The 57671-nt window shown below is 39.3% G+C and carries 60 protein-coding genes (2 of these 60 cut by a window edge); 24 read left to right on the plus strand and 36 right to left on the minus strand.

Features of this window, described 5'->3' with window-relative positions:
- Window positions 1-648, minus strand: the 5' end (the start) of a protein-coding gene (locus tag LEP1GSC203_RS15560) for a hypothetical protein (protein ID WP_002975004.1). It extends 732 nt beyond the left edge of the window; the window shows 648 of its 1380 coding nt (coding positions 1-648); the start codon lies at window positions 646-648; its stop codon lies off the left edge, out of view.
- Window positions 649-685: 37 nt separating this feature from the next.
- Here LEP1GSC203_RS15560 and LEP1GSC203_RS15565 point away from each other — a divergent pair, with 37 nt between their 5' ends.
- On the plus strand, window positions 686-1390 hold the full coding sequence (locus LEP1GSC203_RS15565; RefSeq protein WP_002975127.1) for a hypothetical protein: 705 nt from the start codon (window positions 686-688) through the stop codon (window positions 1388-1390).
- Window positions 1391-1392: 2 nt separating this feature from the next.
- Window positions 1393-2235, plus strand: coding sequence for a glycosyltransferase family 2 protein (locus LEP1GSC203_RS15570; protein WP_002975155.1), 843 nt, complete (start codon window positions 1393-1395; stop codon window positions 2233-2235).
- On the opposite strand, the gene LEP1GSC203_RS19635 is transcribed toward LEP1GSC203_RS15570, so the two are convergent.
- Window positions 2140-2484 (minus strand): hypothetical protein, encoded by a 345-nt coding sequence (locus LEP1GSC203_RS19635; RefSeq protein WP_040917277.1) that lies wholly within the window; start codon window positions 2482-2484, stop codon window positions 2140-2142. The genes LEP1GSC203_RS15570 and LEP1GSC203_RS19635 overlap by 96 nt on opposite strands.
- A gap of 74 nt (window positions 2485-2558) precedes the next feature.
- Between LEP1GSC203_RS19635 and LEP1GSC203_RS15575 the strand changes: the two genes are divergently transcribed.
- The 5 genes from LEP1GSC203_RS15575 (at window position 2559) to mutS (ending at window position 8533) form a co-directional block, all read left to right on the plus strand.
- Window positions 2559-3449 (plus strand): shikimate dehydrogenase family protein, encoded by an 891-nt coding sequence (locus LEP1GSC203_RS15575; RefSeq protein ID WP_002975005.1) that lies wholly within the window; start codon window positions 2559-2561, stop codon window positions 3447-3449.
- Window positions 3450-3495: 46 nt separating this feature from the next.
- Window positions 3496-4695: a Mur ligase family protein gene (locus LEP1GSC203_RS15580; RefSeq protein ID WP_002975123.1), complete on the plus strand. Its 1200-nt coding sequence runs from the start codon at window positions 3496-3498 to the stop codon at window positions 4693-4695.
- Between the two features lie 62 nt (window positions 4696-4757).
- On the plus strand, window positions 4758-5378 hold the full coding sequence (locus tag LEP1GSC203_RS15585; protein WP_002975010.1) for a TetR/AcrR family transcriptional regulator: 621 nt from the start codon (window positions 4758-4760) through the stop codon (window positions 5376-5378).
- 16 nt (window positions 5379-5394) lie between these two features.
- Window positions 5395-6027, plus strand: a complete 633-nt coding sequence (locus LEP1GSC203_RS15590; protein WP_002975104.1) for a phosphoribosylanthranilate isomerase — start codon at window positions 5395-5397, stop codon at window positions 6025-6027.
- On the plus strand, window positions 6011-8533 hold the full coding sequence (gene mutS, locus LEP1GSC203_RS15595) for a DNA mismatch repair protein MutS (protein WP_002975056.1): 2523 nt from the start codon (window positions 6011-6013) through the stop codon (window positions 8531-8533). Before LEP1GSC203_RS15590 ends, mutS begins: the two co-directional genes overlap by 17 nt.
- Here mutS and serB read toward each other — a convergent pair.
- The 7 genes from serB to bioD form a co-directional block, all read right to left on the minus strand.
- Window positions 8504-9421, minus strand: coding sequence for a phosphoserine phosphatase SerB (gene serB, locus LEP1GSC203_RS15600; RefSeq protein ID WP_002975132.1), 918 nt, complete (start codon window positions 9419-9421; stop codon window positions 8504-8506). The two genes, mutS and serB, sit on opposite strands and share 30 nt — an antisense overlap.
- A 1-nt stretch (window position 9422) precedes the next feature.
- Window positions 9423-10148, minus strand: coding sequence for an SGNH/GDSL hydrolase family protein (locus LEP1GSC203_RS15605; RefSeq protein WP_002975143.1), 726 nt, complete (start codon window positions 10146-10148; stop codon window positions 9423-9425).
- Between the two features lie 19 nt (window positions 10149-10167).
- Window positions 10168-10347 carry a hypothetical protein gene (locus tag LEP1GSC203_RS15610; protein WP_002975048.1) on the minus strand — a complete coding sequence of 60 codons (180 nt, stop codon included), beginning with the start codon at window positions 10345-10347 and terminating at the stop codon, window positions 10168-10170.
- 24 nt (window positions 10348-10371) lie between these two features.
- On the minus strand, window positions 10372-11886 hold the full coding sequence (locus tag LEP1GSC203_RS15615; RefSeq protein ID WP_039938243.1) for an MFS transporter: 1515 nt from the start codon (window positions 11884-11886) through the stop codon (window positions 10372-10374).
- Window positions 11887-11978: 92 nt separating this feature from the next.
- Window positions 11979-13034, minus strand: a complete 1056-nt coding sequence (gene bioB, locus LEP1GSC203_RS15620) for a biotin synthase BioB (RefSeq protein WP_002975159.1) — start codon at window positions 13032-13034, stop codon at window positions 11979-11981.
- 63 nt (window positions 13035-13097) lie between these two features.
- A complete protein-coding gene (bioA, locus tag LEP1GSC203_RS15625) occupies window positions 13098-14420 on the minus strand; it encodes an adenosylmethionine--8-amino-7-oxononanoate transaminase (RefSeq protein ID WP_002975030.1) in 1323 nt (440 codons plus the stop codon).
- On the minus strand, window positions 14410-15102 hold the full coding sequence (gene bioD, locus LEP1GSC203_RS15630) for a dethiobiotin synthase (RefSeq protein ID WP_039938209.1): 693 nt from the start codon (window positions 15100-15102) through the stop codon (window positions 14410-14412). Before bioD ends, bioA begins: the two co-directional genes overlap by 11 nt.
- 59 nt (window positions 15103-15161) lie before the next feature.
- On the opposite strand from bioD, the gene LEP1GSC203_RS15635 reads away from it, so the two are divergent.
- Together LEP1GSC203_RS15635 and LEP1GSC203_RS15640 are read left to right on the plus strand one after the other, a co-directional pair.
- On the plus strand, window positions 15162-15683 hold the full coding sequence (locus tag LEP1GSC203_RS15635) for a cyclic nucleotide-binding domain-containing protein (protein WP_002975024.1): 522 nt from the start codon (window positions 15162-15164) through the stop codon (window positions 15681-15683).
- A complete protein-coding gene (locus tag LEP1GSC203_RS15640) occupies window positions 15680-16738 on the plus strand; it encodes an AI-2E family transporter (protein WP_002975065.1) in 1059 nt (352 codons plus the stop codon). The genes LEP1GSC203_RS15635 and LEP1GSC203_RS15640 overlap by 4 nt, the downstream gene beginning before the upstream one ends.
- Before the next feature lie 37 nt (window positions 16739-16775).
- Here the strand turns inward: LEP1GSC203_RS15640 and LEP1GSC203_RS15645 are convergent, their stop codons facing one another.
- Window positions 16776-17690, minus strand: coding sequence for a DMT family transporter (locus LEP1GSC203_RS15645; RefSeq protein WP_002975141.1), 915 nt, complete (start codon window positions 17688-17690; stop codon window positions 16776-16778).
- A gap of 43 nt (window positions 17691-17733) precedes the next feature.
- Between LEP1GSC203_RS15645 and LEP1GSC203_RS15650 the strand changes: the two genes are divergently transcribed.
- Genes LEP1GSC203_RS15650 through LEP1GSC203_RS15665 form a run of 4 tightly spaced genes read left to right on the plus strand, consistent with a single transcriptional unit; the run spans window position 17734 to window position 20761 of the window.
- Window positions 17734-18945 carry a hypothetical protein gene (locus LEP1GSC203_RS15650; protein ID WP_002975025.1) on the plus strand — a complete coding sequence of 404 codons (1212 nt, stop codon included), beginning with the start codon at window positions 17734-17736 and terminating at the stop codon, window positions 18943-18945.
- The gene (gene ung / locus LEP1GSC203_RS15655) at window positions 18926-19591 is read left to right on the plus strand and encodes a uracil-DNA glycosylase (protein WP_002975051.1); all 666 of its coding nucleotides are present in this window, start codon (window positions 18926-18928) and stop codon (window positions 19589-19591) included. The genes LEP1GSC203_RS15650 and ung overlap by 20 nt, the downstream gene beginning before the upstream one ends.
- A complete protein-coding gene (locus LEP1GSC203_RS15660; protein WP_002975107.1) occupies window positions 19581-20468 on the plus strand; it encodes a DMT family transporter in 888 nt (295 codons plus the stop codon). The genes ung and LEP1GSC203_RS15660 overlap by 11 nt, the downstream gene beginning before the upstream one ends.
- Window positions 20465-20761 carry a 4a-hydroxytetrahydrobiopterin dehydratase gene (locus LEP1GSC203_RS15665; protein WP_002975068.1) on the plus strand — a complete coding sequence of 99 codons (297 nt, stop codon included), beginning with the start codon at window positions 20465-20467 and terminating at the stop codon, window positions 20759-20761. The genes LEP1GSC203_RS15660 and LEP1GSC203_RS15665 overlap by 4 nt, the downstream gene beginning before the upstream one ends.
- Window positions 20762-20816: 55 nt before the next feature.
- On the opposite strand, the gene LEP1GSC203_RS15670 is transcribed toward LEP1GSC203_RS15665, so the two are convergent.
- A complete protein-coding gene (locus LEP1GSC203_RS15670; RefSeq protein ID WP_002975015.1) occupies window positions 20817-21719 on the minus strand; it encodes a porin OmpL1 in 903 nt (300 codons plus the stop codon).
- A 176-nt stretch (window positions 21720-21895) separates the two neighbouring features.
- Here LEP1GSC203_RS15670 and LEP1GSC203_RS15675 point away from each other — a divergent pair, with 176 nt between their 5' ends.
- From LEP1GSC203_RS15675 to LEP1GSC203_RS15685, 3 genes are read left to right on the plus strand one after another with little or no spacing between them, the layout of a single operon-like run.
- Complete coding sequence (locus LEP1GSC203_RS15675) at window positions 21896-22465, plus strand: hypothetical protein (RefSeq protein ID WP_051064185.1); 570 nt, start codon at window positions 21896-21898, stop codon at window positions 22463-22465.
- Window positions 22466-22511: 46 nt separating this feature from the next.
- Window positions 22512-23597 (plus strand): glutamine-hydrolyzing carbamoyl-phosphate synthase small subunit, encoded by a 1086-nt coding sequence (gene carA, locus LEP1GSC203_RS15680; RefSeq protein WP_002974994.1) that lies wholly within the window; start codon window positions 22512-22514, stop codon window positions 23595-23597.
- Between the two features lie 26 nt (window positions 23598-23623).
- Entirely contained in the window at window positions 23624-23809 is a 186-nt protein-coding gene (locus LEP1GSC203_RS15685; RefSeq protein ID WP_002975080.1) for a DUF5808 domain-containing protein, read from the plus strand.
- Here LEP1GSC203_RS15685 and LEP1GSC203_RS15690 read toward each other — a convergent pair.
- From LEP1GSC203_RS15690 to LEP1GSC203_RS15770, 17 genes are all read right to left on the minus strand, one after another.
- Window positions 23771-24817 carry a hypothetical protein gene (locus LEP1GSC203_RS15690; protein WP_232225914.1) on the minus strand — a complete coding sequence of 349 codons (1047 nt, stop codon included), beginning with the start codon at window positions 24815-24817 and terminating at the stop codon, window positions 23771-23773. The two genes, LEP1GSC203_RS15685 and LEP1GSC203_RS15690, sit on opposite strands and share 39 nt — an antisense overlap.
- 5 nt (window positions 24818-24822) lie before the next feature.
- A complete protein-coding gene (locus LEP1GSC203_RS15695) occupies window positions 24823-26220 on the minus strand; it encodes an MBOAT family O-acyltransferase (RefSeq protein WP_002975017.1) in 1398 nt (465 codons plus the stop codon).
- A 10-nt stretch (window positions 26221-26230) separates the two neighbouring features.
- Entirely contained in the window at window positions 26231-28468 is a 2238-nt protein-coding gene (locus LEP1GSC203_RS15700) for a GAF domain-containing protein (RefSeq protein WP_002975121.1), read from the minus strand.
- A gap of 1 nt (window position 28469) precedes the next feature.
- Complete coding sequence (locus LEP1GSC203_RS15705; protein WP_002975146.1) at window positions 28470-30698, minus strand: hypothetical protein; 2229 nt, start codon at window positions 30696-30698, stop codon at window positions 28470-28472.
- 9 nt (window positions 30699-30707) lie between these two features.
- The gene (locus LEP1GSC203_RS15710) at window positions 30708-31004 is read right to left on the minus strand and encodes a hypothetical protein (RefSeq protein WP_002975035.1); all 297 of its coding nucleotides are present in this window, start codon (window positions 31002-31004) and stop codon (window positions 30708-30710) included.
- Between the two features lie 47 nt (window positions 31005-31051).
- A complete protein-coding gene (atpC, locus tag LEP1GSC203_RS15715) occupies window positions 31052-31432 on the minus strand; it encodes an ATP synthase F1 subunit epsilon (protein WP_002975119.1) in 381 nt (126 codons plus the stop codon).
- A 5-nt stretch (window positions 31433-31437) separates the two neighbouring features.
- Window positions 31438-32844: a F0F1 ATP synthase subunit beta gene (atpD, locus tag LEP1GSC203_RS15720; protein WP_002975009.1), complete on the minus strand. Its 1407-nt coding sequence runs from the start codon at window positions 32842-32844 to the stop codon at window positions 31438-31440.
- A gap of 21 nt (window positions 32845-32865) precedes the next feature.
- Window positions 32866-33735 carry an ATP synthase F1 subunit gamma gene (gene atpG, locus LEP1GSC203_RS15725; protein ID WP_002975012.1) on the minus strand — a complete coding sequence of 290 codons (870 nt, stop codon included), beginning with the start codon at window positions 33733-33735 and terminating at the stop codon, window positions 32866-32868.
- 11 nt (window positions 33736-33746) lie between these two features.
- Complete coding sequence (gene atpA / locus LEP1GSC203_RS15730; RefSeq protein ID WP_002975116.1) at window positions 33747-35261, minus strand: F0F1 ATP synthase subunit alpha; 1515 nt, start codon at window positions 35259-35261, stop codon at window positions 33747-33749.
- Window positions 35258-35821, minus strand: coding sequence for an ATP synthase F1 subunit delta (gene atpH, locus LEP1GSC203_RS15735; protein ID WP_002975029.1), 564 nt, complete (start codon window positions 35819-35821; stop codon window positions 35258-35260). Before atpH ends, atpA begins: the two co-directional genes overlap by 4 nt.
- Window positions 35818-36342, minus strand: a complete 525-nt coding sequence (locus LEP1GSC203_RS15740) for a F0F1 ATP synthase subunit B (protein WP_002974993.1) — start codon at window positions 36340-36342, stop codon at window positions 35818-35820. The genes atpH and LEP1GSC203_RS15740 overlap by 4 nt, the downstream gene beginning before the upstream one ends.
- A 2-nt stretch (window positions 36343-36344) precedes the next feature.
- Entirely contained in the window at window positions 36345-36629 is a 285-nt protein-coding gene (atpE, locus tag LEP1GSC203_RS15745; RefSeq protein WP_002975055.1) for an ATP synthase F0 subunit C, read from the minus strand.
- Window positions 36630-36677: 48 nt separating this feature from the next.
- Entirely contained in the window at window positions 36678-37757 is a 1080-nt protein-coding gene (gene atpB / locus LEP1GSC203_RS15750; RefSeq protein ID WP_408605606.1) for a F0F1 ATP synthase subunit A, read from the minus strand.
- Complete coding sequence (locus LEP1GSC203_RS15755) at window positions 37726-38106, minus strand: hypothetical protein (RefSeq protein WP_002975082.1); 381 nt, start codon at window positions 38104-38106, stop codon at window positions 37726-37728. The genes atpB and LEP1GSC203_RS15755 overlap by 32 nt, the downstream gene beginning before the upstream one ends.
- A 242-nt stretch (window positions 38107-38348) precedes the next feature.
- Entirely contained in the window at window positions 38349-39362 is a 1014-nt protein-coding gene (locus tag LEP1GSC203_RS15760; protein ID WP_002975137.1) for a DUF5018 domain-containing protein, read from the minus strand.
- A gap of 245 nt (window positions 39363-39607) precedes the next feature.
- Window positions 39608-40048: a MarR family winged helix-turn-helix transcriptional regulator gene (locus LEP1GSC203_RS15765; RefSeq protein ID WP_002975057.1), complete on the minus strand. Its 441-nt coding sequence runs from the start codon at window positions 40046-40048 to the stop codon at window positions 39608-39610.
- Window positions 40035-40520, minus strand: a complete 486-nt coding sequence (locus tag LEP1GSC203_RS15770; protein ID WP_002974999.1) for a glutathione peroxidase — start codon at window positions 40518-40520, stop codon at window positions 40035-40037. The genes LEP1GSC203_RS15765 and LEP1GSC203_RS15770 overlap by 14 nt, the downstream gene beginning before the upstream one ends.
- A gap of 326 nt (window positions 40521-40846) precedes the next feature.
- Between LEP1GSC203_RS15770 and LEP1GSC203_RS15780 the strand changes: the two genes are divergently transcribed.
- Complete coding sequence (locus LEP1GSC203_RS15780) at window positions 40847-42136, plus strand: ammonium transporter (RefSeq protein ID WP_002975153.1); 1290 nt, start codon at window positions 40847-40849, stop codon at window positions 42134-42136.
- A 5-nt stretch (window positions 42137-42141) separates the two neighbouring features.
- A complete protein-coding gene (locus tag LEP1GSC203_RS15785) occupies window positions 42142-42489 on the plus strand; it encodes a P-II family nitrogen regulator (RefSeq protein ID WP_002975072.1) in 348 nt (115 codons plus the stop codon).
- A 45-nt stretch (window positions 42490-42534) separates the two neighbouring features.
- On the opposite strand, the gene LEP1GSC203_RS15790 is transcribed toward LEP1GSC203_RS15785, so the two are convergent.
- From LEP1GSC203_RS15790 to lepB, 3 genes are all read right to left on the minus strand, one after another.
- The gene (locus tag LEP1GSC203_RS15790) at window positions 42535-44226 is read right to left on the minus strand and encodes a thiamine pyrophosphate-dependent enzyme (RefSeq protein WP_002975007.1); all 1692 of its coding nucleotides are present in this window, start codon (window positions 44224-44226) and stop codon (window positions 42535-42537) included.
- Between the two features lie 341 nt (window positions 44227-44567).
- The gene (locus LEP1GSC203_RS15795; protein ID WP_039938219.1) at window positions 44568-44795 is read right to left on the minus strand and encodes an AtpZ/AtpI family protein; all 228 of its coding nucleotides are present in this window, start codon (window positions 44793-44795) and stop codon (window positions 44568-44570) included.
- A gap of 1 nt (window position 44796) precedes the next feature.
- Complete coding sequence (gene lepB / locus LEP1GSC203_RS15800) at window positions 44797-45834, minus strand: signal peptidase I (RefSeq protein WP_039938221.1); 1038 nt, start codon at window positions 45832-45834, stop codon at window positions 44797-44799.
- Window positions 45835-45946: 112 nt separating this feature from the next.
- On the opposite strand from lepB, the gene LEP1GSC203_RS15805 reads away from it, so the two are divergent.
- On the plus strand, window positions 45947-46738 hold the full coding sequence (locus LEP1GSC203_RS15805; RefSeq protein ID WP_002975109.1) for a hypothetical protein: 792 nt from the start codon (window positions 45947-45949) through the stop codon (window positions 46736-46738).
- Window positions 46739-48559 (plus strand): DUF2079 domain-containing protein, encoded by a 1821-nt coding sequence (locus LEP1GSC203_RS15810; protein WP_002975061.1) that lies wholly within the window; start codon window positions 46739-46741, stop codon window positions 48557-48559.
- Here LEP1GSC203_RS15810 and LEP1GSC203_RS15815 read toward each other — a convergent pair.
- The 3 genes from LEP1GSC203_RS15815 to LEP1GSC203_RS19640 form a co-directional block, all read right to left on the minus strand.
- The gene (locus LEP1GSC203_RS15815) at window positions 48556-49578 is read right to left on the minus strand and encodes an MBL fold metallo-hydrolase (protein ID WP_002975164.1); all 1023 of its coding nucleotides are present in this window, start codon (window positions 49576-49578) and stop codon (window positions 48556-48558) included. The genes LEP1GSC203_RS15810 and LEP1GSC203_RS15815 overlap by 4 nt on opposite strands.
- A gap of 9 nt (window positions 49579-49587) precedes the next feature.
- Window positions 49588-50766 (minus strand): MaoC family dehydratase, encoded by a 1179-nt coding sequence (locus LEP1GSC203_RS15820; RefSeq protein WP_002975052.1) that lies wholly within the window; start codon window positions 50764-50766, stop codon window positions 49588-49590.
- A gap of 71 nt (window positions 50767-50837) precedes the next feature.
- Window positions 50838-51020, minus strand: a complete 183-nt coding sequence (locus tag LEP1GSC203_RS19640; protein WP_002975145.1) for a hypothetical protein — start codon at window positions 51018-51020, stop codon at window positions 50838-50840.
- An 83-nt stretch (window positions 51021-51103) separates the two neighbouring features.
- On the opposite strand from LEP1GSC203_RS19640, the gene LEP1GSC203_RS15830 reads away from it, so the two are divergent.
- The 3 genes from LEP1GSC203_RS15830 (at window position 51104) to LEP1GSC203_RS15840 (ending at window position 55634) form a co-directional block, all read left to right on the plus strand.
- A complete protein-coding gene (locus LEP1GSC203_RS15830; RefSeq protein ID WP_002975034.1) occupies window positions 51104-52708 on the plus strand; it encodes an NADP-dependent glyceraldehyde-3-phosphate dehydrogenase in 1605 nt (534 codons plus the stop codon).
- A 70-nt stretch (window positions 52709-52778) separates the two neighbouring features.
- Window positions 52779-54077 carry a DUF1554 domain-containing protein gene (locus tag LEP1GSC203_RS15835; RefSeq protein WP_039938248.1) on the plus strand — a complete coding sequence of 433 codons (1299 nt, stop codon included), beginning with the start codon at window positions 52779-52781 and terminating at the stop codon, window positions 54075-54077.
- Window positions 54078-54356: 279 nt separating this feature from the next.
- Window positions 54357-55634, plus strand: a complete 1278-nt coding sequence (locus LEP1GSC203_RS15840; RefSeq protein ID WP_002975006.1) for an esterase/lipase family protein — start codon at window positions 54357-54359, stop codon at window positions 55632-55634.
- Window positions 55635-55636: 2 nt separating this feature from the next.
- On the opposite strand, the gene LEP1GSC203_RS15845 is transcribed toward LEP1GSC203_RS15840, so the two are convergent.
- Both LEP1GSC203_RS15845 and LEP1GSC203_RS15850 read right to left on the minus strand, forming a co-directional pair.
- The gene (locus LEP1GSC203_RS15845; RefSeq protein WP_002974992.1) at window positions 55637-56578 is read right to left on the minus strand and encodes a histone deacetylase family protein; all 942 of its coding nucleotides are present in this window, start codon (window positions 56576-56578) and stop codon (window positions 55637-55639) included.
- Window positions 56579-56598: 20 nt separating this feature from the next.
- Window positions 56599-57162, minus strand: coding sequence for a hypothetical protein (locus LEP1GSC203_RS15850; RefSeq protein WP_002975125.1), 564 nt, complete (start codon window positions 57160-57162; stop codon window positions 56599-56601).
- A gap of 86 nt (window positions 57163-57248) precedes the next feature.
- On the opposite strand from LEP1GSC203_RS15850, the gene LEP1GSC203_RS15855 reads away from it, so the two are divergent.
- A protein-coding gene (locus LEP1GSC203_RS15855; RefSeq protein ID WP_002975087.1) for a putative glycoside hydrolase crosses the window boundary here: on the plus strand, window positions 57249-57671 show its 5' end (the start). It continues 540 nt past the right edge of the window; the window shows 423 of its 963 coding nt (coding positions 1-423); its start codon is at window positions 57249-57251; the stop codon falls past the right edge of the window.

A 57671-nucleotide genomic window follows, 5' to 3' on the forward strand; every position in this document is an offset into this window, starting at 1 on the left:
CAAAGCATCTTCCCAACTCGTTTTGTCAGAAAAAGTATAAGCAACAGGAAGGTATCCTTTTTCCTCTGCTTCTCTCTGTTTGGCATAAAGTTCTGTTTGCGAAAACCCGCGATTTTCCACCTCTTTCAGAAAAATAGGAAGGTGGCGGTTGCGTTTGGAATCGGATGCAAAGCTTAGGCCGGAAGAATAAAGAGCTTCTTTACCCGAAGCAAGTTCCGAATAGAGAGCTGGTTTTTGTGACTGAGTGAGAAGTGGAGAAAACCACTTCGATTTAATGATTTCATTTTGTAAGTTTGTTAGATTAGGATCACCTACTGACTCGATATGGCTAAATCCAGCTGCGAGAAACCCAGAAAGATAGGTTGATATTTCTTCACGGCCGGTCTTACCTCCGCGGGCATTGGAACCCAATGTTACAGAGGCATCACAAAATCCAGGCAATAAGTACTTAGGATGTACAACAGGTGTACCTTCTTTGATGGAAATGATTTTGCTTTGGACTACCTCTAGATCGACAATTCTGCCAAAATTGGCTTTTTCACTCTCCCAGATCCGAACCGATTTCATTTTCAAATTTTGAGGCAAAAGGTTAGTAGGGGCAAAAGCCGATATAAATAAGGAGAGGAATAGAAGCCTGCGGTTTTTCATACTAGCGGTCTTAGTTACCTTGACAGTAAGGACTAGAATGGAAAAGATTTCGGGTATGGGAAAGGAAACAAGCGAGATTTCTGATCACATCAAATTACACATCGAAAATGGGAAAATTCTCTCGCTTAAGACTCACCGGGTCTCCAAATCCGTTGAGGAACACATCAAGGAGGCCGTAGGTCTTATTTTAGATCGCCTCACTTACCCCACTCTTGTCCCTACCCTTTATACGATCATCAAAGAGCTGGCCATCAATGCCTGCAAAGCCAACCAAAAACGTGTCTTTTTTGAAGAACGTGGATACAGTATGCTAAACCCTTCCGAATATGCAAGGGGAGTCAGAGAGTACCGTGAAATGTTTTCAGAAGAGATGTCCAACGAATTTGGAATCAAAGCAAAAAAGAAAGGATACTATTGTTTAATTAACTTCAAATTCAATGACGATGGAATCACCATCGAAGTCATCAATAACACACCCATTGCCAAAGAAGAAGAAAAAGCAATCAGAGAACGATTGGAGAAAGGAATGGTGTATGATGACATCGCTCAATTCTACATGGACAATGCTGACACCACAGAAGGTGCTGGTCTTGGACTTGCTTTGATTCTCATTATGCTCAAAGGGGAAGGTATTGATCCCAATTTCTTTCGCATCATTATCGGAGAAGATTCCACCATCGCAAGGTTGGAAATTCCTCTCTCCGATAAGTTTATCTCTGTCCGCGATCCCAATCAAATTTAACTATGCCCCTCTCTTTATCCTGTGCCATCATTACCCTCAACGAAGAGGATAATATTTCTCGCACCCTCGAAGCCCTTTCCTTTATCGAAGATATTGTAGTCATCGATTCTGGATCCACAGACAAAACAGTCGAAATTGCAAAGTCATTTGGTGCTCGAGTATTCTTTCGTAAGTTTGTAAACTATGCTGATCAAAAAAACTTTGCTATCGAACAAACTAAATTTGATTGGGTGCTTGCCATTGACGCCGACGAAGTGGTATCCAGCGGGTTACAAAAAGAAATTACAGATCTATTTAATGATCATAAACTAGAGTCTGTTGGTTATCTTGTTCCGCGTCTGACTTATTATTTAGGTAAGTGGATTCGATTTGGTGGTTACTATCCTAACTACCAAATCCGTTTGTTTAAAAAAACTGCAGGTGAGTTTAGCGGCGGTTTGGTGCACGAAAGAGTCAAATTATCAGGCAAACCAATCAAACTAAAAAACCCACTCTATCATTATTCGTATAAAAACATTTCTGACCATTTACAATTCATTGATCGATATTCAAGTTTGTTTGCAGAAGAAGAATTTAGAAAAGGAAAATCGAGTTCAGTTTTTTGGGCTTTTTTAAAAGCCTGTTTCAAAGGATTTTATATGTATTGGATTCGGTTAGGAATCCTAGATGGGAAACAAGGATTTGTTCTGGCCCTTCTAGGGTTTTATTATAATTTTCTTAAGTATTTAAAGTTATATGAAAAATCGAATTCAATCTCTTCTTTCTTTGTTATGGTTGATTCGGTTCATGATGTAAAGAGCAGTAAATCCACCAAGGAAGATGGCAACCAAGTTCACGTTGGATAATTGTGTGGAACCAATTTTTGGAGACATCAGCCACATAATGATATCGCGAATGTAAGTTTGGAAAGTGGCAAACACGATGAGAGCACCGATACCTGCAACAAAAGTGGAACCCCAAAACTTTCCTAGTAAGTCTTTACGTTTATAATAATAAAAATAATAGGCACAGGCTGCGGATGCGAGAAAAAAGAATAAAATATCTACTAGAATTGTCCATGGTTCCGATGGTGCGGCAAGCGGTAATGAAATCATTGTTCTTGTACCTGTCTAATACCTATTTTCGGTAAGCCATTGTTTAGTCCATAAGATAAAAAAAGAGGTTTTCCTTGTATTCAAAACATACCGAACTATTCGGAATCTTGGGATATCCCTTAGGCCATACCCTATCCCCGTGGATTCATAATACATTATTCCAACTCTCCGGATATGATGGAGTGTATCTGGTATTTGAAAACGAAAAATGGAAAGAGATAGGACTACGCCCCATCATTGACTTAGGTGTAAAGGGTGTTTCGGTTACCATTCCATTTAAAGAATGGGCCTATGGGCAAGCAAATACGGTATGTGACGCATCCAAAACAATGGGTGCTTCCAATACCTTACTTTTTCGTGACGGGATCCATGCAGTGAACACCGATGGAACGGGAGCCGTTCTTGCGATCTCCAAATCCAATCCCGATCTATTAGATCCGAAAAAGGAAAAACAAATTTTAGTCCTTGGAAGTGGAGGCAGTGCCAAAGGGATTGTTTATGAAATTGCGGAGACTCTTAAAAATAACGCTCGTGACAAAAAGATCCAAAGAAAGATCAAACTACTTGCAAGGAATGAATTTACATCGAAAGAAATACAAACTGCTTTAGGAAATCCAGATTGGATTACCATTACCTCGAAAAAAGAATGTCTGGAAGAAGTGGATCAATATGACCTTATCATTCACACAACACCTGTAGGAATGAAAGGTTATGGTGGTGAACCCCTACTCGATTCAAAATTTTTCACCAAAAAACACACGTTATTCGATATTGTTTACAATCCTTTGGAAACTGACTTAGTAAAAGAAGCAAAGAAAAAAAAAGCAGAAATCATTCCAGGGTATCATATGTTACTCTACCAAGGAATTAGACAATTTGAACTATTTACAAATGTTACAGTGAAACCAAAATGGATTCAAAAAGTGGAATCTTTACTTTTAAAACAACTAAAAAGTAGAAATTAAGTTTTATCATTACAAACACGAACCGTTGGAAATCATAGAGAAGAGAATGCAGTTTTTAGATTTTTTATATAGTTTGCAGAATATTGAAAAAACAAGAAACTTCAATGTCTTCCAATCGTATTCACTGGATGCACTGAATGACCTTTTTAACTTTGTCAATTCTAAACATAAAGTAAACAAACCCATACGCATCAGCGTTGTCGGTACCAACGGAAAAGGCTCCACCTCACATTACTTAGCCTCTCTTTTGTCAATCCTAGGTTACAAAACAGGGCTTTATACTTCTCCCCACCTCCTCAGTCCTTTAGAAAGATTCCAGGTGTTTAAAAAAGGCAAATCCCAAATTCCGAAGGAAGAAGAAGTGGAACAGTTCTTTGTCCAATCCATCCTTCCAGATCTCGAGAGATTTTCGTCCCTCTCCTATTTTGAATTTCTCACAGTGTTTTCGTATCTTTTCTTTTCCTTTCAAAATACTGAATTTGAAATTTGGGAAGCCGGTCTTGGCGGAAGGCTCGATGCCACTAAACTTGTTCAAGCCGACTATGCCGTGTTAACTAAAATTGGAAAGGACCATTCTGAAATCCTGGGGGATTCCAAAGAAAAAATTTGCAAAGAGAAATTAGGAATCCTAACTAGTGTTTGCCGAAAATTGGCTGCGATGGACCCAATGGATCCTTCCCTAACATCCATCATCGAAACTTTCCCAAAGAACCAAATGCCCGTGCGGATCATCCCTCTAGTAGGGAAGCCAACGTATTTAGAAACCAACTTTCTTTTTGCAAAGAAGGCACTCGCAGAGTTTGTTCCTGAAATAAAACAAGAGATCCAATCCATTTCCTGGGAAGAAATAGATCGTCCCCGGGGGAGGATGGAAGTCCTAAAGTTTTCCCCTGAAATTGTTTTTGATCCAGCTCACAATCCAGATGCCATTGCGACTACAACTCGTGAATTTGGAAGGTCACATTCTGACTTTTCCTTAGTTTTGGGAAGTCTTCCTGACAAAGACCGGGAAGGAATTCTGAGAGAACTAGAAGGCCTTCCCCTCCAGTCCCTTTATCTTTGGGAGGGAACTGGGTTTGGAACCTTCCCAGAACTTCCTCTAGCCCTAAAGCCCCTCACAAAAAGAATCCAGAACGAAGAAGAGCTCCTCTCCCTATTCCAAGGCAGATTTCCGGTATTGGTGTTAGGAAGTTTTCGCCTCTATGGAATTGTGGCAAAATTAATACAAAATACAACAAACATGTAAAATTGGACTTTACAAATGAATCCTGAACGACATTGTTCTTTTAGGAAACATCGTTCAGGACCATGCAAACTCCCAAAGAACATACACGAAAAGAAATCTTACAAGCGGCTCGAGAAGAATTCATTCAACTCGGTTTTGAGAAGGCTAGTATGCGAACCATTGCAAAAAAAGCAAAGGTATCCACGAGTAATATCTACAATTACTTTGAAAACAAAGAGCACCTTCTGACAGAAATCCTACAACCAGTTCTTTCTGGAATGGAAAAAGCTTTTGCTTACGTTTCTCACCCGGATTATTTTGAAAAAAGGTTTAACGACAGTTATGAGGCATGGCAGGAACGATTTAACATTGCTCTTGACTATGTAGATTCTAATCGCGATGACTTTATCCTTTTGCTTACGAAATCACAAGGATCCCATCTAGAAGAATTTCCTGACACAGTTCTCACTCGCCTTACCAAAATCAATTTTGACCAATACAGTGCCTTTAAAGAAAAAACCCCAAGTTACAAAGGGGAAGTCAGTGAATTTGTAGTGCGAAACATCCTTTCCTTCTTTCTCAATATTTTTGTCCAGATGGTAAGACAAGGAATTTCCAAACAGGATATGTTGGTTTATCAGGATAGTTTCCTTAAATTTTTACACTTCGGATACAAAGGATCGATTGCCTCTGATCTGAGTTGAATCAATCTGGTTCTCGATGGGAACCGGATACAAAATAAAAATCTGTGGAATCAAAGACCTGGCTACACTGGAACTTTGTGTAGATCTCCAGGTCGATCTTGTTGGCCTCAACTTCTCACCTCGTTCCCCCCGTGCCATTAACGAAGAAATAGCAGAGTTTCTACTCCAAATTAGAAAAGGACCTGGATTTCCCAAACTTGTATTTTTGTTCTTTGAAAACTCCGTACAAGAGATTCAAAACCTATCGGCACGTTTCCAACCTGACTTAATCCAACTCATTCGCGGAGATAAGTTTCTTACAAAAGACCTATGGGATCACCTGACGGAAAAAAAATCACTACTACCTGCCATTCGGATCCAAGAGAAAGTAGTTTCAGACGCAGACCTAGAACCAAAATCTGATTTAGTGATTTTAGATAGTTATCATAAAGATTTGGGTGGTGGGTCTGGACATAGTTTCCCTTGGGAGTATGTAACATCCGTAAAGCGACCATTTTTACTCGCCGGCGGCATCACTCCTGATAATGTCAAATCTGCTTTAGATACAGTTCGTCCCTTTGGGATTGATGTTGCAAGTGGTGTGGAAACCGATGGGAAAAAAGATCCTAATAAGATAAAAACACTGGTACAAAATGTCCGAACACTATGAAGCATTAAATACGCCTGTGATGCGTCAGTACATGGAAGTTAAGGAACAACATCCTGATGGAATTGTATTTTTTCGTATGGGTGATTTTTACGAAATGTTTTTAGAGGATGCAAAAATTGCCGCGCAAATTTTAGACATTACTCTCACCAAACGCCAAAACCAAATTCCAATGGCGGGGATTCCTTATCATGCCACAGAAAGTTATATATCCCGACTGATCGCTGCTGGGAAAAAAGTTGTGGTTTGTGAACAAACAAAACCGGACGATCCCAAAGCCAAAATCATGTCAAGGGAAGTGGTGAGAATCATCACCCCAGGCACTGTGGTAGAAGACAATTTACTCGGCGGATACCAAAACAATTATTTATCCTTGTATTATAAGGAAAAAACATCCGTATATCTAGCGTTTGCTGATGTTTCCACTTCAGAACTTTTATATTTCTTTTTTTCGGAAAACGAAACAGAACGTATCAATGATACCATCAAACGGTTTTCTCCAAAAGAAATCATCTTTACAGATGAAATTCCCCCTTTGGCCAAAGAATCCAAAATCATTTTATCAAAGATACCTCCTGACTATCTTCCCAAAAAAAAGGGAGCAGGAATTGATACAGTAGTCCATGTTTTAGATGCCTACCTTCAATACAACTATCGTAAACAAAACTTCGTTTTCCAAACTCCAAGACGAATTGATGAAAGCGAATATTTGGTTTTAGATGAACAAACAGTCTCCCATTTGGAACTTGTTGAAAATCCAAACGACAAAAACCATACGCTATTTGGAGTACTCAACCGTTGCATCACTGCCACTGGCAAACGGTATTTGAAACAAAGAATCCTTTTCCCAACTCGCGATGAAAATAAAATCAAAGCCCATTGGGATAAAATTGAAATCCTTTCGGCAAATAAAAAAGAAAGATTCCAAATCAAAGAATTGTTAGGTGATTTAATCGATTTAGAAAGAGTCCTCACTCGGTTTCGTGTTGGAAAAGCTCTCCCCAGGGATTTTCGTGGAATCGACAAAAGTTTAGAATCCACAGCCAATACCAAAAAAATTCTAGATGGGATAGGTTATGATTTTTCCAAACTACCCAAAGAACTAACAAATTTATCTCAATTATTTTCGGACACTCTCTATGAAGGGGAGTTGCCTGTGTTTCTCGGAAATTCTCCCTTTCTAAAATCTGGATTCAATCAAGAATACGATGATGCCATTCTTGCCAGAGAAAAAGGAAAGGATTGGATTTTGGAATTGGAGGAGAAGGAAAAAAAAGGTTCAGGTTTATCTTCCCTCAAAATTCGTTACAACAAAATACTTGGTTACTTTATTGAAATTTCTAAAGCACAAGCCAAAGAAGTGCCGGCACATTTTCTTAAAAAACAAACTTTGGTAACAGGAGAAAGATTCACTTCTCCAGAGTTAGAAGAATTAGAAAGAGCCATTTTACAAGCCGACGAAATCATAGAACGAATTGAAAAAGAAAAATTTGATGAATTAGTAGCACATTGCATTTCTCTTTACGAAGAATTCCTGACACTCTCCAACGAAGTAGCTTCTCTAGATTACCACCTTTCCCTGACTGAAACTAAAGAAGAATACCAATGGATAAGGCCAGAAATTCGAAGTGATGGAATCCTAGAATATTCCGAGTCTCGTCATCCTGTAGTAGAAACATTTTTACCCATAGGCGAACGTTTTGTACCCAATAGTTTGGAACTCAATCCCAAAGAAAACGCCATAGCAGTGTTAACTGGTCCCAATATGGCCGGTAAATCCACCTTTATGCGTCAAATTGCGATCAACCAAATCCTATTCCAGATGGGCTCTTATGTTCCGGCTAAAAAGGCCTCCCTTTCTGTTGTGGACAGAATCTTTACTCGAATAGGATCGGGAGACAACCTTACGAAAGGAGAATCTACTTTTTTTGTAGAGATGAAAGAGACAGCCACCATCCTGAATCAATTTTCGGAAAACAGTCTCATTCTATTTGATGAAGTGGGTAGAGGGACATCCACCTATGACGGATTGTCGATTGCCTGGGCGATATTAGAATTTTTAACAGTTAAATTTCCAAAACCAAAAACCATTTTTGCCACTCACTACCATGAACTTACCGAACTAGAAAAAGGAAATGGAATCTTTAATTTGTATTTAGATACTTTTGAAAAGGAAGGTGAAATCTTATTCCTTAAAAAAGTAAAACGTGGAAAATCAAAACAATCTTTTGGAATCTATGTAGCAAAACTAGCAGGGATTCCTCATTCCGTTTCGGATCGTGCAAAAGAAATTCTTTTAGGACTCGAATCCAAAAAAAGAGAAATTAAAATCAAAAACGAGGAACCTAGTTTGTTTGCAGGTCTTATGGATCACAATACATCCAGTATTTCACCTAACGAAGAAAAGGTTTTAAAAAGACTCAAACAAATTGATCCTAACAAAATCCCACCGCTGGAAGCTTTGTCAATTTTAGATGAATTAAAACGTATCCTCAAAGAGAAAGACTAACGCTGATAGATCGGTAAAATCAATCCAATTGATAATTTGATCTTTTAATCCAGATTTTGCGTGAATCCCAATACCAATTCCTGCCGCATTTAACATCAATGCGTCATTGGCACCGTCACCCACTGCCACCACTTGTTCGAGAGGAATGTTAAGATCCTTAGCATATTGTTTTAAATAGAATTCTTTTTTTTCTCTATTGATGATCTCACCAAAAATCTCGCCGGTAAATTTCCCATTCACTTCTTCTAATCCATTGGCACGATAAAAACTCACAGGATACTTTTCAGAGAATAATTGTAGTACAGGAGTAAAACCACCACTGAGAATTCCCAACTTCGATCCATTGCCTTTTACAAACTGAAATACCTTTTCCATACCTTCATTCAGCGTTAATAAATCATAAACTTCTTTGAAACTCTCTTTAGAAAGTCCACACAAGTGTTTTACTCTTAAACGTAGGGCTTCATCAAATCCCATCCCACCTTCCATGGCTTGTTTTGTGACCGTCGCTACGGCTTCATACACTCCATGTTTTCTTGCCAATTCATCAATGACCTCTTCTTTGATGACCGTGGAATCCATATCGAATACAAAAAGGGACTCTTTCTTTTTTGGTAACAATGAACGAACGAATATAAAATCGATTTTGTTTTCAGCCAATTGGTTACGAATTGTTACCACTTGGTCTCTCGTTAGCGATTCCTTTTGAAGAAGGCGAACACAGTGTAACCCAAAATTTTCTGCCCGTAATATTTGGGAATGGGAATCTGAGACTTCCTTTAGATTGTTAGTAGATTTGTTAGTAAAATCAGAATTTAGATTGGGGAAAGTTTTTGAAAGAAGTGAATCGGAAATAGGAGAACGAGAAATGAGTAACAGTGAATTCATTTTACTTTTGTAGATAGGGTCTTAGTTTTTTACCCCAAAGTTCATATCCTTTTTCATTAAAATGGAGACTGTCCCCATTGGGACGAATGAATTCTTCTCGAAGCGTGGGTGCATCTATTTTTCTCATACTGTCCCAAACTTCAATGTATTCCACATTGGTTGTAGTCCTCGCCACTTGGTTTAAGAACAAATTGAATACAGGAACAATTTGGTTTAGTTCCTTAACTCTCGTAGGGGGAACTGCGATAAGAAAAACCTTGGTATTTCTATTTTTTGAATGAATTTTTTGTATGATAGCAAGTAAGTTATTTTGCACCAAACTCAGACACTTTCCTTGGATAAAATCGTTCCCACCAATTTCGATCACAATTTTTTCTGGATGAAGGATAAGGATATCTTCTTCCATTCTTGTCAGGAGGGTTTCTGTCATGTCCCCACCTATCCCACGATTGGTGACCGATTGACCTGGAAACTCTTTTGCCATTAGGTCTGGTAAAAACAAATGCACCAAACTATCACCGGCAAAAACTGTATCCGTTCTTTTGATTCTTAAATTTTCTTCTGCGTATAACAGCCGTGTGGGGATCCAAGCTTTCTCTATATACTTTTTAAAGTTAGAGTCATCTCGCCAACCCGGCTCAGCAAAACATTGGAAACTGGTATCGAAATAATCACGTTTTGAGGAAGATCTACAATCGATTACACTCAAAACTAGGGCAAAAACCATGCCCCATCGGAGGAAGAATTTAGTCCTGTTCTTGCGGTTCATTCATTCGGAAGCGCTTTTGCCAATCTTTGATTTGGGCCTGCGCATATTCTTCCGTGTCACAAATCCGAAACTCGATCGGGTTATTTGTGGTTGTCTCGATGAGTTTGGCTTCGATATACCCGTTCTTTAACTTGGTTGTCTCAATGCGATATCTCATCTGAATAGCTCCAAAAACCAGGATTTAATTTCCACGTATCTTTGCAATCTCTTCTAAAGTTTCATCTTCCTTGTATTTTCCAAAGAGAAAGATGGCGAGTAGACAGAATGCAGAAGCCAGTGGACCAGTCAAGCGGACACCTAGTTCCCCGCCTGCTTCTACTTCTTCGACTTTACAAATGGTAGATTCCATACTTATTTTTGTCTCTCCCTTTAGATTTTTTTCTGATTCAGACTTCGGTTCCGACACAGAAGGTGCTATGATTCCCGTGACTGAAGGCGACACATTTTTCTTTGTTTCACGATCTAATCCAAGAAGAATGACAGAACTAAAAATAAGAACTGCCAGTGTTTGTCCCAACTTCTGCATAAAGGTTCTTCCTGCATAAAACAATCCTTCCCGTTTCGAACCTGTCTTTAATGAATCAAGTTCAGCAATATCAGCAAGGATAGCATTGGGTAATATACCAAGGATTGCGATGGGAACAGCTGCCACTGCAACGATCAAATAACCTTGAATATACGGTGGCAATGGCAATTCATCTTTTCCGATAAAATAGATAGAAAGAAACAATCCAAGAAAGACGTAGAAACCAAATAATACCGTTTTTTTCTTACCGATCTTCCTTGCGATCCAATTGACTACAGGATAAAAGGCAAAAGAAACGAGTAACATGACTGTGAGTAGTTGTGTGACAAATTCTCGTTCTAATTCCAAAAGAACGGTCACATAGTAAGAGATTCCTGTTGTAAGAATGGTGAGAGCGAGGAAATAACAAAGATCGGATAAAGCAAAGAATAGAAAATTCTTATTTTTGAATGTAAGGAAGATAGCTTCCTTGAAAGGAACACTGGATGCTTCTGATTCACAATAGGTTTTTTCATGGATCGTAAATACAGGAAAGTACATACAAATTGCGGCAAACACACAAAGAATTCCCAAGGCATATTGGCGAGAGACTAAGGTCTGAACAGAAAGATCCGCATCAAAAACAAAATTAGATTTTAATACATTGGCAATCATCGGTTCTGTGGATGCCACAATGATCCCCAAAGCATAAGTAACAGAGATATAAGTAGATAGGTTCAAACGTTCTTCTGGAGTATGACCGAGCTCAGGAATGAGTGCAAAAAAAGGAGTCACGTACACAGTTAAAAAAAGATAAAAAAGCAACATACATCCGGTCATCCAAACAAGGTTGGTAGAAGAGATAAAGTTGTGAGGGGGAACAAAAATTAACCAACAAAAGACGGCTGCCGGCAATCCACCTAAAAATAGAAAAGGAATGCGACGACCAAACCTAGAGGAAAACCGGTCTGAGGAATTAGCAATGATAGGATCTGTAAAAGCATCCCACAATCGGCCAAAAGCAGCAACCACTCCAATCGTAGAAAGACCCCAAAAGGCCATTTTTTCAATGAGGTCTGGAAAACATTCCTGACCAGGTTTCGGTGCTGGTGGGAGATAAAAGTAAACTTGATGAAGACCAATGATATTGATGAGAGTGGACCAACCTAATTGGCCGATCGCATAACTCATCTGCTTTCGAAAAGGTAAAGAAGGTTTTCGCATGTTTCTCACTAGAGGCGGTAAAGTAGGAGCATCATACCGCCAAAAGTAAAAAAGGCAAACTACTTTTTATGTTTATAGAGTTCTGGAAAATTTTTCTCGTCGTATAGGGACTGTGCCTCGTATTCATCCCATCCTTCTGGTACTCCTTCTGTAAATTCCGGTACCATAGAACAATCACGAATCAAGTTCATGGTTTGAACCATTTCACTACCCTTTACATTTAAGTATCCTTCAGCAAACAATGAATTGGCTACAAAGAGAGCCATGGATTGTAATGAACCCAAGTGACCTTCTCTTCCCGCACCAATTCGAATTTCTGAATCTGGATTGACCAATCGAAAGACGGACAACACACGAATACAAAATTCAGGAGTGAGCGACGACTTCTGAATGGCATGGCCTTTAATAGGAATAAAAAAGTTAACTGGAATGGAAATCACTCCCAGTCGTTTGAGTTCAAATGCCACTTGGACTAGGTCTTTCAGTTCTTCGCCCATACCTACAATGATTCCAGAACAAAGCCCTATATCGGCTTCTTTTGCCGCCTCTAGTGTAGTTAGTCGGTCTTTAAAAGTATGTGTCGAACAAATTTCATTGTATTTGGATTCGGATGTATTGAGGTTATGATTGTATCTATCAAGTCCTGCATCTTTCAGAACTCTTGCTTTTTTTGCGTCCAAAATTCCCGCAGACAAACAAACCTTCATCCCTAACTCGCCATTGATTTTGGAGATAGTTTCTGCTAGTTTATCCACAGCTTTGTCAGTCGGACCTCGGCCAGAAGTGACCATACAAAACCGATAAGCACCATTGTCCTTTGCACGTTTGGCATCTTCCCAAATTTCTTCAGGTGACTTTAAAGAATACTCTTGGATTCCCGAGTCTCCCCCCTTCCTTTGGGCGCAGTACCCACAATCTTCCGGGCAATAACCATTTTTGATATTATCTAATATATGAATGCGAACACGATTGGTAAAATAACGATGCCTTTCTTCTGATGCCCGAGCGACCACCGTAAGCAAGGGAGTTTTTCCTTCTAGGATTTCCAGGGCTTCCGTTTCCGTAATTAAGGAGGGAGCGGAAGATATTGTTTTTTCTTGGACTTCTGCAATCATGAGAACAGGTTTCGGGGTGCGCGAACCTGTGTAAACGAAGAAAATCTCTTCGTATATTTAGTCTCAATCTGATTCTGGAAAACTTAGGAGAGTGTATTCCAAAGCCAAAAAAATCTGATTTAGGGACTTTTCAGTGATGGTATAGGGAGGAGTGATATAAATTGTACGACCAAGGGGTCGTATTAAAACTCGAAATTCTTTCATTTTTTCACGGATCTTTTTTCCCACAGGGTTCAAATATTCATCTTCGGCGATGGTTTCTTTATATTCAAATGCAAAGATTCCTCCCATCACTCTCACATTTTCAATTCGTTTCCCCAAAGATTTTTGAAATGGTTCTACTTGTTTTTGTAATAAGTTTTCGAGTTGTTTGACTTGGCTTAGTCCCTTCTCTTTTAACAATTCCACTGACGCATAACCGACGCTACACGCTAGTGGATTTCCTGTCATTGTATGAGCATGAAAAAAAGCACGATACGGATCTTTCGATAAAAACTGTTTGTAAATAAATTCAGAGACAAGAGTGGCCCCGAGGGGCAACATTCCTCCCGTGAGTCCTTTTGCCATCACGAGGAGGTCTGGTTTTGTTTCTGCCTTTTGGTAAGCAAAGGCTTTGCCAAGTCGTCCCATTCCCGTAAAGACCTCATCAAAGATAAGAAGGGTTTGAGTTGTTGTTGCTAACTCTCTCAGTTTAATTAAAACCTTTTTATCATAAAACAACATTCCATTGGCGCCAAATACCAGTGGTTCAATGACAATCCCTGCGTATGGCTTCTGCTTGATTTCCAATTCTAAAGCATTCAAACATTCCGTAGAACAAACATCTGGTTTTTTTCCCCAAGGGCAATTCATACAATTAGGTGCAGGAAATTCTTTGGTAGGAAATCTTAATTCAGAAAATATTCGGTTGAAGTAATTTTTTCCCGAAACATTCATAGCCCCAATGCTATCCCCATGATAGGAATTGGAAAAAACAAGAAATTCTGACCTTGGTCTGAAGTCTGGATGGTTTTGGTAGTATTGGATGGAAAGTTTTAATGCTATTTCGATCGCATTGGATCCGTTATCGGAATAAAAAACTTTGTGAAAGTCAAAGTTCGTTAATTCTAATAAAGCTTTAGATAAGGATTCTGCTGCTTCATGGATATGACCCGCAAGCATGATATGATCGAGTTTCTCAATTTGTGTTTTTAAGGCAGCAACTAACTTGGGATGGCGGTGTCCAAAAATCATTGTCCACCAACTACTGATTGCATCAATCCAGGTATTTCCTTCGGAATCGGTAACAAACTCTCCTTCGGCTTTGACAATCGGAATGAGTAATTCACCTTCCTCTTGGATGGTTAAAGGAACCCAGGTATGTGTTTGAATCGGATTATAATTCATCATCGGGATTAAGTACAGTATCGATTACATTTCGATGGGTATCAAAATGTTCGTTTGCAAAAGTAATAAACCCAGTTGGGGGTAATTTTTGTTCAGGAAAATTGGTAACACCTAGACAGGGAGCACCACCTAACTTCTGTATTATCTCAGCATTATCAGATTGTAATTCATTTTTCGGACCAACTAAATAGAATCCAAGTACAGGAATAAAACGTGCCGTGAGTACGTCCAAGGTGAGTAATGTATGATTGATGGTTCCAAGCTCAGTCGATCCAATCACAACCACAGGCAAATTACTTTCTTGGATCCCTTTGATTGCCAGGTAATCCTCTGTCCAAGGGACAAAAACTCCACCGGCCCCTTCAATCAAAGTATTGGTTTTTCTTTCCTTGGTAATGAGACTAAGAAGAAATTTTGGATCTAAAATTTTGCCTTCCTGTTTGGAGGCATAATGCGGACTTGCAGGAGTCAAAAATTCATAAACTGGCTTTAGAAAGTGGGAATCGGATAAATCCACTGTTTTTTGGACTAATTCTGTATCGCTCATTCCAGAAAGTCCCGTTTGGATCGGTTTCCAGTAACGGAAGCCATAACTTTCTGCATACTTCGCCATAAATAGACAGGAAAAAAAAGTTTTCCCTATATCCGTTCCGGTTCCTGCAACGTAAAAAGCTTGGCCCATACGGATCAAGTTTTATCAATTCTTGGCCCCGTCTATCCGATTTATATAAGAGAGGCTCTATGCAACTTCCCCTTTGGAAATCCATTCTCAAACGTGACGAAAATCCGATAACGGAGATTTCACATTTTTTACGCGAAACTGCTATCTTCGAAGGTATGTCTCGCAGGACTTTACGTGAAGTCGCGAGGCTGATTCACAAACGTAAGTATTATGCTGGCGAAACCATTTTCTACCAAGGGCAAGCTGGAACCGGTGTGTATTTGATCTTACAAGGTAAGGTGGAAATTTTTTCCGAAAGAGAAGGAGTAACCTTAAAGCTCGCCGAACTAGAGAAAGGTGCTTTTTTTGGTGAACTTGCCCTCTTCCAGGATTTTCCAAGGTCTGCAACTGCAGTTGCCCTCGTAGATTCTATTCTACTCGGTTTTTTCCAACCAGAATTAAAAACTCTTTTAGAAACGAAACCAAGAGTTGGAAACGATCTTCTCCTCAGTTTTGCATCAATCATTGCAGATAGACTTCGCAAAACAAACGATACATTAGAAGCGGCTTACTTCAAAAGTAAAAAAAATAAAACCAAATGAATTTAAAAGAATTCAATCTATCATCTCTTATCTTAAGAAGTGCTTTTTTTGGTCTCATCGCACTAACTGTTTTGATTGGAGTTGTGGGAGTCAAATTTTTGGCCATCCCGCTACTTATTTCAGGAATCCATTTTTATATCTTCCATGGGATTGTGGATTATTTTGAATCAAGAGGAATTCATAGAGCCATTACAATCATTTTCATTTTTACAATTCTGATTGCTGGTGCTTATTGGTTTTTAGCTTTTTATTTACCCAACCTTTTCGAAAAAGCTCAGCCAATTGTTTCAGAATGGTCTATGAAGATGGATGATCCCAACTTTCAGTTGTTAGATTTCAATAAACTTCCCGTTGTTTCTCAAAATCCAGAGTTATGGAAAAAAATCATTCATCCAGAAGAAGTCGCAAAAATGGCCACAACCAATTTGGAGGAATTTCTGCGAAGTCTCGTTGTAATGATCCCAACATTTATTAGTTGGATGATTATCATTCCAATCATCAGTTTCTTTTTGTTATTAGATGCAAATTTAATTTATAAAACAGTAATCAGTTTTATTCCCAACAGATTTTTTGAAATGTTTCTGATGGTTTTTTATAGAATGAACCAACAGATAACAAGTTACTTAAAAAGTTTAGTGATTCAATGCGGGATTATGGCAATTGTTGCTTCCATTGGTTTTTATATCGTGGGAGTTAAATTTTTTATTCTTTTTGGAGTGTTTTTAGGAGTAGCCAATTCTATCCCTTATCTTGGCCCATTAGTAGGAGCCATTCCACCAATTCTATTTTCTATCCTCTTTCCCGAGATGTCACCGTCTATTGGTTCCATCGCCTCTGTCGTCGTTGTTGCTCAATTAGTGGATAATGCCATAGTGCAACCAGTGGTGATCGCTAACGCAGTTTCTCTCCATCCTTTGGCAATTTTAATTGGGATTGCTGTGGGAGGAAATTTCTTTGGTATTTTTGGGATGTTATTAGCCATTCCAGTATTATCTATTCTCAAAGTAACGATTGGAATTTTATACCACGCACTAAAAGAACACCAAATCATTTAATCGAATTTGAAGATGAAAGATTTGAGTGTTTTTTAGTTTATTCTTCTCGTTTGTTCCACTTACCCATTTCTGAAAATACAATTCCGAAAAGGGTAAGTCCGGAGCCAACGGCTCCTACCATTTCCAATCTCTCACCTAATACTAAATAAGCGAGAAAGAAAGAAAAAACAGGCTCCAAACTATAGAGTAGTCCCGCTCTTGCCGGTGGAACAGCTTTTTGGTATCTAGCTTGAATCTGAGTTGTGAATATCGTAGCAAAGATAGAAGTATATAAAATTCCGATCCAAAACTTCAAATCAAACTGAATGGAAATTTGTTGGTTTAAAAAAATAGATTCAACAGGAAATAAGGTAGTAGATACAATCGCAATCAGCAAAATCTCAAAAGAAACGAGAATCTGTGTAGGAATTTTTTTACTAAAAATATCAATAAGGATGATGTAAATAGCAAAGAAAAAAGCGCCTATCAATGTCAGTCCATCACCATAACCAAATCCAACTGTCTTAGTGATCTCTTCGTAAGACTTTCCATTTTGTGAAATCAAAAACAAACCAATCACTACAATCAAAACAGCAACCCAAGTGCGAAGTGATGGTAACTTTCGTTCGATAACTATTTGTAACAAAGGTACAAATATTACATAAGCACCGGTCATAAACCCCGACTGTGTCGCAGTGGTATACACAAGACCTATGGTTTGGAAAGCATATCCCAAAAGAGCAGAACATGCCACAAAGAAGGCTGGAAGAATGTAATCCCACCTTCGGTTTTCTTTTGAAAACAAAGTCTTACGGTAGAGGAGTAAGGTAATGATTCCAGCTAACCAAAATCGGACCGCTAAAAATAAGAAGGGAGGCACCGAATCGAGTGCAAGTTTGATGACCACAAAGGTTCCACCCCAAAGAATGGCCGCAATCACCAAAAAGAGTTCCGGAGTGAAGATCCTGGACATATGTGCCAATCTCAAAGGAAGAAAGGTCCAGAGCAAGGAAAAGATGAATAGGAAATTTAGAATCCGAAAACCACAGACCGGAACCACTCTCAGTTGGGAGATTTATTTTCCACCTGGTACAGCCACACAAGTGGGCGAAAGAATCAAAGAAATTTTGAGTTCGGTACCATTGCCAAACCAACCAGAACCAAGCGTTCGTATCTTTTCGGAAAAAATCAAATTAGAAAATACAAACTCTCACCAAATCACCTATCTTTTGTTTCATGGTCTCTTCTTGCGGGACATACGTTTGGTCATTGCAAGGACAAAGGATTGGGACAGTTCTGCCGAAGTAAGAGAAGAAGAATGGGACAGGATTTTAACAGAGGCTGTTTCCATTGCAAAACCCTTATTCAATGATCCTGAAGTAAAATTTTATGAAATTAAAGAGAACCTTCATATCAGTTACTTTGAAGATGAAATTACTGTTTCTCTTTCAATTCTTGGAGAGCCAGGTTACAAACGCGGGATTAAAGCAAACTTCCCTACCAGTGCTCCTGTTCCAGAAGACCTTAGCCAAATTCTTATCCAACAATGTTTTGAAATTTTTTTAGTTCCCAAAGAATCTGTATCTGCCTTATACATTCCCTTTGCCGGCACCTTGACATTTGCCACAGAATGGGCGTTACAATCCGAAAAAATCCCACTCCTATCTTTACCAAGAGAGTTTCTATTCAAACGAATGGTTTTGTTTCCCGATAAATCATTGGATCACTACAACAAGAAACTAAAACTTTCTTTGCCTTCCACTTCTTATTCCACTCCCATAGTCATCCAAGACACTGACCCCGCGTTAGAAAATTATTGGTTAGAGGAGTTCAAACGTTGGAGAAAAATAATACAAATAACCAATTGGGATCATAGCATTTCAGATTTTTTTAGAACTTTTCCTGTTTTGCCAGAAGCCGAAGAAGAAACTTCCCACTATTTTCTTCCACTAAACCCTCCCTATGGACTACGAAAAAATGAAAGAACTGAGTCAGAAGAAAAACTATATCAAAAAATTGGAAAACGATTAGAAGAACTTTTAAAACTCACCAAAAATAGTCCAAAGCTCATTGGATTTGTTCTTTGTCCTACTGAGGAAAAATGGAGTGATTGTATGCGAGAGTTAAGAAACTTTTCAAAAAAAACAATCCATGTCACTCATGGCGGAATCGACTTACGAGTATTATACTTTCATTCGGAGGGGAGAGTTGAAAGACGTACAAATTGAACCTGGATGGAAAGAAGTCCTACAATCGGAATTTGAAAAACCTTATTTTGCTAAATTACGAGAATGGGTAAAGGAAGAATACAAATCCAAAATCATTTACCCTCCCGCAAAATTAATCTTCAATGCCTTTGACTCTTGCCCTTTTGACAATGTAAAAGTAGTCATCCTCGGACAAGACCCTTACCATGGACCAGGACAAGCCCATGGCCTTTGTTTTTCTGTAAACGATGGAGTTCCGTTTCCCCCTTCACTACAAAATATCTTCAAAGAAATTGCCGATGATCTGCAAAAACCCATTCCAAAGTCGGGAAACTTAACCCATTTAGCAAACCAAGGAGTACTCCTTTTGAATGCGACTCTCACTGTTCAAAAGGACAAAGCAGGATCTCATCAAAACAAAGGTTGGGAAGAGTTTACCGATGCTGCTATTCGAATATTAGCAGAAAAAAAAACAAACATCGTATTTTTATTATGGGGATCCTTTGCCGGGAAAAAAGAAACACTAATTCCACCAAACAAACATTTGGTTTTAAAATCAGCACATCCATCCCCTCTTTCCGCTTACCGAGGATTTTTAGGAAACAAACATTTTTCAAAAACTAACGAATACTTAATTTCACAAGGAAAAGAACCCATTGACTGGTAACGAAAAAAAAGGGTATTTCTTTGTATTTTTGACAGGAGTATTTTTTGCTCTTGAAGTCATTGGATTTAAAGAAATTTTTCGAAACTACAATATAGAGCCAGAGATTGCTGCGCTCTTTGGAGTTGGATTTGCTTTTATCATTGTCACTCCCTACTTTCTAACCTCTAAAAGAAGAAGATCCAAGGTAATCATCACTGTCAGGCGAGATGGAATTGTTCTTACGTTGGGAACCATCTCCAATGCCTTTGGAATTGTTTTGTATTACTACGCTCTAAAACAAACTGATTTAGGACCAGCAGCGATCCTTATCAAAACTACTGTATTATATAATGTAATGCTCGGAGTTTTATTCCTTGGAGAAAGACTAAAGCAAATAGAAATTTTTGGTATCGCTATTGCGATTCTCGGAATTTATATGATCTCCACATTAGAAGGACAAATCAAAATTATATCTGCCTTTTGTATTTTACTCAGTGCCTTTCTATTTGCGATTCAAAGTTATATGATTAAAAAATATGTTCCCGAAATTTTAGGTCTAGAATATGCATACTTACGTCTTTTACTATTAAGTGTATTTTTCTTTCTTTATTCATTGTGGATCGGAAGTTTTCAAATTCCAGATATTTCTATCATTGTGATCCTTGGGTTATTTTCATTACTTGGATATTTTTTAGGAAGAGCATTCTACTTTGAAGCGCATAATTATCTGCCCATTAGTAAACTGAATGCAACACTTCTGATCGAACCTATATTTTTAATGTTTGTGGGAATTCTTTTTATGAAGGAACCTATTGACAGTCAAAAACTTGCTGGTGCAGGAATCATTCTCACTGGACTATATCTAATTGTATTTCACAGACAAAAGGCAAAACCATGAGAGAACTTCCAAAAATCCTCACTGATTTAGAAATCCAAAATTTACTTCAAACGGAAGATGATTGGAAACTAGAAACCAACGAAGGAATTTCTTTTTTTACTTTTTACAAAGAATTTAAAAACTTTAATGAGGCTTTTGTTTTCATCACAAAACTAGCATTAGTTTCAGAAAAATTAGACCACCACGCAGAAATTTGGAATGAATACAACAAGGTTCGTCTGAAACTGTTCACCCATGAAACAAACTCCCTTACAACAAAAGATAAAGATTGGATCACCCAAGTAATGGTATAAAAAAAGCCGGGGTTGGAATCCAACACCGGCTTTTGACTTATCAGTAAAGAACTGATTAAATCTCGATTTTGTAACCTACGCGGTAAGTTTGTCCACCGATAACCACTGGGTAAGCAACCCAAGGAGCAAGAGCAGAAGCTCCACCGATAGATTGAACTCCACCCACTCCCATTCCTGCGGAAAGGATAGTTTCGAGTTCAAAGAAAAGGTGACCTTTGTCAGTGATTTTTGTTTGCGCACCCACTAACCAGTTTAAGCCGATTCCGCTTGCGCCGAAACGAACGTTTTCTTTATGAATTCCTGGGTTTGGAGCATCACTAAGTAAAGATCCTCCTGGTCCAAGAAGTCCCGGAGCAAAAGTTTGAAGTCCTGGGTTGTTGATAGTTCCAGAAACTCCCCACCATCCTTGGAAGTAGTTCACACCAGCACCAACGTAAACAGCAGTGTCGTTAGCAGCGTTGTAAAGTTTGATACCTAGGTAAGTTGGAACAGTCCAAGCAGTGTAATGCCACTCTTGGTCTAACCATTTGTAACCCATAACTGTAGAAGAAGTATCACCACCAGCGATTTTGGTAGTGTAGTTTACGTTGATTCTCCAAAAAAGGCTATTGATTCCAAAGATCCCTTCTTTTTCATAACCTACGTTAACGTTACCACCCACCATTGCGCCATTAGTTTTTGCTCCAACAGCACCACCAGTAGTTCTCTTTAAGCTGATCAGAGTGTTTTCTGAATAAATTGCTTTTTGAAGGGAACCAGTAGGTTGACCTGTAGAGGATAACTGTGGGTTTCTTGAATCGAGACCATCTTTTGTAATGGTTCCACCGAGTTGAGCAAGGTCAAATTGTGCTCCAAGACCGATCATAAAATAAGAACGAGGACCAGATTGTGCGCTTAAGCTACCAGCTAAGCACAAAAGTAAGAACCCCATCATTCCAAAACGTAGAGATTTCAGCATGCGATGATTACTCCTTAGTGAGTTTTTCCTGAATTTTTTTTCGTACCTGTGGACAAACGAATGCAAGTGAGCAGTCGTTCATACCGACAATTGCAATGAAACTAGTCGTTCTTCTAGGATTTGTCAAATAAAATTGTTAAATCTAAACGAAAATTGTGTTAAATGTGGTAATTCCAATGAGTCTAATGCCGTCTAAACAACTTTTCCTTATTTGCAGATTGTTTTTACTATTTGTTCTGTTTTCAAGCGATCAGTTTGCGCGGGAGCGAAAGGTCATTCGTTTTTCAGGCGAATTGATGCATTGGGATGCAGTCGGGCCCGAACCTCAGTTTCGTTTCCTCGATAGCACAAGCCTCCGAGAAAAAACCATCTATTGTGATGCTGAAACCATGCGTTTGGTCCTTGGAAACCAGTCTTTTGAAAAACACCATATTGAAGGAAAAGCCACCCAACTGAATCCCACCTCCGATATTTGGCTTTGTGTAGGACGCCCCCATATTTTCCAAAAGTACCAGGTTTCGGTAAGTTCCCCTGCATCCCAGTCCAAACGGATCCAAGGCCAAGTGATTGAATCCGATGGTGAAACGGGTCAAATTGTTTACCTAGTCCGTGGAAAACGTTCCTATTTGACCATTGAGCCTGCTTTGGCAAAGGAAATGGCGGAAGCCCTCTCTAAAATGCAAACGGTAGAAATCAATGGAGAATACCGCTATGACAGGATAAAACGTTATTACACAAAAGATTGATGAATTTTTGTTCGTCATTAGGGCCCGATTCTTTGGAATGGATTTGATGCAGGCTTTTTTAGTTTTAGCAAACGGAACGGTCATGAAGGGCCGATCCTTCGGTGCAAATAAGAATTCCATTGGTGAGGTGGTCTTTAACACCTCTATGGCAGGTTATCAGGAAATCATTACTGATCCCTCCTACAAAGGCCAACTGGTGACCCTCACTTATCCCATGATTGGGAATTACGGTATCAATCCAGACGATATGGAATCCGATCGGATCCAAGCTTCGGGTCTGATTGTCAAAGAATACGTGAAACGACCTTCCAACTTCCAATCCAAAGAAACACTAAGTGAGTTTTTAATTCGGTTTGGGGTCCCTGCCATTGAAGGAATCGATACCCGTAAACTAACGCGCATGATACGCAATTCAGGTGCCATGTCTTGTGGTATTTTTATCAGCGAAACTTATGAAGATTCCTTTCTCGAGGCAGTAAAAAACGCTCCATCCATGGAAGGACAAGACTTAGCCCAAGTTGTCACGTGTGAAAAACCGTATGAATACGGAGCACATTCTCCTAGTAAATTCAAACTGGCGGTCTACGACTTCGGGATCAAACGCAATATACTAAAACTTTTGGATGCAGCCGGATTCAATGTCCATGTTTATCCTGCAAAAACAAAGGCGGAAGATTTACTGAAAGAAGGTTTTGATGCCTATTTCCTTTCTAATGGTCCAGGTGATCCTGCTCCATTAGATTATGCCATTGCTTCAGCAAAGGCCATTATGGAGGCAAAAAAGCCACTCTTTGGAATTTGTTTAGGCCACCAAATCATAGGCCTTGCTCTTGGGAAAAAGACAGCCAAACTTAAGTTTGGTCACCGTGGTGGGAACCATCCTGTCCGAAACGAAGAAACAGGGAAAATTGAAATCACATCCCAAAACCATGGGTTTCATGTATTAGGTGAATCAACTAGTGAGATGCCAATCACGAGGATCAATTTATTTGACCAAACGGTAGCCGGTCTAAAAATCGCAGGCCTTCCTGTGATGGCAGTCCAATACCACCCAGAAGCATGCCCTGGTCCCCATGACTCAGCCTATCATTTCCAAGAATTTTATACTATGGTAGAATCCTCTAAATCGTAAGATTTGGTAAAAAAGTGAGGCAATTCATGTCATACAACGAAGATAAAAATTTTTGGGGAATCCCATACGGAACCGAAATCACTGCAGAAGCATTTGTAAAAGACATTTGGGATCCAAGTACTGAAGAAATTCTAACACCAAAACAATTTTTTGGTCTTGGTTGGGGAATCAACCTACATGCCCTGGGACGTAGAGTGGGCGTGATCAAATAGAACCTTTTTTAACATCTTTGCAAACGCATCTCTTCCTTTTTGGTTGAGGTGCGTCAGATCTGCAAAATACTGATAGTCATCTAAAAACACAGATTTAAAATCAAAAACTACCACCTTCTTCTTGTTAGGATCGGTTGTAATTGCCCTGAAAAACATATCAGCTACAAAGTTTGCATTTGTTTGCATCATATCCTTTTCCATCTTTGGAGAAAATGGGATTCGCAAAATAACTACATCTAGATTCCGTTTTTCCCACAATCGCAAACATTCCCACCATATTTGCATAGAAAGATCTCGTTTACCTGCCAAAACCTGTGTGTTTAAGTTTGAAAATTCTTCCGATTCTTTTAAAGTCGGATCTTCACCGATAAACTTCCAAACCCAAGATCCTTGGTTTTTTGTCATACTGTCTTGAATAAACTTAAATTCTTGTTTCCTTCGCGGGACATCTGTTTGAGCGATGGGGTCATAAACCAAACGATTTAGATTAGAGCTGAGTCCGAAATAAGGAAATACAGAAATAATCAATTTCCAACTAAAATCAGTTAGGTTAGAAAAATACGCCTTTTGTAACAAAGGATGAGTGATTGTATGAGAGGAAAAATTTCCAAATGAATAGAACAATTGTCTGCTGGCATCAGTTACAGAGTTTTTACTGGTATTTAACGGAGAAAGATTTACATAAACTTTTTTTAATTTAGGAAGTTTGTATACCACATCCAAAGAGTCGGCAAGAATTCCCTCTGGTTGTTGGCTGGGTTTGGGAAGGTATAAAACCTCTTCCACTAACACTCCTTCTAATTCGGCAATCAGATCGGGTGATATGCCACTGACAATTTGACTATCACCTATTACCAACACCTTTGCTTCATTGAATATCTTTCGTTTATTTGCAAAATACCAATAGGAAGAAGTAGTTTCACAAAATGGTACAACCCACTCTAAACTAATGTGCATAAATAGAGAAAGGATGGTCAGAGTGATTATTAGAAAACGGATCTTCATCATGGTCATTAAAACTGAAAATAGAAAAAATCCTGTTTCCCAAAAGGAGAAAATAAGGAAAACCAAAGAAACAAAATAAAGAACATCAAAAGAAATGGATAAGGTTTCGATGAAATAAAAAAGGTGGGACGTTCCGTTTGTAATCTCTCTTGCCAAAAATCAAATGCAAGTAAAGGGATCGAAGTGAGAAGGATCATCAAAGGAATAGAAGATATCTCTGGAAGATGAGATAAATTACCAATGATTAACTTTGTTTCTGAAGGAGAATGAATGCGAAATAAAAGAAGTCCTAAAGAAAAAGTATAAAAGGTTAAAATCGTTCCTAAAATGGATTGAAGGCGACTATTCTCTTTTACAAATCCATACTGTTTTAAACAACGATATAGGACCAAACAAAGTCCCAAATACACTCCCCAAATAACAAAACCGTAACCTGCCCCATGCCAAATTCCCGCCAAAAACCATACAATCATTAGGTTTGCATTTTCCCGAAAGAAACCATGCCTATTACCACCTAACCTAATGTAAACGTAATCACGCAACCAAGTGGAAAGGGAAATATGCCATTTGGACCAAAATTCTGATGGATTTGAAGAAAAAAATGGGCGTTTAAAATTATTCATCAAACGAAAACCCATCATTTCTGCAAGGCCCATGGCACAAAGGGAATAACCAAAAAAGTCTGCATAAACTTGAAATGCTATCACTGGAGCCACAACCCATAAAATTCCTGGTTCCAAAGTTTCAAATGATAAGGCATGAATTTCCACATACCTGGAGAATGGATCGGCAATCGTGGACTTAATAAAAACCCCCCAAATAAAAAGGGAGACCCCATTCCAAATATTTTCACTTGCGATTGTTTGTTTAGATTCTATTTGTGGAATGAGATTACCCGGTCTCTCGATTGGACCAAGTAACAATAGAGGGAAAAACAAATCATAGATGGCAAATGTAAAGAAGTTCTTACATGGCAAAATGCGTCCATCGTAAACCTCAATCAAATAACTGATGTTGTGAAAGGTATAAAAAGAAATCCCAATGGGTAACAAAATTTCCGGTTTCCATTCCAATCCAGGGAAACCAAAGCCAATCTTTAAATCAGAGAACAACTCCCAAGCAAAAACAAAATACTTAAAAACTCCCAAATACAACAAATTGGAAGTTACACCGAATACAAAAAAAATTTTACGTTTACTACTTACAATTGAAGAAAGATATCGCGCCAAACTATAATTAAATACTACTGAGATTAACAATAATACTGTTGCATTCAAATTCCATTGTGAATAGAAATAAATTCCGAAAAGCAAAAGTAAATGTTTTCTGATCCTATCCGAAACAAAATAATAGATTAGATAAAAAAATACAAAATGAGAGAGAAAGGAAATGGAGTTAAATAACACGAGTCGTTACTTAGGCTTCTTCAACCATTTCCAAAAATTGGTTTTTATCCTTCGTGTCATTCGGATAGGATAAATTTAAAACTCTAAAAGTTGCGCGAAAAGATCCAATAATGGCTTCTTCTTTTTTTGCAAAGGACGATTTGATTTTTTTGATCACAACATCTGTTTCTTCTTTATCCTTGCCATGAAGAACCATTGCAAACTTGCCTTGTCCAACGCGGGTAAAAAAGTCCAACTCCCCGATATGATCCATCATAGTTTTGCGTAAAGCATCCGCATAACGAGCAAATGTTCCAGCTCCGACCAAATGAACCATTCTGGAAACATTTTGAATTTTAAATAAAGAAACAGTAAAATTTAAATTCATTTGTGAAGCTTTTTCAATTTCACTCAAAATTCGAGACTCTAATGGATTGAATGGATTTCTAAACAATGCTTCTTTTTCTTGCAAGATAAGAAGATTGGCAAAAACGGGTGCGGAGGTTTCAAGTAAAGCGACGGCAACATCTCTTGTTGTATCAGTCCAAGTAGATCCAGTTGAGTGCACAATGACCATACCTACAAGCCAATTCAAATTGATGATTGGAAGGATTGTAAATTCACTCATGATTCCCAATTCATCATTTGTAAAAATTGATTTTAATTCGGAATCTTCTCTAAAGTTTTCCAATTTATAAACGCCTGGAACGTTCGAAACCATTCCGACGATATCAGAGTCTTTACTTAGTTTAAAGTCTTTGGCACGTTCAGGTAAAATAAAATTGGAACCAAACACGATATAGTCGGATCTAGTTTCAGAATCTAATACTAAGAATGAGAATTGTTTTACACCCAGCTTGTTTTTAATATTATCAACTAGAAGATCGTAAGCTTCATCCATTTTGCGAACACGTGCAAAATCACGAGCTGATTGCAAAACAGATTCATTAATTTCAATGACTTCTTTTGCTTGAACTAAATTGTCATTCATTTGCTCAAACTCAGATACTCTTTCAAACACAGAACCGGCAATATCGCCGACAATTTTTGCAAATTCTAAGTCATCAGTGATGTATTCTTCGCCATTGATTAGTTTTCCAAGTGACAATACGCCAAAACACTTTTGACCATGCCGAATGGGAACAAGGATTTCAGAACCCATATCATTTAATAACTTTAACTCTCGATTGGGTAACCGTGAGGATTTAAATTCCCCTGCATAAATAACAGTTTCTGAATCGGAAATTCGAGAATAAATTTCATCATTTGGAGAAAGGTACCAACTGTCTTTTGATTGGATCCCTTGTGCAGCAACTGCTTCCCATTTAGGATTTTTAGGGTTTGTAGAAGTAAGGACCACCACTGAATTACAACCGACTTGTCCAATCAAACTATAAACTAAATTATCAAAATAATCAGAGAACTCTTTGGAAGAAGCGATTTCCTTTGTGATTTCAAAGATAGCTTGGTAGTTTTCGATGCGTTTTTTAGAAGCCAGATGATATGACATAGGAGCAGTTCCAAAATCTGATTCATCGTCAAAAAGTACGTCTTCTCCAATGGGAGCTGGATCTTCTTTTGTGGGTCTAAGCGGTTGTTTTGCTGCTTCTTTTTTAGCATCATTCTCCCACTCATCAAAAATATTGACTTCTGGAAGTGGAGCATCTGGTTCCGAAATATCATCATGAAAGTCACGGTCAACCAAATCATCATCTAACTCTGATTTGTTTGCAGTAGGGAGTTTTGGTTCTTCCAGTGATGGTTCTAGATTTATTTCTGGTAGTTCTGAATCTTCTGAGATTTCTTCTGGAGTCGGCTCGTCAAAAGAAGGTAAATCAAAATCTAAATCAGGTTCTTCTAATGCCTCTGGTTCCGAATCTTCATCTGAAATGGGTTGGTAGTCGCTCGGGCCGTCATCCAAATCATTTTCTAATTGCGGAAGTGGATTCTCATCCCAAGTATCATCCGCTAACTCACCAAAGTCGGCATCTGTTAACTCAGGAATATCGCTTAAATCAAATTCTTCTTCTCCATCGGGACTTGGGAGGTCTCCAATTTCCGTGGCAAGTGCATCCGGAAAACTATCGTCTAACCATTCTGAGTCGGAGTCTGCTACTGGAACGGATTCTTTCTTTTGCGGAACTGTTTCTTCACGGAAATGTTCTGCTTTTTTCAATAAAGAAGGTCTGTCTTTGGTATTTGTAAGAGAATTTGGAGTCGAGGAACCCGAAGTTTTTTTAATTTCTTCGGCTCTATCGAGAAGTCCCACTTTATAACTCCAATTCTTTCATCATTTTTTTGTATAACTCGAAGTATTGAGACTTCGAAAATTCTCGAATCACTTCATCAGGAAGATTTCCGAGTAGGTTGTCTAAATAACCTAGAACTTTTTTACGATCACCAACAGATAGATTTTCACCACCTGCATCAGCAAAAGCTTCTGCAGATGATTGTTTTGGATCTGGTGCAGTTACATCTGATTTACGGAGTTCTTCCAATGGAGAGAGTTTTCCTTCCATTGCATATTCATCTAAATCAACTTCAAATTCTTCTGAATCATCAGAAGCTAGAGTAGGAATTCTTGTTTCTTTAGGTTCATTGATTGTTAAATCAAAACTATCATCAACTGTGGCATCAGAAGTTAAGTCTCCAAAATCAAACTCATTTTCATGTTCTACTAAATCATCTTCATTGTTTGTAGTAAGATCGAATTCTGATGGTTCTTCGTTACCAATTTGTTCTGAAAGAGTAAACTCTTCTTCTTCAGGGAGGTCAGCAATGTCTTCTAATCCTTCACCTGGCAGTTCTTCACCTAAAATTTCATCGAGGCTTTCAGAAGAAAGGGTAACATCTTCCTGCTCAACTTCCTCTTCTTCAGAAGCTGTGATGTTTTCAAGTTCTTCCATTGACAAAGCGATGGATTCGTCTTCTTCTTCTTCAGCAAGTAAATCGGATTTCGGAGCTAATTCTTCTTCGTAAGGTAATGGGGCACGATCAAAACTATCTACAAGTTCTTCTTCAGAACTTTCTTCTGCATCTGAAGCAATGGATTCTAATTCTTCCATAGAAAGTGCAATAGGACCTTCGTCTTCTTCCTCTGAAGATTCGAATCCTTCCATTTGACCTTCTAGGCCTTCTTCAGAACTTTCTGATTCATCTAGGTCAGATTCAGATTCTCCTAAATCAAATCCAAAGTCATCACCCAAGTCTGTTTCTAATTCGTGACTTTCTTCTATATCAGAATCGTCTGACTCTTCTATTGGATCACTAGCAATGATATTCCCAAGTTCATCAGGGCTTAATGTAATCGACTCGTCTTCTAGTTCTTCATTTAGGATATCGGAAGTTGGCTCTTCGAAGTCTTCTTCGATGGCACCACCTGAAATATTTTCTAGTTCTTCTAAAGATAGAGTGAGAGGGCCTTCATCTTCTTCATCAGAAGATTCAGTTTCTTCGTCCGGTTCAAATTCCCCACCTAACAAATCAAAAGAGGATTCTTCTTCATCAGAAAAACTTGGAAGTTCTGATTCATCATCAGATGTTAAGAACTCGTCCTCAGAACCAAGAGTTTCTTCTAAACTGGCTTCACCACCTGCACCGAGTATACTACCCAATTCTTCATCTGATAAAGTTAAATTCTCATCTTCTTTTGTTTTACCGAATAACTCTTCTTCTTCAGGGTCAACAAGAGGTTTAAAACTTGTATCCTCTTCTGCCGTCCCAGGTCCTAAATCATCTTTCGGTATGAAAGTATCTTCAGCATCATGGTCGGTTAAATCAAATTGAGGTTTACCTTCTTCATCAAAGGCAAGGTTTGTATCAATTTCGGAATCATCCAAATCTAAATCAAGATCGGAATCTTCATCAATTAAAGCATGTTCTTCTTCATCAAAGTGAGAGCGTTCCGATTCTCCTAAATGGTCTTCTTCTTCTAAATCACCCGTAATATTTTCGAGTTCTTCTAAAGAAAGAGAGATTGGGCCTTCCTCTTCTTCTTCTTCTATAACTTGTTTTGATTTTTTAGAAGTTAAAATTCCATCTTCGCCGTTTAGGATTGATTCGATTTCTTTATCAAGATCAATCAAATCATCATCAAATTCTAGCTCAAGATCATCATCATCGTTATAAGTTGGTTTGGATTTATTTGGAGTTTTGGTTTGTTCTTTTTCTGATTCTTCTTCGTAATCAGAAAAATCAGCATGAATGTCTTCATCATGGAGAATAGGATCTTCTTCCCCAAGTAAGTTAAGGTCAGAATCTAAATCTATATCTAATAAATCGTCATAGGTATCGGAAGAGGCAACCATATCTGAAATGGAATCGTCTTCATCGTCAAAAGCAGAGATATCTTCTAGGTTTGGGGCTTCAATCCCTGGCGATACATCCAAGTCATCATCGCCCATATCAAAATCATCCAAATCTAAGGAAAACGAGTCTTCATCGAGTATAGGTTCGATGTTTTCTAGATCTTCGTTTTTATTCTGTTCTTGATCCGCCATTCGCCTCGGTTACCGTTTTCCCAAATTTAGCACTTGGCCATCCTCTAACGGTTGTTCCAAGATACTGTCCTCCATTTTGATTTGCGTTCCAGGTAAATACCCACCTGCTATTTCAATCAAATCCTTTCCATTCGAACCCGCATCCAATGAATAAAACCCGGGATTCAAAACAGGTCCCTCAATTTTAACACGAATTGGCTCTTCAGAATAGATTCTTTTTCGCAAATCAGGGTTTTCCTTTAAGTAATAGAATCCGGCAAATAGTATCGATACCAATACAAAACGACGAATCCAATCTACAGCCAAAGGAAATCCCCCTCTGGTATATTTTCGGCAAGAAGGGGGGAAAAAAATTAACGTTCGTGCAGTAAAATGCGAACTTTTGCTTTCTTTAGAAGAATTTCTTTGTCTTTGGAGACGGGAAGTGCTTCCGCCTCTTCCAGGAGTTCCACAGCATGGTCGTGGGATAAATCATCCTCAGAATCTCCACCTTCGGTAAGGACTCGGATTTGGTCGTTTCTCACTTCACAAAATCCCCCATCGATCGCAATTCGGAATTCTTTTCCCGCTGTATGCAATTTGATGAGCCCAAATTCTAACTGGGACACAAGAGTGGCGTGTCCTGGTAAAATTCCAAAATAACCGACAGCTCCAGGCAGAATCACAGACTCTGCCTTGCCTTGGTAAAGGATTTTGTCAGGAGAGATGACCGTTAAAGTCAGTTCTTTACTCATCCTGATTAACCTTTGAGTTGTTTCGCCGCTTCGATTACTTCGTCAATCGATCCGACCATGTAGAACGCTTGCTCTGGAAGTGTGTCATATTTACCTTCAATGATTCCTTTGAAGGAACGGATGGTATCTTCCAATTTCACATACTTTCCAGGTCGACCAGTGAACTGTTCTGCTACGTGGAAAGGTTGTGAGAGGAACTTCTCAATACGACGTGCGCGAGATACTAGAATTTTATCGTCTTCAGAAAGTTCATCCATACCAAGAATCGCAATGATATCTTGAAGGTCTTTGTATCTTTGAAGGATTCTTTGTACTTCACGAGCCGTGTTGTAATGTTCTTCTCCCACGATTTGTGGGTTCATGATTCGAGATGTAGAGTCTAGTGGATCTACCGCAGGATAAATTCCTTTTTCAGAGATAGCACGAGAGAGAGTTGTCGTTGCATCTAAGTGGGCAAACGCAGTTGCAGGTGCAGGGTCAGTTAAGTCATCGGCAGGAACGTAGATCGCTTGCACCGAAGTAATGGAACCACGAACTGTGGATGTAATCCTTTCTTGTAGTCCACCCATTTCCGTAGAAAGAGTTGGTTGGTAACCTACCGCTGATGGCATACGACCAAGAAGAGCTGATACTTCAGATCCTGCTTGGGAGAAACGGAAGATATTATCTACGAATAGTAAGATATCAGATCCTGACTCATCACGAAAGTTTTCCGCCATAGTGAGTGCGGAAAGTGCGATACGTAGACGAGCACCCGGAGGTTCGTTCATCTGGCCAAAACAAAGAACTGTTTTGTCAATGACTCCTGACTCTTTCATCTCGTTCCAAAGGTCATTTCCTTCACGAGTTCTTTCACCCACACCAGCGAACACAGAGTAACCACCATGTTGTTTAGCAATGTTGTTGATAAGCTCTTGGATAAGTACGGTTTTCCCTACTCCGGCACCACCGAATAGACCTGTTTTTCCCCCTTTGATATAAGGAGCAAGTAAGTCGATTACCTTGATCCCTGTTTCAAAGATCTCAGTTTTCGGTTTGATTTCTTCGTAAGTAGGTGCATTTCTATGGATAGGCATCCTTTTTACGTCTTTTGGAAGGTCACCTAATTCATCGATAGCCTCACCAAGCACGTTAAAAATACGACCTAGAGTTTTTGTTCCTACGGGAACAGAGATTGGTAATCCTGTATCGACAACTTCAAGTCCTCTTTTTAATCCGTCAGTGGATTGGAGGGAGATGGCACGAACCGTGTTGTCTCCAATGTGCTGTTGCACTTCGGCTGTGATCGTTACATCCTTGCCGTTTACTTTAGATTGAATCTCTACGGCATTGTAGATTTCAGGCATATTCCCGGAATCAAAACTGATGTCCAATACCGAACCGATGATTTGTTTAATTTTACCTTTATTCATATATACTCCGAAAGACCTTTGTTAGGAGATGGCTTCCGCTCCCCCTACGATTTCTGAAATTTCCTGCGTGATTTTTGCCTGACGAACTCGGTTGTAACCGCGAGTCAGAAGTTTTATCATCTCACCTGCAGCGTCTGTTGCCGCTTTCATCGCCACTCTTCGTGCAATGTGTTCGGAAGCTACCGACTCCAAAATGATCTTAACAAAAGTTGTTTTGATCACCATAGGAAGTAAGTTTTCCAAAATGGTTTTTGGATCTGGCTCATACAATACATCTGGACCAGAAGAACCTTTCGATCCAGTTTCTTCCATTTTTAAAGGAAGAACCGTAGTGATTTCTGGTTTTTGTGTGGCCGCCGAATAGTAATGAGTGGAAATAATTTCAACAGAATCCACTGATTCATTTGCAAAACGTTCCATAAAGTAAGTTGCAAGATCATTGGCTTCTTTACTTCCCGCTTTATCATCAATATTGGTTTGTGAAGTTACCAATTCGATTTTTGCAAATTTAAAGAAGGCGATCGCTTTTTTTCCAGCAGCATGGACTTCCACTTCCACACCTTTGGACTTCAACTCTTCAATACGGTTTTTCACCATACGAAGTAAGTTGGAGTTAAATCCACCACATAACCCACGGTTAGCGGCAATTGCAAGGATAGCAACTTTTCGGATTTTGTCCGGCTTCCTTAAGTAAGGGCTGTGGATGATCGAAGCCAGGCTAGACAAAGAAGAAACTAACTCACGAGTCAAGTCAGCATATGGTTTTGCCGCATTGACCTTGTTAGTCGCTTTTTTTGCCTTTGCCGTGGAGACCATCTCCATGGTTCGAGTGATTTTTCTCGTGTTTTTAACCGAGTTAATCCTCTTTTTTATCTCACGCGGTGTCGCCAAGATCTTTCCCCTTAATTATTCTTTGTCAGAAAATGTTCAGCAATCGATTTGATTGTTTTTTGCAGAGCTGCTTCTTGTTTTACTTCTTTTGCAGTTCTGATTTCTTCTAAAATTTCCGGGTGTTGTTCTCTCATGGTTCTAAGCAGGAAAGATTCGAATTCACGAACTTTTGCCGTAGGAATTACATCCATAAAACCTTTGGTAACCGCAAAAATTGAGATTACTTGTTCTTCTACAGGTGTGGGAGAGTTGTTAGGTTGTTTTAAAATTTCAAGAACTCGGTAACCACGATCCAACTGTGCTTGTGTCACTGGATCTAATTCTGTTCCCAACTGTGCAAATGCTTCCAAGTCACGGAACTGAGCCAAATCGGACTTAAGTGTTCCCGCTACTTTTTTCATCGCTTTGATTTGCGCTGCAGATCCTACCCGTGATACAGAAATCCCCACGTCCACCGCTGGGCGAAGGCCCGATGCAAATAGGTTGGACTGTAAGTAAATCTGACCATCTGTGATGGAGATTACGTTCGTTGGAATGTATGCTGATACTTCCCCTTCTTGTGTTTCAATGATAGGAAGTGCTGTCATAGACCCACCACCAAATTTATCATCTAGTTTTGCTGCTCTTTCAAGCAAACGAGAGTGAAGGTAGAATACGTCCCCAGGATAAGCTTCACGACCTGGTGGGCGGCGAAGAAGGAGTGACATTTGGCGGTAAGCTACTGCTTGTTTGGAAAGGTCATCATACACAACAAGTGTTGCTTTTCCTTCTTCATACATGAAGTATTCAGCCATAGTCGCACCAGAGTAAGGTGCAATGTATAACATTGGGGCAGGTTCCGATGCGTTTGCAGATACGATGATCGTGTACTCGAGAGCACCTTTTTCACGTAACATTTCGATAGTGGAAGCAACAGTAGATGCTTTTTGTCCAATCGCTACGTAAACGCAGATCACACCTTTCCCTTTTTGATTGATGATGGTATCGATCGCGATGGATGTTTTTCCTGTTCCGCGGTCACCAATGATAAGCTCTCTTTGCCCACGACCGATTGGGATCATCGCATCAATTGCTTTGATTCCTGTTTGCATTGGTTCATGAACCGATTTTCTCATCGCAATCCCTGGAGCTGGTGACTCGACAGGTCTTGTTTTTTTTGCGTTCAGTGGTCCTTTCCCGTCGATCACTTCCCCAAGAGGGTTAAGCACACGGCCAAGGAGCTCCGGTCCTACCGGAACTTCGAAGATCTTTCCTACTCGTTTAACGGAAAAACCTTCTTCAATTTTAATATAATCACCAAAGATTACAACCCCAACGGAGTTTTCTTCTAAGTTGAAGGCTTGTCCTCGAACTCCGTTTTGGAATTCAACAAGCTCTCCTGACATTACGTTTGTGAGTCCGTAAACTCTCGCAATCCCGTCCCCTACTTCGAGAACCGTTCCAACTTCTTCAACTTGAAGGTCTTTTTTGAAGTTTTTAATTTCTTGTTTTAGTACCGACGTTACTTCGTCTGTTTTAATTTTCATTCAAATGCTCCGACTGGGATTTTCTTTTGGAGGAGAGCCTCTTCAATTCCTGCAAGTTTTGCACGGATCGAGGCATCGATTAAAAAGTCGTCTATATAGATTTTGAATCCACCGATGAGGTTAAGATCCGTATGTTCTGTGACACGAACATCGCGTCCGAACTTGGAAGAGATAGACTTGGTGATTCGATCTACAGCTTCTTTGCCAAGAGAATCTTTGGAAATAATGCGAAGAGAACTGCGATTTTTAAGTCGGTCCACCCCTGTTCTAAAATCTTCCAAAATATCCTTGAGGTATAGAAATCGATTCTTACGAACCACAAGTGTAATGAAGTTGGCAACGATTTCCGATGCCTTCCCTTGAACTGACTTTTCAGCAGTTCGTTCTTTCTCGGAAGGATCAACTAACGGAGAAAGGAAATAATGGCGGATTGATTCATCGGAAAAGAAAATATCAACAAGCGTTGAAAGTTCCTCTTCCGTTGACTCAAGCGAGTTAGCTTCCTGAGCTAACTCCAAAAGTGCCGTTGCGTAAACCTTTGAAATTTGGTTCAGACTCATTTGATTTTAAGTTTATCGAGTTTTGCGATCTCTTTTTCGACAAAGGAAGCATAGTCTTCCTTCTTCAATTGTTTCTCCAAGATCTCACTCGCGATGAGAACGGACATTTCCACAATTTGGTGTTGCATTTCAGATAAAGCTCTGCCTTTCGCTAGTTCGATTTCTCGAATTGCGCTGTCTTTAATGCCTTTTACTTCATTGTGCGCTTCTTCCGTCAACCTTGTGCGGAGAGCAACTGCATCTTTTTTAGCTTCATCTACAATTTTATGCGCTTCTTCCGTCGCTTTGAAGAGTTGGTCTTTGTATTCTTTTAAAGACTTTTCTGCTTCTAGACGAAGAGTTTCCGCTTTGTTGATATCGCCTTGGATGCCGGACGCACGTTCTTCGAGAGCATGAAGGATCTTGTCCCATGCAAATTTTTTAAGAACGAAGACAACAACTGAGAAAGTGACCAGGGTCCAGATAACCAGACCCGGATTGACTTTCAGCAAATTGAAGCCGGAAGCCGCGAGGATAACCAAGACTATTGTCCTTGTTCTACTTTAGTGGCACCAGCACCAATTGTTTTGTCAATTGAGCCATTGAGTTTGAGCGCGATAAGAAGAGCGATCACCACTGCGAAAAGTGCTGCCCCTTCAATCATACCTGCTGCTACGTAAAGAACGAGTTGGATCTTTCCCGCTGCTTCTGGTTGGCGGCTAATGCTTTCTGCCACTGATCCACCAATTCTACCAATACCGATTCCTGCACCAAGTAATGCAAGTCCTGCTGCGAGTCCTACTGCGATGTATCCTAAACCGAATTCCATTGTTTTCGTTTCACTCCTGTGTGTTTTATAATATAAATAAAACCAATGTTAATGTCTATGCATCACAGTTCCGATGAACACGGTTGTGAGCAGAGAGAAAATGAACGCTTGTAAAAAAGCTACAAGTAGTTCTAAAAAGTAAATGAGCACTGAACTGAGAACAGACACAGGTGCTATGAACCAATTTTCGCTCATAAAGATAAAACCAAGTAACGCAAGGATCATAACGTGTCCTGCAGTCATGTTGGCAAGTAACCTCATCGTTAACGCAAAGGAACGTGCGATATGTGTTACAATAAACTCAAGAACCCACATGAGTGGCCAGAGTGGGAGGGGAACTCCCTTAGGCACTGCATGTGCTACGAAGGAAATACCTTGGTAAGAGAAAGCAGTTCCGTAAATAGTAAGTAATGTAATGGATGCTAAGGAAAGAGTGACACTAATATCACCCGTTGGTGTGATTCCAGACCAGATTTGACCAAATGTGTGAAGTGCATGCGGAGTGTGTTCATACAATCCAACAGCAACGAGTGCATCGGATGCCGCAACAGAGAGTTCGCCCACAGAAGGAACAAGACCAAAAAGGTTACAGAACAGGATAAAGAAAAACAAAGAAAAGATATAGTGGTAATAAGAATGCCCATGGTGGTCAAGAGAGGCATCCACTACGTTTTCTTTTAAGTAAGAAACGAATGCCTCTACACCGGATGTGAATTTGTTATGAACCTTTTTAGGATTTCTAGAAATCAAATTCGCTGCAGGGATAAATACGATGAACATAAAAAAACAAGCGATCCACATCATGGTCACTCGTTTGGTAATGTGAAGGTCAAGTCCACCTAAGTAGTGATACTTTACTCCTTCGTGGTTTACGAAGACATCATGGTTTTCTGCATCGAATCCTGGTTGGCCTTCTGTGACGATGGATCCACCAAAGTTTAATGGGAACACAGGAGCATCCCCTAAGTGGTGCGCCATAACTTCACTGAAGTCGAAGCCCTCGTCAGAGCTGTGCCCTTCCGAATCATTCGCAAAAAGATTCGTAAAACTAAGGGAAAAAACTAATAAAAAAGATAAAAAAAACCGATATTTAGACTTATTTTCCACTGAAATAGCTCGCAAATACAAGGAAAAGAAGGTGGACGAAATAGGCAATTAAAAATCCAGAAGTTGCCTCAAAAGGGTACTCTAGGACCTGTAAAGCAGTCAGAATGCCTAGATTTAGAAAAAAGGAGAGGAATACTGTGAAAAAGGGAAAGCCTGACTCTGACAAAGCAGGGATTTTTCTCGGAAGGAACCTGAGTTGTAAGATCGCCATTTGGATAGCAAACGACATGGCGCCACCGAAATAAAAGAGCAAACGATATCCATCCTCCACCAAACCAGCAGTTAGTGGAAGACTTAGAATGAATACAACAATTAAGTAAGTAAAGTAATGTAAATGGAACCGTTTTAGATTGATGGTATTTAGATCCATTAGTTGCAGTTTACTAGATGGACGATTGGGGGCAAGAAGGAATGGCGGTGCGGAGGGGGATAAGATGGTATAGTTCCCCGCCCTAATCGAACTGGGTGGGGTAATCCACCCGCCACCCAATGGCTACCGTATATCACATGTTTGTTGGTTTGTTAAGTGGATTTTGCGACTCTCATTTTTTTTATTTAAGAAAGTTCACTTTTTTACTAGATCTTTGAGGAGAAGGATTATGTTCTCACATTCTACATAGGCAAAAGTGCATACTTCGTATTAAGATAAAAAAATACTTTCTGAACATCCGCATCCGAAAGGTCCGTATTAAAATACAAAACCTCTACTAAATCTGCGTCTAAGTTCCCATTCCCTAAATAAAGAGAATTTGGTATTGAACCTCCCGAATAATCATACGATAAGGGAACTTGAGCTTTTAAATTACCATTCCAATACTCTCGAGCCGTTGACATTAAGACTTGGACTGAGCCCACAGTAAGAAATTCTGCTTTGGGGATAGGTAAAGCTGATATAGTGGCACAGCTTGCTCCATTTCTACATACTAAGTATTGCGAAATAGGATGATTAATTGAAATCTCTCTTCCTTGACCACCATGTAAGTTTAATAAAGTGATTCCGCCAGCAATCGTATCAATTAATCTCATCACAAAAAATACACTTCCGCTATTTGTTACATACAACCCAACTGCTCCGGAAGTTAAATCCATTCGCGAGGCAGTTGCACTTCTATACTCAGCAATTGGATAACCATTAATCTGGTTCTTTTTAAATACGGGTCTTAAGCTCGCATTTGGCTGCGCTATATGATTCCCGTATCCACTGACATCCGACCAGGTTGCTATTGGATCTCCATCATTTAGTGTTAGTTGGTCAGCTTTAAACCAAAGCCGAAGGGACCCACCACCTAAAACTCTTGGTGCTACCATTTGTATGGTATATTCATTTGTACTGCCATCAGCACCTGTCACAATGTAAGTTAAAGGTGAAAGATAGGAATTGGAAGTCACACCACTGGTTTGCGGAACTCCATTGACAGAAACCGAAACTCCATTCGTCTTAAAGTTAGCAACATAAGATGAAATGGAAACAATAGATTCCGAAGTAATGACGATTTGGTTTCCTTTAATGATACCAGCAATTCCGAGGCTCGGTATTGAATATTCTGTGATTTCCTTTGCGATAGTGGAAAGGTATATTTTTCCGCAGGTGGCGCTGGTATCAGATATTGCCCATTTTAATAACAAAGTGTCTTTAAACTTATTGCCAATAGGATCACACGGGTTTTCAGATAAAATATTTTTACAGGAGCATAATAATAAGAAAATACTCCAATAAAATTGGCGTTTCAATGGAGTCAGCATACGTGAAATATATTTAATCTATATGAAATAGATATTTAAACCTAAATGATGTTATATCGTTTAAGACATTCTTTTAAAACGTCAAGTGAGATATGAGGTAAATTATTTACTTTTTAGTGTATTTCTTGTTAGAGATTGCCTAAATGATCCAAGATCTCTTTTAGTTGGATGGCTTGTTTTTCTTCAATACCTGAAAAACAAAAAATTTGTTCAGGGATAGACTTTGCTTTCTCGCGCAATTGTTTTCCAATTTTGGTGAGAGATACGATAACTATCCGTTCGTCGGATGGATTTCTTTTTCGTTGGATCAATCCATTTTGCTCTAGTCGTTTGAGTAAGGGTGTTAAAGTTCCAGAATCCAACTGCAATCGTTCTCCTAACCCACTGACAGTACTTTCCTCATCTTCCCAAAGCACTAACATCACAAGGTACTGGGGGTAGGTAAGACCCACCGTCGCAAGGAGCGGACGGTAGATTTTCATCAATCGGTGCATCGAAGAATACAATGAGAAACAAATTTGGTTCTTCAAAAGAAGAACTTCATCTGTTGGATTCTTAACCTTTGACAAGTTTTTCGATATCCTTTTCTATATCTTCTGGTTTTGTGATGGGTGCATATCGTTTCACAACGTTTCCATTTTTATCAATTAAGAATTTTGTAAAATTCCATTTGATGTCCAGCGAGCCGAAAATTCCAGGTGCTTGTTTTTTGAGGTGCAAGTAGAGTGGATCTGTATTTGGACCATTGACTTCCAATTTTGAAAATATCGGAAAAGTCGTTGAGAATGTTCTTTCACAAAACAATTTGATTTCTGCATCTGTTCCTGGTTCTTGTTGTCCAAACTGATTGCATGGAAATGCCAATACTTCTAAACCTTTACCTTTCCAACGATCATAAGTTTCTTGAAGACCTTTGTATTGAGGGGTAAATCCGCACTCACTAGCTGTGTTCACAATCAACAATACTTTGTCTTTAAATTGTTCTAAGGGAACTTCCTCGGAACCTCGTTTCACCTTGATTTTGTAAAATTCATCTGACATGTTTGGTCTCCCTATGCCATTTAGATTGTGCACAATTTAATTTTGTTCAATCTTTTTATTTTTATTTTTGGCGAAATTGCGTGGTAGCGGTGGATAAGGAGACGAATTTATGTATCCCCGCCCAGACTCGGGTGGGGAACTAGACCCACCACCCAATACTTTCGCCTTACCACAACCGGAAATATCCGGCCACCACCTTCGAGATTCTAAGAGATTTTTTACAAAAAAGTTCCTAGTTTTGCAGAATTGACTCGCTTTCAGAGACAAACCGTTCGTAATGATACGAATTTTATTTCTCATTTCAAAAAAGATATTTGGAGCAAACAATGAAAATACAATTGGTCTTACGGCCTTTGTTGGTATGCCTACTCTTCCTTTTGCCAGGACTCTTAGCAGCCGAAGGAGAAATTCCTTCTCCCGCAGCCATCGATAAATCCGATACGGCTTGGATGTTGGTTTCTTCGGCATTCGTGTTTTTTATGATTCCGGGGCTTGCCTTATTTTATGGAGGTATTGTCCGTTCAAAAAACGTTCTTTCAACGATGATGCATAGTTTTGTAGCTATCATCGTAATGACATTGCAGTGGACTATCTTTGGATATAGTTTTGCTTTCTCCGGAGAGAATCCTTATATCGGAAATTTTGATTTAGCATTTCTCAATGGCATTGATATCGATTCTGTAAAAGGTTCTATCCCTACCTATGTTCACTTTTTATTCCAGGGAATGTTTGCAATCATCACACCTGCCCTGATTTCAGGAGCAATTGCCGAAAGAATCAAACTTTCTGCCTATGTAGTTTTTATTCTCGTCTGGTCAACGTTAGTTTATGACCCAGTGGCACATTGGGTCTGGGCAGATTCAGGTTGGTTATTAAAAATGAATGCACTCGATTTTGCAGGTGGTACTGTGGTTCATTTGATCTCCGGTATTGCTGGTCTTGCGGCAGCTATTGTCATCGGGAAACGTAAAGGTGATGCTGGATTACTGACTCATCCAAATAACATGACTTATACGTTACTTGGTTCGGGCCTTTTGTGGTTTGGTTGGTTTGGATTCAACGCAGGATCAGGACTAGCGGTGAATGGACTTGCCGCTAGAGCATTTTTAGTAACACTGATTGCACCTGCAGCTGCCGGAGCCAGTTGGTTACTCATTGAATGGCTACATACAAAAAAAGCAACAGCACTGGGTGCCGCTTCTGGAATCGTAGCGGGACTAGTAGTCATTACACCTGCTTCCGGTTATGTGGGAGTTCAAGGTGCACTTGTTATGGGTGTTTTGGTATCACCTATCTGTTATATGGCCATTTTACTGAAAGGGAAAATCAAATACGATGATACACTCGATGCTTTTGGTATCCATGGAGTTGGTGGAGCCTTCGGTGCCATCCTTACTGGACTCTTCGCTTTAGAGTTAGCAGAAGGAATGACGCTAGGAAACCAAATGACAGCACAAGTAATCAGTGTGGTGGCAACAGGATTCTATTCTTTTGTTGTTTCCTATATACTAGCACTTGTGATCGAAAAGACTATTGGATTTAGAATTGAAGAAGATAAAGAAATCACCGGACTTGACCAAGAAATTCATGGTGAAAAAGGATATGACATTAGGTAATCAATATGAAATTAGTCATCGCAATCATCCAACCCCACAAATTAGAAGAAGTTAAAAACGAACTTACCAAAAACGAAATCTATCGTTTGACCGTAAGTGATGTCCAAGGTTATGGCCAACAAAAAGGAAAAACAGAAGTATTCCGTGGCCATGAGTACCAAGTCAACCTTCTTAGGAAAGTGCGCCTAGAAATCGCTGTTAACGATGAATTTGTCAAACCCACCGTGGATGCGATTTTAAAAGCAGCAAAAACCGGACCAGAAGGTAAAATTGGAGATGGAAAGATCTTTGTAATGCCGTTGGAAGAAGTGATTCGCATTCGAAGTGGAGAACGAGGAAACAAAGCAATCTAACTAATGTATGGTGTCCGAGGGAACCAAATCCCTCGGATGGACTTTTTACATTGTGACTTTGTCTAATACATATTCCTGATTCGATTTTCCTCCTGGAACAAAAGGATACACTCCCCAACTGGATGGGATTCTTACCTCGATAATCGCAGGCCCCTTTCTATCCAAAACCTTTTGCAGCCCTTCTATTCCTAAACTCCAATCCCATTCCGAATATCCAATTCCAAAAGATTGGCATAACAACGAGAAGTCGGGATGAAAATGAAACTTAGAGCCAGAATGTTTACTTCCATAAAACAAATCCTGTTGTTGTTTTACAAGACCCAAATGCTCATTATTGATAAGAATCACTTTAACATTGAGATTTTGTTCTTTTAATGTAGATAACTCTTGTAAGTTCATCATAATCGATCCATCACCGGAAAAACAATACACATTAGCTTCTTTGTGACTTAATGCCACACCAATGGATGTAGGAAGACCAAATCCCATAGTCCCTTGTCCCCCAGAGGTAATCCAAGATTTAGGAGTTAAAAAAGGAAAATACTGAGCAACCCACATTTGGTGTTGTCCTACATCTGTCAAAATGTAGTGTTCTCCTTCGGGCATTGCAGAAACAAAATCCAAAAGTATATTTTTCATTGGATGTTGTTCTGGAATCTGTCTCCAAACTTCAATTTGTTCCAATGCTTTTGTATTTTGAATGCTAAAATCTTCTTCAATGAGAAAGGGAAGAATCGCTGAGATATCTTTCTGTAAACTCAAATGTACTGATTTGTTTTTACCAATTTCTTTTGCATCAATATCAATATGAATGATGGTAGCATAATTACAAAACTTTTGGATGGCTCCTGTTGCACGATCATCAAATCGAACACCAATCGCAATCAAAAGATCACAAACACCCAGTGCTTCATTTGCAACAACAGTTCCATGCATTCCCATCAAACCTAAATTCATTGGATCTTCTTTTTCAAAGATTCCTAAACCCATAAGGGTGGTTACTGCAGGAATTTGAAAATGCGAAACAAAATCTCGGAGACGTAAATATTCATGTTTAGCACCCCCACCTAAATAAAGTAAGGGAAATTTAGACCTTTCAAGAAGTGATTTGAATTCTCGTAAAAACAAATCTAAACTTTCATCAGTATCATCATTTCCAATATCTTTGGTTTCCATAAGCTGTTCCTCTGTTGGCCTATCGATGCTAAATAGATCATTGGGAATCTCAATCATTTCTGTTTGGATGTCTTTTGGTAAATCAATCCAAACAGGCCCCATCTTTCCAGAACCCGAAAGATGGTAAGCTTCCTCTAAGGTTTCTATAATTTGGTTCGGTTTTTCTATCTTATAAACTTTTTTAACGAGAGGAGATACGATCGTTGCTGTGGGTAATTCTTGGAAGGCATCTGTACCAGTTAAGGCCAAAGGAACTTGTCCAGAAAATACTAAGATTGGGATAGAATCCCTTTGGGCATCGGCGATTGCTGTGATGAGATTGGCAACACCTGGTCCTGAGGAAACAAAGACAGCACTTACTTCGCCAGTGCTTCTAGCTCGACCTTGGGCAATGAATCCGGCACCCTGCTCATGGCGAGCTAACACATGTTCAATGTTAGACTCAGCTAAACTTTCATACAATGGCAATATGGTTCCACCAGGAACGCCTGGTATCCACTGGATTCCTTTCGATTCTAAAAAACGTATAATATATTGACTTACGGTGATTTGTTCCCGCATAAGATCCTCCCAATTTGGTTTCCCCGTCGACTTTGCTTTCTGTCGACCGAGGAAACTAAGGAAGATTATGACAGAAAGCTACGTATGTATGAGGAGACTACGACGACGAGAGTAGAGAGGACATAACTAGACAATCCAAGAACGGGCATGGAATCCATGATATCGTATGGTTTGGTTGTCTCGATAGCCATTGGATCCAAGATTTTTTGTATTTATTCGTGCCGTCAAGATTTTATTAGAAGGAAGAAGGAAACATTTCGGACCGAGTCCTCACACTCGAGTTTGAATTAAGACAATGGTCAGATTGTGTGAGAAAATCTTAGAGAAAGAAAACGAGATCCTCACTCGTTTTCTTTGGCTCGTTTGATCAGTGAATAAAACGCTAAGAAAAATCCGAAGAAAAAACCAACGAGAAGCCAAAGAGGTTCTGTTTTGAAATATTCGTCTAGGTAATATCCTCCCACCACAAAAAGTGCGATAGAAGTTACAAATTCGAAACCAGCACCAGCCATCGCCATGGGCGACTTCTCCTGTTTTTTGTCCGATGGTTTCTCTGATTCTTTTGTCATGTTACTGGAGGATGCGGCCTATTCGGTCCCACCGAACACCCAGTCGCCACAAACGGTAACGAATGGTTCTTTCAATCCATCCAAACCTTGATTCATCATCACGATAGCGAGCGTTATGTGATGAAAAAATTTCCGAATAGTGGCATCGATTGTCTAAAGATTCGCCTTCATACCGTTCAGCGATCTCTGGTCCTTTTTCAGCCAACTCCTGACCATCCTTGTATTCACAAGTGGAATCTTTCCAATCAATAGAAAAATATATGATGAGTGCTTTACCTAAAATATCTTCTCGTTTTACAAAACCCCAAGCACGAGAATCATGTGAATCATCACGATTGTCTCCCATCACCATATACTGGCCTTCTGGAATCACACAACCATGTAGGAAGTCACAATATTCAAAGATATGCGCACGACGATCATCTTCAAAACCTTCCAGTATGAAATGTTCAAATCCAGGTTTTACTTCTTTAAACAAGGCTCTTTGTGTGGCTTCCAAGTTATCTAAATCGGATAATTCTTTTCCAATGGGAACTTCTTTTGGTGAATACGATTGAAAATCGGTGGCACCAGCTTCCTTATACTCAACAAGTGCAAAGTGTACCCTACCACGATCTTTTGTATCAATGTACTTTCTTGTAATTCGAATGGTATCGCCAGGAAGGCCGACAACACGTTTTACAAATCGTTTGGCAAAAATTCCTGTTCTAGATTCTTCTTGGGCAAGGGCTGTTGCCGGTGGGATAAAGGTTACAATATCACCACGTTTCGGATCATCAATCCGAAAGAGTTCTTTCTCAGTAAATGGCATACGAAAAGAATAACGCATTTTATTTACAAATAAAAAGTCCCCGATTTTTAACGTAGGGATCATAGAACCTGAGGGAATATTATTAGCATCTAATATAGATGATTTGAAGGCGAAAACAAGAACCACAATGATTCCGAAAGAAATTCCGGAAGCAGCAGCTCCCTCTTTTGCAGGTTCCTTAGATTCTTGTTTTGGTTTGGATTGGAAGATTGAGGAGAATATTCCCATAGGTTCGAAGCTAGGGAATTGGAATTTTCTGTCAAGAAAGGGGGAAAAAAAGCGCAAAAGACTTGTACTATTTTCGGGAATCGACGATACCATACATGGAGATCTTCTGCTTATGGAAACATCAATCCACGTTTTACGAAAAACCTTACTGGAGATGAAAGAAAGTTACGCTTTTGTCTGCATCAAAACAGGAACGGAAACTGAGGATATGGGCGAGGAGGAAATCTCCCTCCTAAAAACGATCACTGCCGGAATTTTACCAATCTATGTCAAAATCGGTGGCCCGGAAGCCAGAAACGATATTCGGATCTGCCAAAGGATAGGTATTTCAGGGATTTCTGCACCTATGGTAGAGTCAGAATATGCTTTGAAAAACTTCATCCAAACGATGAAAAACCTCCTCACTCCTTCTGAATATGAATCGTATAATAAATCGATTAATATGGAAACCATCACTGGGTATAGAAACCTGATGGATATTTTTGATTCCGCTTCCTTTCAAGATTTAGAGCAAGTAACAGCTGCTAGATCTGATTTAAGTGCGTCTATGGACAAAAAACCGGATGACAAAGAAGTCACAAGAGTTGCCAAAAAGATCATTTCCGAAGCAAAAAGCAGAGGGAAAAAAACTTCTGTTGGTGGGACTATTACTAAAACAAATTTCGATCTAATTGCAAACGAAATCGAACCAGATTATATTAACTCACGTCATGTGATGGTAGATACTAAAAAAGCGATGTCTCTTGGTGGAGTGGATGTAGCGGAATGTATGTTGTTATTTGAAATGGATTTATTCGAATTATTCTCTAAAACATTTCCGGAAAAAGGTTACTACTACAGAAACCGAGTAGAAATCAATCGGGAGCGAATCGGTGAGAGGAAGGTTCTTTACTTCATTCGATAAGTGGTTTATTTATTTTTTTTATTCAGTTTAGTTTCTCCTTTTCTCTTTATTTCTCCTAAAAACTTTCATGCCCCCTTTCAAAAGGGGGTATTTCTTTTTTCCTTCTTACTTTTAATCTTTAGTTTTTGGAAAGAAAAAAAATCCAAAAACAAACTCTATCCTTCGAATTGGTTATCAAAAAATCAAATCACGCTCCTTCCCTACTTACTTTGTCTCAGTTGTATTGCATTTTTACTTAGCAGTACATACCATGCGATTCACCTAACAAAGGCAATTGCCGATAGTTTTTTATTCCAGGATGCAGATTATATTGGTATTTCAGATATTCTTCTCTCTGTTGCGAAAGGAGATGGCTTTACCAGTGCTTATTATTCGGAATCGGGACAAGGAAGTTATCTCCGCCACCATTTTGCTCCCGGCATGGCCATACTATCTCCCTTCGTCAGTATGATTCCAAGCCGATGGGGACTAGCCGTAGGAGTTTTTTTCCTATACCAATTAGGTACCATCATTTGGCTTCTCTGGGCATATCGAATCACGAAAGAAAATCCAAAAGAATTCGGAATCAAATTTTTGTTATTTTGGGTTCTTCTCACAAACCAACTTTATCTTTATAGGATTGGTTCGAGTTATCACTTCGAAGTTTTAGTCGTTCTTTTTGGTCTCTTTTTCTTTTATCTTTGGGAAAAAAGGAAAAAGAGAGAGAACCTACCTACTTTCCATACTTGGATTTATGATAGTTTTTTAGTCGTAACACTCGTTCTTTATTTAATACAAAAAGAAGATATTGGAATCTATTTAATTCTATTTTTTCTTCCTTCTGCTTTCCACCAGTTCTACAGACTTTGGATTACGAGTCGAATTGGGAAACTGAATGGTGAATTGGATAGGGATGACTCTTTGGATAAAAACAATCTTAAAGTATTATGCCTGGTTTTTAGTATTGTTTTTTTATGGTTAGTTTTTGTATTTTTCGTTTATCCAATGTTTGGTGAGAAAAACAATTCAGTTTCCTGGACTCAAGTTCTCACACAAGAATACCATGTTGTTTTCAAACAGGTAACTGGGGTTCAAAAATCATTTCAGATTTTCTTAGAGCTTATCGTCAGTGGGGGAATTGGTATTTTTCAAATGATCCCGGAAGTTTTAGGAATTGGTTTAGTCTATGCCACGCATCTATTTTCCTCAAGACCATGGCATCATGAGGTTTATACGTATTACAGTTATACTCTCCTTCCATTTGTCCTCTACACTGGAATTTTGTGGATCCAATCGAAAAAAAGAATTTCTGTATCTTTCGCATTTTTGATTCTCGCCTGCTTATTCTGGAAAAATTCACTCGATCAAAATTTTCCATTAGATACAAAGAGAAATAGCCCATGGACGAGTGCCGCGATGCAGGAGGAAATTCGGTCCGATTTACAAGAAGCCAATCAGATCTTTTTTTCCCAAATCCAAGAGGCAAGTTCTTTAGTACAGGAGAAAACGAATCATATTCCGCAAACTAACCCTCACCCAGCCGAAAGGTCAATAAAAAACACTGAGGGAATTTTTGTATTTTCGCAATACAACTTATCTTTCTTTGTTTCAGACAAAACAAAAACTTATCCTCTAGAACAAATCAAAAATGCAGAAACAATTTGCAAAAATGCAAATCTATGTTATGCGGTATTTGCCCCAGAGTTTACCGATGAAATCTTATGGCCCAAGTCTAGAATTTTAGTATATCGTAATGAATGGGAAAACCAACAGGGGGAATTGGTTTGGAAAGGAAAACAATTGGAAGTTTGGAAAAGGCAATCACTTCCCAAAAAAAACTAAGTAACAATATGAAAGACTTCGTATCCATTCTCTCGTTTTTCGATACGAATTTGTCCCTCTAACACTAGTTTTTGGATGATACTATAGACAAGTCCAAGAGCCGTTGGCAAATGGCCTCCATTATGAACTTTTTTTCCAATGGCCGCTTCCATGAGCACTTTCAAATCGGATTCCCCTTCCCTAAGGCGGCGAAGCACTCCTTTTTCGAGAATACTGAGAGTCTTTTTTACAAGAGTGATAGTCTTTTTAGGATCTTCAATTTCGCTCCCATGAGCAGGTAACATACGTTTAATGGGCTCTTCCAGTAGTTTAGAAAGCGTAAAATAATAATCGCCTAAACTTCCATCCATTTCCGAATAAATGGCTGTAAGATTTGCGATGATAAGATCTCCAGAAAAATATATCCCAGTGGATGGATCTACAGGTGTTATATGGTATAAATTGTGACCCGGAGTGTGCAAAAACCGAAAGAGTCTTCCACCTAACTCCAAACTGTCGTTGTGGTCGATCGCAACATCTATCCTTAAAACCGGATCTCCTTTTTTGGTTTCGCTAAATTTACTAAAAAACTGTCTCCAACCTTTGCGTGATTCTTCTAAAATTCGGTTTAGTTCCTCCTTGTCTCCAAAGGCTTTATGGAATAAGTCTTCTGTTGCTTCTTCAAAGAGCATCATCGATTCTAAATAATTCCCTACTCCATCCGCCATCGAACGATAACCGTAGTAAGTTACATTCTTTGCATAGGACTTAAGAACTAAGGAAGAAGAAATATGATCCAAATGGTTGTGTGTATAAATGATATGGCGAATGTCTTTAAAAGAAAATCCCTTCGTTTTTAGGGATGCTTGTAACATAGGTATGGATTCAATATAACCGGAATCAATGAGGGTAAGCCCATCGTTCCCTTGATACAAATATATGTTGTTAGGTGCGTAGAATGGTTGGGGAAGAACAATTTTAAAGACACCGTCCCCGATGTCTTCCATGTCCGGAATTCTTTTGGGGACGGTTACTTTCACTTTTTCACCTTATGGTTGTTTTTTGATGATCAATCTTCTTTCAATTTCGAAGATTTTCTCAGGGATTTTTTCTTTTCCCAATTTCTTTTTATCGTTTTCTTTGAGGAATAAATCCGCGCCGAACTTATCCAAAGCATCATTTGCTTTGATGTTTTTTAAACCAATGAACTGAATTTGTACTTCACCTGCAGGGATTCCATATTCTGTTCCTTTGTCTTCTGTAGTTAATATTCTAGAGATACAAGTCACTGTATCACCAGAAAAAGCAGGTTGCGTGTGGTAACCTTCTGTGAAACCAAGTTCCCAAATTGCATTTTCTGAAATATCACGAGATGCCATGCCAGCTAACCAACCAAAGACGAGCCCACCGTAAACCACTGGTTCTCCACCCATAGGGCCAGAAATTCCTGCAGAATACAATTTATCGTAATGAAGTGGGTGAGTGTTTCCTACGCGGAATGTCCACTGAACGTGTTCATCCGTGATGGTTCTTCCGTTTTGGTGTACATAAATTTGACCTGGTTTAAAATTCTCAAAGTAAGTATGTCCCCAAGTCACATCTTTCATCTCTGTTGGAAATTTTAAATTAGGAAGTTTGAGAGCCGGTGTTTTTGATTCTGGGAAATATGCAGAAGAATCACCCGGTTTTGGATTTCCTTTTGGTTTTCCATTGGATTGGTAGATCATAATTTTACGTTCGTATTGTAAAACCACTTCGTTTTTTTGGTTGAGACAAAGAGTTCTTACATGGACGATTCCTGGTTTGTCTGGGCCTTTGTCATCGACAGCTAAAATTTTTGTTCGCGAAGAGAGAGTGTCTCCTGGATATACAGGAAGTAAAAATTGTGCGTTGTAATAACCTAGGTTGGCAAGCGCCTTCTCACTGTTATTTTGAACACCAATCGAAAGGGCTAAATTGAAGACCATCAGAGGATGGACAAGTAAGTCAGAAAATCCATGGGCTTTTGCATATTCCGCAGAAAGATACAATGGGTTTGCATCCATAAACACAGTGGCAAATTCTTGAGCAAAACTTCTGTCGACTGTGAATTGGCGTGGGTGGACGTAAATATCTCCTACGTTAAATTCTTCTAAGTATCGTCCGTAAATGTTCTTTTTGATATCAGATAGAGAAGCTGGCGTGCTTGGAGCTAACTCACCAAAGGGGGACATAGGTTTTTCGGCCATGGGAATTCCTTTTTCGAATGGGATAGGACTAATTTTCCAAGAGAGGTCCTACGGAAAACGATTTTTCCGATTCAGCCGGTCGCTCGTTTGGCGTATTCCTCCTTCCAGATACTATGCCAATGATACCATTCTTCACGGATAGCACGGTAACGAACCAAATCAGTCCGCACTTCCATCATTAGAGTTTCCAATTCTTCCACGCGGCGGAAAAGTCGTAAGGTCAATGCCTCCCACTCTTCTTTGTTTTGGTCCATCCATGGTTCCATAAATTTTATATCGGCCGATCGTTTCTGTAAAATGTTGCTTTTTTAGCCGGGTCGCCGTTCGATTCTGGATCATGAGCTTTGTTTTTCCTTCCGAAGATTCCATTCCAGAAAAGTACCGCACAAAACCCATCCACCAAAAAGAATACCTACTCGGTGGAGAAATCCGGATCTGGGAGGGAGAATCACAAATCGTAAAATCTCCTATATTTCTCAATCAAAATGGAAAACTGGAACAGGTCATTTTAGGTTCTTATCCCAATTTTGATGAAAAACAAAGTTTACTTGCCTTAGATGCTGCTGTCAAAGCTTACAACCACGGAACAGGCGTTTGGCCCATTTCCACACCAAACGAAAGAATCAAAGCCGTTCGAAAGTTCATTGAACTTATGAAAGCCAAAAGAGACCAAATCATCTTACTTCTTATGTGGGAAATTGGAAAAACCGAAAAGGATGCTACAAAAGAATTTGAGCGAACTATCGAATATTTAGTCGATACCATTGAATCATTACAAGAGTTAGAAACAAGTTCCGCCAATTATGTTAAAGAAGGTGGCCTCATTGCACAAATCAAACGTTCTCCGTACGGAGTGGTTCTCTGTATGGGACCTTTCAATTATCCTTTAAACGAAACTTTCTGTACTCTCATCCCAGCCATCCTTATGGGAAACACTGTAGTCTTCAAACCAGCAAAATACGGGGTTTTGCTTTTGCAGCCACTACTAGAATGTTTCCAAGAAGCATTTCCACCCGGTGTAATCAACACTGTGTATGGTGATGGTGCCAAAGTAATCTCCCCGATTATGGAGTCTGGAAAAATTGATGTTTTTGCATTCATTGGTTCCAGCTCTACTGCCAACCTCATCACAAAAAAACATCCCAAACTCAATCGCCTAAGATCTGTTTTAGGTCTCAATGCCAAAAACCCAGCCATCATTTTGCCCGACACAGACTTAAAAACTATGATTCCCGAAATTCTTTCTGGATCTCTTGCTTATAATGGACAAAGGTGTACGGCCTTAAAAATTCTTTTTGTCCACAAAGATATTATCGATGAGTTTACTAAACTCTATTTAGATGAATTTTCAAAATGGAAAGCGGGTATGCCTTGGGATCAGGACGTGAATTTTACACCGCTCCCAGAAGAAGGAAAAACAAAGTGGTTAAAAGAACTTTTGGATGATGCAATCGCTCATGGTGCAAAAATTTTGAACGCGGGCGGAGGTGAAGTAACAGAATCTTTTATGGTTCCAGCAATTCTTTCTCCAGTATCACCAAACGCACGTTTGTATCATGAAGAACAATTTGGTCCACTGGTTCCCATTGTTCCCTTTTCTTCTATCGACGAACCTTTAGAATATATCTTCCATTCCAATATGGGCCAACAAGCCAGTATCTTTGGCAAAGACCCAAAAACAGTAGGCAAACTCATTGATATTCTTGTGAACCAAGTGGCCCGTGTGAATTGGAATGCTCAGTGCCAGCGTGGACCCGATTCCTTTCCTTTCTCTGGGCGCAAAGACTCCGCAGATGGAACCCTTTCTGTTTCGGACGCTTTACGTGTTTTTTCCATTCGCACTGTAGTCAGTTTCAAGGACAACGAAATGGGACGTAATCTTCTGGGAGAAGTACTGAAAGAAAGATCCTCCAATTACTTAAGCCAAGAATTTCACTTGTAACTGCCTTTCTTTCTCCGATAATTGAAAAAGGTAAGTCACTGACTTGTTTTATTTTATGGGGGATGGGAACATGCGCTTCAGTCTATTTGTTTCCGTCCTAAGTCTAGGTTGCTTTCTTTCTTGTAACCAAGTGAATCCGAGAGATGAATTACTTTTCACACTTATCAGTGGATTGAGTCCTGTAAGCACAAACACCACTTCAGTATCTGTAGGTTCCTCAGCAAAAATCAATGTTTCGAGCGCGAGTGTAACTTTAACCTATGGTACTTCGCAACTGTTCGGAATCTCTCTTGTCAAACTACCAACGGCGAATGTTACAATTACTCTCACCTATACGGATACATCAAAATATACTATCAATGGTTCTGCAACTTCACCCAGTCCAACGGTTCTTACATTCACTCCAGCAAATTACAATGTACCTCAAACCATTAGTTTGAATTCAACTACCCAAATCATAGATTCTTCCTCACTCACAATTACAGCCACAAGCGCAGACACCTATTACAACAACGTAACAGGGAGTATTTCGATCACCCATAGAAATGTAAATATTGTGTATACAGGTACTTCCTTTATTTTCCAACAAAATGTAGTGGCTCCCAACCTCACACCAACCATTAGTTTTACACATACATCTTGTTCGGTGGCTCCTTCCCTTCCCACTGGCCTAAGTTTGAATACAAGTACATGTGTAATCTCTGGAACTCCTACAAATCCACAAGCAGGTGCGACTTATACAGTAACGGCAACCAACGGTTCAGAATCAGATACGCAAAACTTGACCATCCAAATAGAACCCACGGTTTATAAGGTTTTTATTACAGCTGCCACATATAACGGTAACTTACAAGGTGCTGCAGCAAATGGACCCGCAGGTGCCGATGCAAAATGCAATGCTGATACAAATAAACCATCCACCGGGACATACAAAGCGATGATCACCGACGGAACGAATCGGAATGCCTGTACATCTGATAACTGCGGTGGGGCTGGTGCAAACGTAGGTGAAAATGTTGATTGGGTTTTCCAATTTGGTAGGATATATATAAGATCAAGTGATTCCGCTTCTTTATTCACGCCAACTGCAGCAGGTATCAAAGTAGCACCTAGCACTAATTTAGATCACAGTTTTGATTCGGGAAGCTTAAAGGAATATTGGACTGGGTTTGCCCAAACCAACTATTGGCAAGAAGCTACAGCCCAAACTCAAAACAGTTGTAATGATTGGACCGATGGAACCACTACTTCTCCTACAGGTGACGGGGGACGCGTTGGTGCTTCGAACAGCACAACCTATAGTGCCTTTCGATCTGGAAGCGGAAGAAGTTGTGATTCCTTATACTACCTTGTCTGTGTAGAACAATAAAAATTCCAATTTAGACTCACCGAAGGAAATGGAAGTATCCCTTAACGAATCACTCGCTCATAGAAGAGTCAGTTAAGAAAACCCCTCCGATACGCTAATATTTTTCAAAAATCAAATTTCCCAAGGAATTAAATTAGCAAGTGATGCGCCAAATCCAGTGGTTTGGTTTTTTCACAGAGTTACCTTCTCTACCCATTCAACTTTGAACCCCACTAGAAAAGGTAACTCACTTACTTTTTTCACTCGCTTTCCAGAGAATCTGAGTTACAATCTTTCCCCGTGATCCAAATCCTAATCAATTCTCTTGCTGGAAAAACAGTTTCTCTCACACAAAAGACAACCGACTCACTTCTCAAAGGAATTCAATTTTTAGTAAAAGGGAGTCTAACAAGCACAGGTGGTGGACTGGATCTACTTTCCAATGCTTTTTTTTACAAACCGGAATGGAGAGAAGCTCTACAAAAGGCGGGAGTCCAAGTCAAAGAAACCGGTCACAAATCCAATGAAAGTTTACAAAAAACCATAGAGCTAACCAACCAAGCCTTTGACAAAGCACTCTTCAAAGTGGAACTAACAGCACAAAAATCTGATGATATGGTTTTTGATAACAGAATGGTATCGAGTATTCTCGGAAGCTCACACAATCAAAAATTCAAACTCACAAAAATTGATATGAGTTTTCGTACGATTGGAAAAGACATATCGGCCAAAGAAACCATAACAGAATTTAAAAATTCTAAAAAAACAAAATCTGTTCTTTTCCTTCCAGGTCTTTTTACTGATGAAACTGTTTGGCAGGAACAAACGGTAGAATACAAAGATAGAAAAATCACTTCTCCTGGCCTTGCTACAGATTTACAAGAAGCAGGATACTTTCCATTTTATTTGAGATACAACCACGGTCTTCCCATACATGAAAATGGGAAAAAACTGATGCACTTACTTGATGTATTTTTTAATGAAGATCCAGATGCCAATCCAGATATTGTATGTTATAGTTTGGGATGTCTTATCTTTCGGTCTTGTCTTTACCATGCGAAATTAGAAAACAAAGAATGGATCCATAAGTTTGGTAAAATAGTCCTTATTGCGGCACCAAACAAAGGTTCGTATTTAGAAAAAATCGGATTTTGGCTCGGATTCTTATTTGAAAAAAGCCCGAATGTGGCACTTAAAATTATTGGAATGATTGGAAACCTCCGTAGTGATGCCATAAAAGACTTATCTTTTGGACTGATTCGCAAAGAGGAAAAGGGATGGATGGAAACAATCTCTGGTTACTTCGGGGAAACTTATTTTGGTGAGTTGGATGATATGGATGTTTATCAAGCCTATGCTCTCATGGAAGGATCGGAGAATCCTTTACAAAATTTCCTTGGCGATGGGATTGTGGAGAAAAAAAGTCTTACTTACTTAACTGATAAAGTGTTTAACCAAAAAACAAATCCCGCCTTACGGACATTAGAGCTAAACAAACAAAATCATTTTTCTATCATTAGTGCAAGACCGCTCATTCATTGGGTAAAGGTAGTCTTTGGAGTGGCACAAGCAGACTAAGTTTAAGATGCCAATGTTTCCAAATGTAATTTTACCGATTCAGCCAATGCCTTAAAATCATACCCTCCTTCTAAAAAGGAGATGATTTTCCCGCCAGAGTATGTATCAGCAATTTGTATCACTTGTTTGGTTAAGTTTTCATAGGCAGATGTAGATAGGTTCATTCCACCAAGCGGATCAGCCCGGTGGGCATCAAACCCTGCAGAAACCAAAACAAACTCCGGTTGGAACCATTCCATTTCACGGTGAATGGAGGAAAATGTCGGAAAGTATTCCGATTCCCCTGCCCCACGAGCCAATGGAATATTCAAAGTAGTCCCAATTCCCTTTCCCTTACCTCGTTCGGAAAAAGACCCGGTACCTGGATAAAAAGGATATTGGTGGAGAGAAACAAAGTAAACGGAATCATCTTCGTAAAACTGGTGTTGGGTGCCATTTCCATGATGTACGTCCCAATCTAATATTAAAATGCGTTTGATTCCTTTGGATTGTAAGTATTTTGCAGTGACCGCAATATTATTAAAAATACAAAAACCCATTGCATGGTCAGACTCCGCGTGATGCCCCGGGGGACGAACCAGTGCCATTCCATTTTTTAAGTTCCCCAAAAGGACTTGGTCCGCTAAGTAAAGACCGGCACCCACAGCTAAACTTGCCGCAAGATAAGAATGAGGAGAAAAAACTGTGTCACCGTCCAGATAACCAGACCCTTTTTCTTCGCAGGTGCGTCCCACCAAACGAATGTAATTTGGATCATGGATAGTGGAAATAATCGATAAGGGAGCTTCTTTAAAATCTTTTTTCCAAAGAAAATTTTTGGACGGTAAATCACTTAGATGTTCTAAAATAGATTCCAATCTTCCATGAGTTTCAGGATGCCCTGGCCCTGTATTGTGTTTTAGAAATTCGTCATGGAAGGTGATGCCTGTTTTCAAAGATTCCATTGATCCCTCAGATTTACGAATTATTGAAATAACATAAATCGTTCAATGTATACAATCATTTCTACAATCTCTGCAATGATGCGGTCAATTTGTTTTGTGATTTGCACTTTTTCATCTGGTGTAATGACTTTATCCATACTGGCATTTCCATAGACTGCGTAGAAGGTTTTGATTTCCATAGAAAAAGTGGAATTAAACCATTCCTTAAACAATCTTTGTTTCATTTTATACTCAGGTTTGATGGAACCAGTCAGTTCCCATACAGATCCATCGGTAAACCGCAATCGAAGTTCAAATAATCCTCTTTCTTTCCGGATGTAAGTTTCTTCATCAACAGGTGAAAAATCGATCTTTCGAAGCATGACAAGGATGAGGAGAATATTTTCCAAAAACTCTATCAGACTCTTTTTCTCTGACCCACTAATTTTGGAATCATCGCCTAAATGTTGTAAATATGATTCACCCATTGCTTGAAAAAGGCGGGAAACTTCCACCATACGGTCTTTAAAATTCTTTGGATCCGATAGTTCTTCTGGAAACCGACCGTAAGATTTCAAATTGAAGTCATTGGAAATTTCTAACATGCCCAAATTTTCCTGGGGTTGGTTATTTTCGTCAATCGATTCGATTTGAAATTTCCGAACCAAATCAAAATCTTGTCATTACTACCATGAAACAACTCACGCTTTTGGTCCTTATACTATTCTTAGTTTCCTGTCAATCTGCGTCAAAGATTGAAAAAAGACAAAATTCAGATTCCTCTGGAATCACTCCCGATTTTATCGAAGGGCTATATATTAATACCAAAACCATAAGAGACAAAAAACGTTGGAGTTTGTTATTCCAAGTGATGAAAGATGCGGGTATGAACACTGCCGTTGTGGATATGCAACCCCATCCACCAACTCCAGAGCAGGTTACTGAAGCAAAGGCACTTGGATTTTATATGGTTGCAAGAGTTGTCAATTTTGAAGGTGGACTGATCGAAAAATCACCTAACGCAAATTTAATGAGCTCAATTCAAAAATCCATAAGAAAGGCTTGTGAACTTGGATTTCCAGAAATCCAGTTGGATTATATTCGTTATGCTGAT

This window comes from Leptospira terpstrae serovar Hualin str. LT 11-33 = ATCC 700639 (assembly GCF_000332495.1).
GTDB classification, from domain to species: domain Bacteria; phylum Spirochaetota; class Leptospiria; order Leptospirales; family Leptospiraceae; genus Leptospira_A; species Leptospira_A terpstrae.

Excerpts from the sequence above, each read along its gene's own strand:
- LEP1GSC203_RS15770 (WP_002974999.1), bottom strand. The coding sequence starts at position 40,520 with ATGTCAGATGAATTTTACAAAATCAAGGTGAAACGAGGTTCCGAGGAA.
- LEP1GSC203_RS15665 (WP_002975068.1), top strand. The coding sequence starts at position 20,465 with ATGAGAGAACTTCCAAAAATCCTCACTGATTTAGAAATCCAAAATTTA.
- LEP1GSC203_RS15685 (WP_002975080.1), top strand. The coding sequence starts at position 23,624 with ATGTCATACAACGAAGATAAAAATTTTTGGGGAATCCCATACGGAACC.
- atpA (WP_002975116.1), bottom strand. The coding sequence starts at position 35,261 with ATGAAAATTAAAACAGACGAAGTAACGTCGGTACTAAAACAAGAAATT.
- LEP1GSC203_RS15610 (WP_002975048.1), bottom strand. The coding sequence starts at position 10,347 with ATGAGATATCGCATTGAGACAACCAAGTTAAAGAACGGGTATATCGAA.
- LEP1GSC203_RS15650 (WP_002975025.1), top strand. The coding sequence starts at position 17,734 with ATGAATAGGAAATTTAGAATCCGAAAACCACAGACCGGAACCACTCTC.
- atpD (WP_002975009.1), bottom strand. The coding sequence starts at position 32,844 with ATGAATAAAGGTAAAATTAAACAAATCATCGGTTCGGTATTGGACATC.
- carA (WP_002974994.1), top strand. The coding sequence starts at position 22,512 with ATGCAGGCTTTTTTAGTTTTAGCAAACGGAACGGTCATGAAGGGCCGA.
- LEP1GSC203_RS15675 (WP_051064185.1), top strand. The coding sequence starts at position 21,896 with ATGAGTCTAATGCCGTCTAAACAACTTTTCCTTATTTGCAGATTGTTT.
- mutS (WP_002975056.1), top strand. The coding sequence starts at position 6,011 with ATGTCCGAACACTATGAAGCATTAAATACGCCTGTGATGCGTCAGTAC.
- LEP1GSC203_RS15780 (WP_002975153.1), top strand. The coding sequence starts at position 40,847 with ATGAAAATACAATTGGTCTTACGGCCTTTGTTGGTATGCCTACTCTTC.
- LEP1GSC203_RS15790 (WP_002975007.1), bottom strand. The coding sequence starts at position 44,226 with ATGCGGGAACAAATCACCGTAAGTCAATATATTATACGTTTTTTAGAA.
- atpE (WP_002975055.1), bottom strand. The coding sequence starts at position 36,629 with ATGGAATTCGGTTTAGGATACATCGCAGTAGGACTCGCAGCAGGACTT.
- LEP1GSC203_RS15820 (WP_002975052.1), bottom strand. The coding sequence starts at position 50,766 with ATGGCCGAAAAACCTATGTCCCCCTTTGGTGAGTTAGCTCCAAGCACG.
- LEP1GSC203_RS15755 (WP_002975082.1), bottom strand. The coding sequence starts at position 38,106 with ATGGATCTAAATACCATCAATCTAAAACGGTTCCATTTACATTACTTT.
- bioB (WP_002975159.1), bottom strand. The coding sequence starts at position 13,034 with ATGATTGCAGAAGTCCAAGAAAAAACAATATCTTCCGCTCCCTCCTTA.
- LEP1GSC203_RS15585 (WP_002975010.1), top strand. The coding sequence starts at position 4,758 with ATGCAAACTCCCAAAGAACATACACGAAAAGAAATCTTACAAGCGGCT.
- LEP1GSC203_RS15830 (WP_002975034.1), top strand. The coding sequence starts at position 51,104 with ATGAGCTTTGTTTTTCCTTCCGAAGATTCCATTCCAGAAAAGTACCGC.
- serB (WP_002975132.1), bottom strand. The coding sequence starts at position 9,421 with ATGAATTCACTGTTACTCATTTCTCGTTCTCCTATTTCCGATTCACTT.
- LEP1GSC203_RS15805 (WP_002975109.1), top strand. The coding sequence starts at position 45,947 with ATGGAAACATCAATCCACGTTTTACGAAAAACCTTACTGGAGATGAAA.
- bioA (WP_002975030.1), bottom strand. The coding sequence starts at position 14,420 with ATGAATTATAATCCGATTCAAACACATACCTGGGTTCCTTTAACCATC.
- LEP1GSC203_RS15670 (WP_002975015.1), bottom strand. The coding sequence starts at position 21,719 with ATGCTGAAATCTCTACGTTTTGGAATGATGGGGTTCTTACTTTTGTGC.
- LEP1GSC203_RS15635 (WP_002975024.1), top strand. The coding sequence starts at position 15,162 with ATGCAACTTCCCCTTTGGAAATCCATTCTCAAACGTGACGAAAATCCG.
- LEP1GSC203_RS15690 (WP_232225914.1), bottom strand. The coding sequence starts at position 24,817 with ATGATGAAGATCCGTTTTCTAATAATCACTCTGACCATCCTTTCTCTA.
- LEP1GSC203_RS15580 (WP_002975123.1), top strand. The coding sequence starts at position 3,496 with ATGCAGTTTTTAGATTTTTTATATAGTTTGCAGAATATTGAAAAAACA.
- LEP1GSC203_RS15785 (WP_002975072.1), top strand. The coding sequence starts at position 42,142 with ATGAAATTAGTCATCGCAATCATCCAACCCCACAAATTAGAAGAAGTT.
- LEP1GSC203_RS15705 (WP_002975146.1), bottom strand. The coding sequence starts at position 30,698 with ATGGCGGATCAAGAACAGAATAAAAACGAAGATCTAGAAAACATCGAA.
- lepB (WP_039938221.1), bottom strand. The coding sequence starts at position 45,834 with ATGGGAATATTCTCCTCAATCTTCCAATCCAAACCAAAACAAGAATCT.
- LEP1GSC203_RS19635 (WP_040917277.1), bottom strand. The coding sequence starts at position 2,484 with ATGATTTCATTACCGCTTGCCGCACCATCGGAACCATGGACAATTCTA.
- LEP1GSC203_RS15565 (WP_002975127.1), top strand. The coding sequence starts at position 686 with ATGGAAAAGATTTCGGGTATGGGAAAGGAAACAAGCGAGATTTCTGAT.
- LEP1GSC203_RS15850 (WP_002975125.1), bottom strand. The coding sequence starts at position 57,162 with ATGTTAGAAATTTCCAATGACTTCAATTTGAAATCTTACGGTCGGTTT.
- LEP1GSC203_RS15845 (WP_002974992.1), bottom strand. The coding sequence starts at position 56,578 with ATGGAATCTTTGAAAACAGGCATCACCTTCCATGACGAATTTCTAAAA.
- atpC (WP_002975119.1), bottom strand. The coding sequence starts at position 31,432 with ATGAGTAAAGAACTGACTTTAACGGTCATCTCTCCTGACAAAATCCTT.
- LEP1GSC203_RS15795 (WP_039938219.1), bottom strand. The coding sequence starts at position 44,795 with ATGACAAAAGAATCAGAGAAACCATCGGACAAAAAACAGGAGAAGTCG.
- LEP1GSC203_RS15570 (WP_002975155.1), top strand. The coding sequence starts at position 1,393 with ATGCCCCTCTCTTTATCCTGTGCCATCATTACCCTCAACGAAGAGGAT.
- LEP1GSC203_RS15645 (WP_002975141.1), bottom strand. The coding sequence starts at position 17,690 with ATGTCCAGGATCTTCACTCCGGAACTCTTTTTGGTGATTGCGGCCATT.
- bioD (WP_039938209.1), bottom strand. The coding sequence starts at position 15,102 with ATGGGCCAAGCTTTTTACGTTGCAGGAACCGGAACGGATATAGGGAAA.
- LEP1GSC203_RS15605 (WP_002975143.1), bottom strand. The coding sequence starts at position 10,148 with ATGGTTTTTGCCCTAGTTTTGAGTGTAATCGATTGTAGATCTTCCTCA.
- LEP1GSC203_RS15835 (WP_039938248.1), top strand. The coding sequence starts at position 52,779 with ATGCGCTTCAGTCTATTTGTTTCCGTCCTAAGTCTAGGTTGCTTTCTT.
- atpH (WP_002975029.1), bottom strand. The coding sequence starts at position 35,821 with ATGAGTCTGAACCAAATTTCAAAGGTTTACGCAACGGCACTTTTGGAG.
- LEP1GSC203_RS15640 (WP_002975065.1), top strand. The coding sequence starts at position 15,680 with ATGAATTTAAAAGAATTCAATCTATCATCTCTTATCTTAAGAAGTGCT.
- LEP1GSC203_RS15615 (WP_039938243.1), bottom strand. The coding sequence starts at position 11,886 with ATGAGTTATGCGATCGGCCAATTAGGTTGGTCCACTCTCATCAATATC.
- LEP1GSC203_RS19640 (WP_002975145.1), bottom strand. The coding sequence starts at position 51,020 with ATGGACCAAAACAAAGAAGAGTGGGAGGCATTGACCTTACGACTTTTC.
- LEP1GSC203_RS15590 (WP_002975104.1), top strand. The coding sequence starts at position 5,395 with ATGGGAACCGGATACAAAATAAAAATCTGTGGAATCAAAGACCTGGCT.